Source organism: Streptomyces sp. NPDC037389 (assembly GCF_040636475.1).
Taxonomy (GTDB): Bacteria; Actinomycetota; Actinomycetes; order Streptomycetales; family Streptomycetaceae; genus Streptomyces; species Streptomyces hesseae.
Window position 1 is genome coordinate 253,944 of sequence record NZ_JBEZUS010000001.1, and the last position, 57,671, is coordinate 311,614.

Sequence of the window (57,671 nt, forward strand, 5' to 3'; positions counted from 1 at the left end):
CCAGGCCGGCGCCATCGCACCCCGGGACATCGTGGACGAGCGGGTGTACGCCCTGACTCAGACGGTCTACGCAAACGCCGCTGCCCGCACGGCATCACCGGAACGACCAGTGCCGGGCAAGCTCGCCTACCTCCAGGCCGAGGACCGTATGGAGATCTACACCAACGCCACCTGGACGCCCTTGTCTCCGGGCCCCTGGCAGCCCCTGCCCCTGCCTGCCGACGTTGCCGCGCACGGCGGCAACCCCCGATGGCGCCTCGTGAACGGCACGATCGAGCTGAGCGGGTCCGTAGAGCGCAAGGACGGCAAAGACTTCAACGTGGCCGATAGCTGGCTGCTGGCCGTCCTGCCGCCGGAGGCACGGCCGAAGTACATGCGCAGCTTCATCTGCGCCACCAGCTTCAACGCGGTCAAGAACAGCTCGATCCGCATCGACGTCACCTCTGGCACCGACCCGTACCCGGGTCAGCTTCAGGCGCAGGTGCAGAGCCCAGTGAAGTGGATCTACCTCGATTCGATTCGCTTCGCCATCGACGCCTGACCCTTCCCGCTGAACGTCTGCGTCACCCCCCTTTCCCCAGGCCCCATGCCGATGACGGCATGGGGCTTCGTGTATGCCCCAACAGGAGTTATCTATATGTCCGTTGCTAATGACGTCATCGCTATTGCCCGGGATGAGATCGGGTATCAGGAAGGCTGGGAAGACGGCCACTGGAACAACATCCAGCGGTACGCGCCGGCCGTCGACGGCCTGGAATGGGCCCAGGGCGAGCCGTGGTGCCACACCTTCGTGAGCTGGTGCTTCCAGGAAGCCGACGCCGCCGACCTCGCCCCCGTCACCGCCTCCTGCGCCGAGGGGGTCGAGTGGTTCCAGGACCGCGGCCGGTACACCGATTACCCCGTGATCGGCGGCATCGTGTACTTCGGCCCCGGCGGCGGCACCCATACCGGCATCGTCGTGTCTTACACCGACGCGGAGATCACCACCGTGGAAGGCAACACGAACTCGAACGGGTCTGCCGAGGGTGACGGCGTCTACCTGAAGACCCGCCTCCGCCACAGCTCCTACATCCACGGGTACGGCATCCCCGACTTCCCCGAAGGCGTGGTCCTCGCCGATCCGGCCTGGCGGGGAGAGAAGGGGGTGACGTTCTTCGGACACGAGGCGAGCACGGACGACATCCCCGAGGGTGACGACCAGCCCGGCCGCGACCACGACCGCGGCACCGGTGGGGGCGGGTACGAGCCGTTCCCCGGAGAGCGGTGGTTCCGTGACGCGCCGGACTCGCCGATCATCACGGCCATGGGCCGACGCCTGGTCGAGGAGAGCTGCTCCGCCTACCGCGAGGGCCCGGGGCCGCAGTGGACGTCTGCCGACCGTGAAAGCTTCCGGAAGTGGCAGCGCAAGATCGGCGACGCGCCGCACGAATGCGACGGCTGGCCGGGCCCGCTCCAGTGGGCCGCGCTGAAGGTGCCCCGGACCACCGACGCTTCGTGAGTCCTGCCGCTGGTGCCCCCTTGCGTATCGGCTCGCTGTGCAGCGGCTACGGCGGCCTCGACATGGCGGTGCAGCACGTGGCCGGCGGCACCCTCACGTGGGTAGCCGACCCCGACCTCGGCCCCGCCAAGATCCTCGCCCACCACTACCCCGAGACACCGAACCTCGGCGACATCACCACCCTGTCCTGGGACGACGTTGAGCCGGTCGACGTCCTGGTGGGCGGGTACCCGTGCCAGCCGTTCAGCACCGCCGGCAAGAGGAAGGGAACCGACGATCCCCGCCACATCTGGCCGCACATTGCACGCGCCCTTGGCACACTACGACCCCGAGTCGCATTCCTTGAGAATGTCGCAGCTCACGTTGGTCTGGGCTTCAGCGACGTCCTCGCCGACTTTGCCGCCCTCGGGTGGGATGCGGAATGGGTGTGTGTACGCGCGTCCGACGTGGGCGCCCCGCACCAGAGGAACCGCCTGTTCATCCTCGCGTGGCCTGCCGACCCCGGCAGTCCGGGACTACAAGGGCGGCGGGCAGAAGGGACAACTGCCCACGGCCGTAGCGGGGCTGTTCACACCTGCAACGCCAATCCGGCCCGGCGGACGCATGCCACGGTGTCCCACCGCGCAGGCGCTCCTGCCGACACCGTCGGCATCCGAAGCCACGGGCGCCGGGCACAGCAGCGGTCGACAGGGCGGTATGAACCTCCGCTCGGCCGTCTACGAGCTCCAAGACGGCACGCTGCTGCCCACCCCCCGCGCCTCCCCGAACGAGAACCGGGCGACCCGCAGAACCCCGTCACAGGAGGCCGGGACGCACGGGAAGAGCCTGGCAGCCGAGGTCTGTTCGCTCCGCCCGGCAACCAGTGCGACGAACGACACCGGCACCCTGCGGCAGACGGGTCACTTGAGCGCGCCTCCGGCCGCCAACGGGAACACCCATGGGGGCCCTATGCCGACGCCGTCGACCGATGGACGCCCCTCGTCGGACGTCACGCCCCCCGGGCAACCGATGCTCTGGGACGACTGAACCCCCTGCTGGTCGAATGGATGATGGGCCTGCCCCCAGGCCACGTCACCGCCGTCCCCGGCTTGTCCCGCACGGCCCAGCTCAAGGCACTCGGCAACGGGGTTGTCCCCCTGCAAGCGGTCAGCGCGTTGGAACACCTCCGCGCCCGCGCCGCCGCCCGCGGCCACGACCCGCTCACCGCCCCCACTGCTGCCCCCTGACGCCCACTCCCGGGGCGCTCTCCAGAACGCCCCGGTCACCGCACGATCAAAAGGAAGCCCCCACCTTGACCGACGCCACCCGCCGCACCATCCGCACCACCGTGCAGACCGCGATCACCCTTGCCGCGCTCCTGCCGGTCATCGTTGATGCCGCAGGCATCCCTGCAACCCTCCCGTGGGCGGCCGGCGCCCTCGCCGTCGCGGCCGGCCTTACCCGGATCATGGCCATCCCCGGGGTGCAGGCACTCCTGCCCCGATGGCTGCGCATCGAACCGGCCATCCTGCCGGCCCCCACAGACAAGGGGATCGTGTGACCGACCCGACCCCTTCGGATGTCGCCCTGGAGCTGGAGCGGCTCCGGGGCGTCGTGGAGGTTGGCTTCGCTCGCGCCGACGGCGCCCTCGCTCTTCTGGTCCAGAGAGGCGACCAGACCGATCAGCGTCTAACCGACCTCGACACCCGCCTCAACGCCGTCGAGCGCAGCCGGTGGCCCCTGCCGTCCCTCGCCGCCGTGGTCAGCATCGCCGCGGTGATCGTGTCCATCTGGCAGGCCACCACCACCCACTGAACAACGCCCCCGCACGGCCCACGTGGCTGTGTGGGGGCGCTTTTTTCGGTCCTGCCATTCCGTCAGTCTCTGGACGTCCCTGCCGGCCAGAGCACGCGCACGGGCACACCTGTGCGCCGAGCGTAGGCAACCACGTCCGCGGTGCCGCCGTAGCCGCGGGCGGGTTGGCCGTCCCACACTGCGAGCATTTCATCGACGAGGCCGACCAGGAGTTCGCTTCCCGCCATGTGCGCTTGCGAGGTGGACTCGTCAAGGCCAGTGTGATGGACATCCGAAGCCCGGCCGAGGAGCTCGTCATAGGTCGCGTGGTGCCAGTCAGGCAGGCTGTTCCGGTATTCCGCCGCGGGCACGATGACCTCGACTCGGCCCCCGTGATCAAGTACCGCCTGAGCGAACCAGGCGTCCGGGCCATCTGCAATGCAGCTCAAACCGACGAGCTCATCAGGCGAGTACGCCTTGACGGCCTCAGCAAGTTCTTGTCGCACCTGCCGTTCGGCCGTGTCAGACAGCCCTCGATGGCCAGTGATACCGATCCTCATCTGTCCCCTCTCGTTCACAGGTAGGCGTCGTTCAGCCGCCCGTCGAAGTCGCGGACAATCGCCGGCGGCGACGCGGACGAGTAGCCCCTACGGAAGTTCCGGGCGCGCTCGGCCACGCGGCCGGAGCGTAGCCGCAGGCCGGTGTCGAGCGCCTGAGTTGCGAGGCCAAAGGCCACGTCCAGATTCCCCGAGGCCATGTGCCCCGTAGCGACATCCAGCGTAAGGAGTGCTCGTTGCTTCTCGTGGCTGGATGACAGAGCGGCCGATGCGTCGGAGAGGGACGAATGAACCCACCTAGGACGTGCTAACCGGGCCCCGCAGGTCACCCGGGCCGCTGCGATCTTTCGTTCGTCAAAGGTAAAGACCCACGGCCAAGGTGGTGCTGCGTCCGCCGTCATCCGGGCGGCTTCAGCGGCGCTTGTTGCAAGAGCACGGTCGGCGGCGCGATCGTCGCCAGCCGTGGCGTGCGCGACCGCTTCGAGAGACGAGAGCCACGCAGCTGCAATGGGCGGTCGCTCAGTGCCGAGTTGCCGCCTCGCAGAGCGGATCAAGGTCAGTCCCTGAGCGCAGTTGCCGTACTCGACCTCAAACTGCGCCAGGCTCCCCTGTTGGTACGCGATCAACAGGGGGTTACCGGCTCGGCGTGCTGCCTTGATCGCCGCGCCGTACCAGGTGCGCGCGGAGCCCTGGTCCGCCATATCCCAGCTCAACCACCCAACAAGGCTTGCTACCTCGCTCCCCACGGCCGCAAGACGCGTACGAGTTGCCTGATCGTTCGTCTGTGCGGCTACGGTCTGAACGAGCCGCATGTGCCCCTGAACGGTGTCGGACAGTTGCCGCGCCGGCGCCGTGGCGTCCATTCTCCGATAGGCGGTCGTTGCGACACGGAGCACCGCCGCTTGCCCCCCTTCCCACTCTGTGCGCGGGGGCGTCGGCGCTGCGTTCAGGACTGGGATCGCCGCAACCCCAGCCGCACCGGCAAAGAATTTCCGCCGTTCCACTTCATCGCTTCCATCTCTGAGCACGCCCGGTGCTGCGCCACTGTCGGCAAGGCCGACCAGCCGGGGCGGGATGCCGAGGTGGTGAGCGGCCCGAGCGAGGGCGGTCATGTTGTACTCGCCTGCGCCTCGCTTCTCCAAGCGGGAGATCGCGGACTGAGACAAGCCGCAGGCACCGCCGAGCTGGCCCTGAGTCAGCCGAGCGGACTCACGCACCAGACGAATGACGCGCCCGTAGTCGCCCTGCGATGAGGCGGCCCGTAAGGCGCTGTCGGACCAATTCATCAGTGCCTGTCCCTCTCACGGTAGGTAGGGGAGAACGGGTATGCGAGCTCGCGTACCCGCCTGCTGCATACCCGTATGCAGGGTGCGCATGAACGCTGGCGGACCCACAGGCAACAGCGGTTCTCTCATCTCACGCAATAACGGGACCGAGGAGTAACCGACATGGGCCGACCTCAAGCGGAAGCGGAAGTCGTCTCGCTGCCCCACTCGTCCGGCGTCAACGGAATCGTCGTCGGCAAGGTGGTGGACGAGTGCCGCACCTGCTCGCGCTTGAACGACGACCGGCGCCGGGCTTGGACGCCTCCAACGGTGAACTGGCCTCTTGAGAACCGGTCCCGCCGTGAGTTCCACGCGCATTGGGAGGAGGCGCACCGTGCCTAGGCCCCGCATCCCGAAGGTCAAGGCGGGCGTCACCGCCGGCTGCGAGGACTGCGCGAGGATTCGGGCCCGCCTGGCTGACGCTGCGATGCGGGGTGACATCGACAGCGTGGGCACGCTGGACGTGGTCTTGGGCCGTCACGAGAGGGCGGCACATGCCCAGGATTGAGGCCCACCCCGCCGACAACGACCCGCTCACCCGCACCTCCCTTACGGCCGGGGGAGTGGGCACGGCCGCAGCCCCGGAGACGCTGCCGATGCCACACCCGTCCGTCTACGAGACGCCCGAATTCCGTACTGCACTGCGCGCCGCCGTATCTGAACGCCTGCGCGAGCGTAGGCAGGAGATCGAGAACTTAACGGCGTTCGTTGACGCCTTCGACCGGCTCGGACAGCGCGGAGCCGGAGCAGCCGCCACCAAGGACTCCTACCCTTCCGCCGGTGTCACCTCCCCACGCCCATCCCCGGCGGAGGGGTAGGCACGAACGCCCGGTCGGCCAGTCCTGGGGAGTTCCGGCCGGGTGCATCACCGCACGGCGGTGCAGGGAAGGCCCCTGCACCGGACTCATCAGTTCGAGGAGAACCTGTGTCTGTACTCACTGACCGACTCCCGACTCGGAACCGCGTGATCAACCTTGAACCGGCCGGCCCGCTCACCACCCGGCCGTTCGGACTCGACGCGCTGACTAACGTGTCCCCCGTGGGCATCCCGTCGCAGACGTTCACCGTCGACCCCGCCTCGCAGCTCTCCGTCATCGACGGCGAGATCTGCATCAACACCCCGGCCCACATGAACAACACAATCTGCAACACGGAGTCCGATGGACAGGACGCCATCGGGGGCGTGGACGAGGACCAGAACGACGACTGACGCCCCCATGACCACACCAACCGGTGAGAGCACGCGCGGCCAAGCGCCGCGCGTGCTCGTCGTCACCTTCGCCTTAGACCCAACCGCCGACTACGTGTTGCGCGAACTCAACGCCCGCCACGTCCCTTTCTGGCGTACCGACCTCGCCGACTTCCCCACCCGCTCTACCCTGTCCGCCGTACTGGGAACCGACGGCCGATGGCGAGGCGCCATGCACGACTCCGCACGCGGGGTGGACCTCTCGGAAGTCCGCGCCGTCTGGTGGCGCAAGCCCACGCCGTTCTCTTTCCCGGAGACCATGAGCGGCCCCGAGCAGGCGTTCGCCACGTCACAGGCCAAACGCGCCTTCTCCGGCGTTCTCGGCTCCCTCCCCAACGTGCTCTGGATCAACCGCCCCGAGCGCAATGCGGACTGCACCAAGCCCCGGCAACTCGCGGCCGCGGCCGAGGCCGGCCTGTGCGTCCCGGAGACCCTGATCACGAACAACCCCGCCGACGTCCCCCCCTTCGCCGAGCGATGCGGCGGCCACATCATCACCAAGGTTCTCGGCGGCATCGTCCACACCGAGAACAACACCCGCGGACAGCTCTACACCCACCGCGTACTGCCCGAGCAGTGGACCGACCCCCGTATCGCTCTGACCGCCCACCTGTTTCAGCGCGAGATCACTGACAAGGCGTACGAGGTCCGGGTCACCGTCGTCAACGGCCAGACCTTCCCCGTCGCCATCCACGCCCCGGCCGGCCCCGCCAGCCTCGACTGGCGCCGCGACTCCCGCAGCCTCCACTACAGCTCTGCCCTGCTGCCCGCGGACGTTCAGCGGGGCATCGAAACCCTGATGTGGCGCCTCGATCTCGTATTCGCCGCCCTGGACTTCATCGTTGACAGCAACGGCACGCACTACCTCGTTGACGTCAACCCTGGTGGGCAATGGGCGTGGATCGACCAGACCCGCGACGCCATCACACACGCCCTCGCCAACCTCCTGGAGAAAGGCAGCACGACGTGAGCACCGAGACCGATCTCGACCAGGAAGCCGCGCAGCTCCGCGCCAAGCTCGTGCAGACCCTCGTCGATGTCGGCGACCTGACCGATCCCGCATGGCGGGACGCCTTCGAGAAGGTGCCCCGCCACAAGTGCGCGCCCTACTTCTACGACCACACCGGTCGCAAGATCGCTGGAGACGATCCCGAGACGCGCGAGCAGTGGCTTACCGCTGTTCACGGGAACCGGCCTCTCGTCACGCACCGTACCGACGGCAGCGCCACGTCGAGCAGCTCGCAGCCCTCGATCATGGCAACGATGCTCGAAGCGTTGCGGGTCGCCGACGGAATGCGCGTCCTCGAAGTGGGGGCCGGCACGGGGTACAACGCTGCATTGCTCGCGCACCGGCTCGGGGACGACAACGTCGTGACCATCGACGTCTCACCCGACATCACCGGCCCCGCCCGTGAGCGCCTCGCCGCCACCGGGCATCATCCACTCGTCGTGACCGGCGACGGCGCGTTCGGCTGGCCGGACAAGGCCCCCTACGACCGCATCCTCGTCACCTGCCAGCTCAGCACCGTTCCCCCCGCCCTCGTGCGGCAACTCGCCGAGGGCGGGTTCATCCTCGCCCCCCTCGGCAACGCCCTTGCCCGTATCCGCCGCACCGGTGAGCGCACAGCGGAAGGCGCCTTCCTCCCGGGCGGCGCGTTCTTCATGCCGCTGCGTCGAGGTGCTGGCGATGGCCAGCCGACCCGCCGGCCCGCCCTGCCCGAGGCTGTCGGACGACCGACACACGTCCCCGCCGCCGCCGTCGCGAACAACGACTACCGCTTTCTCCTGAGCATCGCCGTACCCGGCCTCACATGGCAGTACGACCTCGACGACGAGAGGAAGCCCACGGGCGCCCGGGTCTGGGCGCCTGACGGCTCCATTGCCGATCTCAAGGCCGATGGCACCGTGACCGAGGCCGGCCCCCGAAATCTCTGGAGCTGCCTCGAAGCGGAGTACGACACGTTCCTCGGCGCAGGCGAGCCCGGCCCCGAACGCTACGGCGTAGCGATCAACGAGGACGCACAGCGCGTGTGGCTCGACACCCCCGACGGGCAGGGCTGGAACCTCACGCCCTGACAAGCAAAATGCCGACGGCCCTGGCACTGCGCTGAGTACCGGGGCCGCGTCTTGCTCTGTCCAGCGGTCCCGGTCCCTAGGCCGCGCCCGTTACGTCTCCACTGATCCCGTCCCCGGCCCCGGCAAGGCGTGCGGACGAGGTCTTTGGCGTGCCCACCGTGGGCTGACCGATCACGCCTCGCCGTCGCCGGCGCGCTTAACGAAGGTGCCCTTCCCCCACTCCGTCTCGACAAGCCCGCGTTCCCGAAGCTCACGCAGCGCCCGGCGGGCAGTCATCCGCGCTACCCCAAAGCGTTCGACCAGTTCAGGTTCGGACGGGAGCTTGGCGCCCGGCTCGTACTTACCCGCTTCGATCTCTGCGGCGAGCGCATCGAGCACCCGCATGTAAGGGGCACGCGGACTGTGGGGGTCACTTGGACGCTCAGGCATAGGCAGAGCGTAGACAAACTGGCCATTGATCGAACACTTAGACAGGTGGACATGATGAAACGGTGGACAGGTTAGACAAGTAGGAATAGCGTCCCCCTGAAACGAAAAGCGCCCCGAAGGACCGTTGCGACCGGTCCGACGGGGCTTAGCCGACCAGCTATGTAGGAGCTGACCAACTCAATGCGCGATCCTATCGCCCGCGCCCTCCAATGGGTGCTTCGCTTCCTGCTGCCCACCGCCGGGAAACACCGGGCCGTCGGCGGCAGTGCCACCAGGACCACCCCCTCGCCCGCCCTCACGGGGAGCGCCTCGCTCCTCCCGTCGAACCGCCCCGTCATCTGCGCTCCCCGGACCCCCATCCCCGTCCACGTCCTTGCCAGGACCATGCCCATCCCGCCCGGTACCCGCCCGCTCGTCCCGCTCTACATGCAGCGCTGGCAGGAGGAACTGGAGAAGCGCGAGCGACAGCGTCAACGGTGCGTAGCCCTCGTGGCCGCTGCTATGGGCTACGAGTACGAGTACACGTACCCCGGAGCCCCGGCGTACCCCGCGGCGGTGCCCGCATGAGCGCCGTCACGTACGCCGAACTGTTCCCCGAGGTGCCGCCGGACCGCCCCGCCCGCTGCTGCAACTGCGGCAGAGACACGACGGCACCGGTGACAGTCGGCTACGTGCCGAGTGCGAGCGGGCCCGGCTACGGTCGCGTCGCCTGCCCCGACTGCGCGCCGAAGGTCGCACCCATGCCCGAGCCCTACCGGCCCACACTCACCTGACCAACGTCAGAAAGCGCCCCGTCCGGCCGTCGTGCCGGGCGGGGTTTTCGCTTGTCCGCCCAGGCGTGACGGTATACGCCTCGGCCCCCGCTCGCGGCGTGCGAGCGGGGGGCCGAGGCGCGCTCTCCCTGGGGAGAATCTGGGGAGAACGGAGAGCGGATGGGGAGTGCGAGCCCGCAAAGGCGTACAACTCTTGAAACGCTGGGCAACGCCGTTTATGCAGGTCAGCGGGCTATGGGCCCGCATACCCGCAGGTCACAGGCCCTGAGTGACAGAACCCGGCGTACAGGCCGACTCGTCCGCCCTCACCCCGTCTGACCTGCGAAAACAGGCTCCGGCGGGGCTTCTTTTCGGCTCCTGGGGGTTTTCCGGGGGGCGCTGTGGCGCGTCGTGGTCACTGCCAGAAGAGTTCTTCGATCACGATTTGCGGGTCCGCGGTGCGACGGATGAAGACGAAGCGGGCCCATCCGCGCCCGCCGTCGAAGGCCAGGATGTGCGGGCCTCGAAAGCGGGTGGACCTGGCGGCTTCGACCGGGATGTGCTCCCCGGGCCGGTAGGGGTCTTTGGCGGTGAGGACGTCGATCAGAGCGTCCCGGAAAGTCTTCCGCACGTCTTCGGGCAGCGAGTCACGGTAGGTGCGGGCGCCTTCGACGTAGTCGATCTGCCACGGCGGCCCATGAACCCGTCGTCGGTCACTGGCCGGGCTCCGCGTGTCCGGCTTCCCGCCGCAGGTGCGCGGTCTGTTCGAGGAGGGCGCGGGCCTCTGCGGTGTCACCGGCTTCGGCGGCGCGGTCCTCGAGGTCGGACACCCGGGCGTCCAGTCGGGGGTCGCGGGCGAGGGCGTACTCGGTCCACCAGCGGGCCATGAACGCCGGGACAGGCGTGAGGTCGTAGGTGTCGGCGATGTCCCGTTTCCAGTGCCGGTCGAAATCGGCAAGGAGTTGCGGGGCATGGGCGGCGATCGCTTCCCGGAGAGCCTTCGGATTGCGTTCGGGCATGGGCGGGACACCGGCGGGGCGCTGTGTGGCGGAGTGGGCGCTCAAGCGGAGCTCCTTCTCAGGCGGCGCAGTCATCGCTCTCGGAAGCGTGTGGGTACACAGTAGCCAGGCGAGGCGAGGGCGACGGTGCGGCACTGGTTTTGACCGACCGGTGACGCAGGTATGACGCCTTGACGGTCGTCGCCGTACGGCCCTTGCCCCATCCCGGCCGAAAAGCCACCCAACCCCGCGGCCGCCCCATTGTGCGACCCACCCCCCACCGGTTGCATATGCGCCGACCGAAGCCGTTCCGGTTCCGGTGAACGTTCCGGTACGTACGAGGGGGAATCGTGCGCACGCCCAGAGCACGTTCAGGTAGAAGATCAGGAAGAAGACCGGCCGCGAGGAGCGGCATAGCAGGGGCGGCCGCGCTGATCGGCGCGGCCGCCCTTGTCGTGTCGGCGGTGCCCGCGCAGGCGGTCACCGCGCCGCCGCCCACCCCGGGGCCCGCCGAGGTGGTGCCGGGGAAGGGGACCTCCACCCCTTCCCTTGTCGGCGGCATCCGGGAGGACGCCGGGGCGGCCGGCAGCGCCGCCGACGCGGCGAAGCGGCATCTCACGGAGAAGAAGAGCCGTTACCGCATCGACCGTCCCGACCGTGACCTCGCCCCCGTCCAGGCCGTCACGAACGGCGCCTCCGAGACCGTACGGCTTCAGCAGAAGCACCGCGGTGTCGACGTCCTCGGCGGGCAGTACCTCGTCCGCATGGAGAGGAAGAACGGCAAGCGCGTCGTCACCGGAGCCTCCGGCAAGTACTTCACAGCACTGACCACCGGCACCACGCCCGAGGTGAGTGAGGAACTCGCTGTCGAACGGGCCGTCGATGCGACGCTCGCCCAGCTGGCCCACGAGGGCTTCGTCGCCGACCCCGGCGACGAGGGGGACACGCCGCCGCTCAGCGGCACCGCGCGCGGTCTGGTCGTGCTGCCCAAGGGGCCCGGGGTGCTCACTCACCACGTGACCGTCCGAGGCACCGACCCCGCCACCCGGCAGCCCGTGCTGCGCGAGGTGTACATCGACGCCAAGGCCGGCTATCCCGTCCTTCAGTACAGCGGTATCAAGACATTCGGCACCGCTGGAGGCGGCGGGTCCGCGTCCGGATCCGCGGCACCGGCCGGGCAGCGGTCCGCCGCCGACGGCTCCGCCGTCAAGGGCTCCGGCGTCACATTCGACGGGAAGACCGTCGAGCTCGACCTCACCCACGACGCCTCCGACAGTCAGTACGTCATGCGCGACAGCGCCCGGATGCGCGACGGCAGCAAGGCCGCGATCTCGACCTGGGACGTCCGCAAGAAGCGCGTCGACGAGGTGTCGAAGCAATGGCCCGCCGACGTCCTGGAGTTCAGGTCGCCGAACCCCGCCTTCGACAAGGAGGCCACCGAGTCCGGCGCCGTCGACGCGCACTGGGCGGCCGGGAAGGTCTACGACTACTACAAGTCCGTCCACGGCCGGGACAGCCTCGACGGCCGGGGCATGGCGATCAATTCCATGGTCGGCGTCACCAACTACGGGACCCCGTACGTCAACGCCTTCTGGGACGGCGCCAAGATGGTGTACGGCAGCGGTGACACGGAGTACCGCCCGTTCTCCGCGAGCCTGGACGTCGTCGGGCACGAGATGACGCACGGCGTCGTCGAGAACAGCGCCGATCTCGTCTACGCGGGCCAGTCCGGCGCCCTCAACGAGGCGATCGCCGACTACTTCGGCAACGCCATCGACACCGACGCGCACGGGACCGCCATGGACAGCCCCGACGCGGGGCTGCTGGGCGAGGGACTGTGCCGGACCAAGTCCCCGCGCGCGTGCGCCACCCGGGACATGAACGACGGCAGGACGACCTCCAAGTCCTTCCTCGGCGTCGACTTCGCCACCGACAACGGCGGCGTCCACCTCAACTCCACCATCTTCTCCGGCGCCCTCTGGGACATCCGCAAGGACCTGAACCGCACCCTCGCCGACAAGATCGTCTACCGGGCGCTCACGGAGTACATGACCCCGCTGGACGGCTTCACCGAGGGCCGCAACGCCGTCATCGCCGCCGCCAAGGACCTCAAGGTCTCCGCGAAGGACCTGAACGCCGTCACGCGCGCGTTCAACGGCCACGGCATCGTCCCCGACTGGGAACTGGCCATCGGCGTGGACACCGACCCGCTGCTGGGCAGGCTCAACACCGCGAACTCGCGCCCCGGCGCGGGCGGCGGCTGGTGGGTCGCGTCCAAGTCGAACGAGAGCGGCAGCGAGCCCTACTCGGTCTGGGCCGGCCGCGCGGACGGCACCGGTGAGAAGAAGCTGATCAGCCCCAACGACGGCCGCTACCACGTCAACCCGGTCACCGACGGCAAGACCGTGGTCTGGGAGGCGAACGGGCCCGGTGGCACCGACCTGCTGTCGCGGCCGCTCGCCGGCGGCCCCGTCAAGACGCTGGTGCACAGCCGGTACGGATTCCACCAGCAGGCGAAGGTGGAGGGCGACGTCGTCGTCTTCGTCCAGGTCTTCCGGCGTGGCTACGCGCCACTGGGGTACCTGCGCAAGGGCGACAAGGAGCCGACCTGGGTCGACGACGCCCCCAGCCGCCGTGACGCGATCGGCCAGCACTCCCTGAAGAACGGAAAGATCGCCTACGGTACGCGCATCTACAAGGGGCGCGGGAAGTACGAGTACTCCACCAAGGTCCTGGACCTCGCGTCCGGGAAGACGACCGTGATGCCGCAGCTCGGCACGCCTCTGAACGTCGGCCAGACCGCGATCACCGACAAGTACGTCTTCTGGACGGTGGACGAGATCGCCGCCGATCAGGGCCAGCGGGCCGTCCGGCGCGCGAACCTCGACGGTACGGGCGCCGTCGACATCAGCAAGGAACAGGGAGCGGACGCTCTGTTCCCGGGGACGCTGACGGCCTCCGAGGACGCGGTCACGGTCTGGTCGCGGACGCCCGACACGGCGTACCGCAACGAGACCCTGCCCAAGCTGTGGCAGTTCTCCGTCGACGGCTCGCGTCGCGCCCGGATGTCCTGCAACCGCGGCGAGCAGGGCCTGCCCGCGGCGGTCTCCGGTACGCAGGTGGTGTGGATCGACTCCTCCACCGGCTACTCCGACCTGGTCACCCGCACCCGCCCGGCGGGCAACTGCGGCTGACGTGTACGGGGTGACGCCGCCGTGATCAGGGCGTCAACCCGGCAGAACGGGCTCCCGGCACCGATCGGTGCCGGGAGCCCGTCCTTTCCGCCGTCATCACCCGTAAGAGTGGAGATGTGAATCACGGTGGTGCCGCGCGTGACACGCTTCGATTCCCGTCGTTTCTCGTGTATACGCACTGTCGAGAGCCCCTCGCCGCCATGGCGAGGGGCTCTCGGGAGAACCGTCTATCGCGGCCTGGAGGTGTCTAGAGCTTGCTCTTCAGCCACTCACGGGCCTCTCGGCTACCCCCCGTTTTGAGCAGCGTCGACGCGGTCGCGCCAATGACGCAAAGCCCTCCCATGAGCTTGAAGGTGATCATTACGCCTTCGCCCGCGCGAACCGTCCCCGTGGTCACGAGGATGAGGAACACGATGACCCCGACGGCCACGATCCCGAAGGCGAGCCGAAAGGCCAGCCGCACCCATGTGGGTGATGCGTCGCCCGGGGGTGTCTGCGCGTCGTCCTGATCCTGCACGTGTCCGGCGACATCCATAGCGCCCTCCCAATCTCCGCCTACTGCCGCGGCTTTGAGCGCTTCCGGGCAGTAAGCGGCTCGCGGGTGAGACCTCCGGTAGGTCTCGCTCCCGTGGGCGCCCGCCTGATGGCCGTCGGGCGGGCGCCCAGTAAAACCAATGAGTCTCGCTCAGCAGACCCAACGAGTCTGTTCTGGATGGGATGCGCACGGTCATCTCATCGAATGAACGCCGGTCCGAGGCGTGATGCCGACGGGCAGCGCGTTCGCTACAGGGAAGGCGATATCCGGTGATGCCCCCGAGGGCCTACACCGCCTCCTGCGGCTCGCACCCCGCCCCCGCGTACGGGCGGGCGTGCGGGCCGCCGATGGCGTTCATCACGGCCAGGCCCTGGTCGTCGACGAACTTGGTGAACACCTGCTGGGCGTAGCCGAAGATCAGGGCCCAGGCGATGATCTGCGCGGAGGAGTCCAGGGCGCTGAGGCCGGGGACGAAGTCGCCGCGCATCAGCAGCAGGCCCAGGACGGCGGTCAGCGCCCCCATCGGCAGCTTCAGCAGCGCCAGCGCCACCGGCACGCTGTAGGAGGCGGACGTGCCCCTGATGTGGCGCAGGGACAGGGCGGCGGCCACCGACGCGGCCACGGTCCCGGTCATCTCGACCACGGGGTAGTCCCACTGCGACGCCGCCTTGCCGAACGCCTCGTCGAGGTCCTTCACGTCGGACGGCGGTTCCATGCCCGTCGGGCAGACGATGCCGATCCCCTCCGGCCGGAAGCACAGCGGCACCACGTCCGGCGCCCAGGCGCCGAGCAGGGCGACCGCGAGCGCCATCGCCGCCAGCCCCAGACTGACGATCACCACGATGCGGACGAAGCCGAGGGCGCGGAGCTTCTCGCGTTGCAGGGCCTGCTGGGCGGTGACGACCGCGCCGACGAGGGCCGCGCGCTGGGCGGGGGTCAGCGGGGCGCCGCAGGTCTCCCGTGCGATCTCCTCGACCCGCTTCCGCCGTTCGTCGGTGACCGGCAGCTGCTCCCGTACGAGGGCCACCAGGCCGGGCATCAGCGCCTGGACGTCGGGCAGCGGGGCCATGCGCAGCATCAGGCCGTACGCCGCGTCGATGTGGACGTTCGCGACGGCGAGGTGCTTGTTCGGCCGGCGGCCGGGGTGGTCGCCGTGGCAGAGGGTCTTCTCCGCCGCCTGGAGCTCCGCGAACGCCTCGTCGGCCAGTGCCGGGGCGGCGGCCCGTACCTCGGGGTCGGTGTCCGCGAGCGCCCTGTCCTTCGCGATCCGGACGCGCGCCCGGAGTTCGCCGATGCGTGAGCGGGCTCCTTCGCGGAGCTCCCACGTGCCCTTCTCGAAGCGGCGCTGATGGTGTCGGTTCCCGGCCATACCGGCGAATATCGCCGAACCGGGGCGGCTGGGCCGGCGTGATGCCGCCGGGTTAACCCCATTGGTCCATCGGAACCGCGCGCCCCTCGCGGTGCGCGGCTAGCGTGGACGGGGATCCTGCCGAGAACCGAGAACCGAGAACCGCGCCTGAAAGGGGCGGAACATGTCCTTTCTCGTGTCAGCCGTCGCCGCGTCCCTGGCCGTCGTCGCGCCCCTGAGCACGACGCCCCGCCACGGCCCCTACGTGCACGGGCAGTTCGAGGCCGCCGGCACCGGTACCGGTACGCACCGGGCGGTGACGTTCGACAAGAAGGCGGTGCCCGAGAAGAGCCGGGTCGCCGTGGTGGAGCGGAAGGGGAAGGACGGGACGCGGGTGGAGCTGAGGGTGCGGGGGATCCAGGGGAGCCGGACGTACGGGGCCCACGTCCACCAGAAGCCGTGCGGCGACGCGCCCGGCGACTCCGGGGCGCACTACCAGAACGTCAAGGACCCCAACTCCCCGTCCGTGGACCCGAAGTACGCCAACCCGCAGAACGAGGCGTGGCTGGACCTCACCACCGACAAGCGCGGCAACGGCCGCTCCGCCACCGTCGTGAAGTGGCGCTTCCGCGCCGGCGAGGCCCGTTCCGTCGTCATCCACGAGCACGCCACCGAGACCGCGCCCGGCAAGGCCGGAACGGCCGGGGCACGGCTCGCCTGTGTGAACGTGCCGTTTACGTAAGCCGTTTAGGCAAGCCGTTTACGGAAGCAGCTCGTACGGGCTCGGCACCGGGAAGTAGCCCTCCAGGAACGGCGCTATCAGCGCGTCCGTACGCGCCAGGTCGTCCGCCGTGGACACCGTGTCGTTGATGCAGAACACGTCCAGATCGCGGTGCGCCAGCAGGCGGTTGAGGCGGCGCGAGGTGTTCTGGTGCGCCAGGTCCACGTAGATGTAGCGGAGGTCGGACGGTATCGCCCGGGCCTGGTGGTACGCGTAGTAGTGGTGGAGCGAGGAGGCCAGCGAGAGGTCCTCGGGGCTGCGGAAGCGCGCGGCGGCGGTGGCCGCGTGGGCCTCGGCGTAGCGCTCCTCCAGCTCGGTGAGGACGGCGCGGCTCAGCGCGTGCGGCACGTGCCGCATCTTCTGGGTGAAGGTGGTGGCGAACCCCTCCTCCACCAGTGCCCGGTTGTTCTTCGCGGCGGCCGCCACCGGCGGGTCCTCGGGGCGGTGCTCGCCGAGGGGGACCAGGGCGGGGGAGGGGAAGAACTTCGTCAGGCCGTTGGAGAGGAAGAACGTCTGGGGGGTCAGCGGAGCGCCGAGGAAGACGTCGTCGTTGAAGTAGAGGAAGTGCTCCGACAGGCCCTCGATGTGGTGCAGCTGGCTCTCGATGGCGTGCGAGTTGAACGTCGGCAGGACGTCCGGGTCGGAGAAGATCTCCTTGTGGCTGACCACGTGGACGTTGGGGTGCGAGGTGTCCAGCCAGGACGGCGTCTGGTCGTCGGTGACCAGGTAGACGTTGCGCACCCAGGGGGCGTACTGGTGCAGCGAGCGCAGCGAGTACTTCAGCTCGTCGCGGCTGAGGTAGCGCGCGTCGTTCGCCGCCTCCTCGTGGAGCTCCTCGACGGAGGCGTCGGCGCCCTGGGCCTTGGCGCGGCGCGCGGCCCAGACGGGGTCGCTGCCGTCCACCCAGGTGTAGACGACGTCGATGGGGAAGGTGATGTCCTGCGGCAGCCGGATCGTGAACTGCGGGCGGGTGCGGACCGTGGTCCGCTCCGGGCGCGGCGCGTGCCCCAGCGGGCCGGTGAACAGCTCGACGGGGGCGTCGACGGACGCGTCGGTCTCGTCCGCCGGGACCTCCTCGACCACGCCGTTGCGGCGCGGCGCGACGAGCAGCGGCCCGTGCGGGCCGTCCTCGCGCGTCCAGAACTGGACGTCGCAGCCGTGCTCCTGCCCCAGGACGAGCGTGCCGTCGGCGGTGGTGCGGAACCAGGTCACACGGGTGGCCGGGCTCTTCTCCACCTGGCGCCAGGTGCCCGGGACGAAGCCGGGGAGCGCCTGACCGGGCACGTTCTCCCGGTTCACCGGAGCCACGTAGCCCGGTATTCGGGCGCACAGCCCGGCCAGCTGCTGCTGGACCCGGCGGCGGTCGGCGGCGGCGACCGCGACGACCGGGGCGGACTCGGTGGTCGCGGCCCGGACGCAGAAGTAGTCGATCCCGGCCTGCTCCAGCGCGGTGCAGACCAGGTCCAGGGCGGCGGCGCGGGAGCCGTGCGGGGTCAGGACGGGGTCGACTAGCGCGATGTGGGCCTTGCCGTCGACGAGGACCACGCGCGGCTGCGCGGCGGTCGTGCCGGACGCCTCGGACGTATCGGTCGCGCCCGCGAAGCGGCGCTGGAGCCGCTTGCCGCGCAGCTTCTGGCGGCGCTGCTCCAGGTCGAGGGAGTCGGCCATGTGCTGCATCAGGGCGCCGCGGGTCTCGACGGAGACCCGCTGGGCGATCGCGCGGCGGGCACTCTCCGGGAGCAGCCGGCGGTAGGCCTTGACCAGGCCGGACTTCTCCGGGTTGGCGCCGCGCTTCGCGGGAGCGGTAGCGGGAGCGGTAGCGGTAGCGGCGGAGGGGGCGGGCGCGGCGTCGGTCGTGCGCTGGGCCGGGACGGAGCCGCCCGTGCCCGCGGCGGACGGGACCGAGGTCGAATGGTCGATAGTCAAGATCGCTTCAACCCCTCGGCACCGCATCTCACCGATGCGGCACAACACGTAAAACAACCAGTACGTCCCGTGACGACCGGCCCGGAAAAAGACAGAGACTCAAGTAATTACCAGAGCGTTCAATGGAGAGGCAATCGCAGGCCACCGCCCCGATGCCCCTCCGGAGCCGCCGGGGGGCGCCCGGAGGCGGCCCGCGCGCACCGCTCCCGGCCGTGCCCCTCAAGGGATCCACGCCCACCGGCCACACTTGGTTGCATCGTCGCCCTGTGGGGTATTTCACCACCCGGTAACGTGCCCGTAGAACCGGGGTGGTAGGGGAATTATCCGATTCCGCCCTCCGGGTCGGCGCCCGCCGCCGTTTACCCTGAATGGGTGCACGCTCAGATCATGACCCCCAGCGGCCGCGGGGTGCGCCCGTGACCGCGCCTCGCCACGCCCTGCGCGTGATCAAGAAGTCGGCCCGTATCGCGCTGACCCGCAGCCCTGCCTGGAAGGTCGGCCAGACCGTCCGCCGCAGGGTGAACACGGGGATCGCGACCGGACGCGACACCTACGTCGACTCCGTCCTGATGCCCGCCTCCCAGGGTTCCGCGGCCCGCGTCCAGTACGCCGCCGTGCTCGACGGCCACACCCTGAACCTGCACGCGACGCTGCCCGCCGGCACCCTCCCCGAGGGCGACACCGGCACCACGGCCCACGTCGTCCTCGTCAGCGGCACCACCCGCCTGCGCGCCGAGGCCGTACTGAGCCGCGAGGAGAACGGCGAGATCTCCGTGACCGCCACCACCCTCCTCGGCGACACCCTCGGCGGCGTCCCCGTCACCCCCGGCCGCTGGCACCTCTCCCTGGAGCTGGAGCCCGCCCGCCACGAGGGCCGGGCCGCCCTGCGCCTGCGCCTCCTCGGCGACGGCGCCCCCACCTACACCGGACCCACCCGGGCCCTGGCCACCTGCGCCGTCACGGGCCGCCGCCACCGGCTCGGCATCACCCCCGCCGGCCAGCTGCGCCTGACCGTCGCCCCGGCCCGGGCCCGCGCCGAGGTGCTGCGCGTCGAGCGCTCCTTCAGCGGCGTCGGCATCCTCTTCGCGATCTACGGCTCCGGCACGGCCATCGCCGAGGGGGAGAGCCCCGTCGTCGAGGTCGCCGAGCTGGACCGCAAGCACGCCCTCGACCGCCGGCCCGCCGAGCCGCTGCCCGGCGACGCCACCGCCTGGCGGCTGACCGTGCCGCTGGCCAAGCTGGTCGACACCTCCCGCAAGCAGACGCTCACCCTGCGCCTGCCCCGCGGCGCCCGCGGCACCAAGCCGCTGGAGATCGGCCGCCGCGAGCACGACCTGCGCTCCCCGCGCCAGGTCGTGACCCCACCCAAATTCACCGTACGGGCCGCGGACGGCACCTTCGTCCAGGTCAAGCCCCAGTACACCCGCCGCGGCGCGCTCCAGCTCGTCTGCACCCCGCGCACCCCTGCCGCCGGCGCAGCCGGATCCCACCAGTGACACCGGGAAACCGCCACCGGACCGCCGCACACCACGAAGGCCGCACGTGAAAATCACCTTTCTGCTGACCTCCGCCGACACGATGGGCGGGACCGAACGCGCCACCATGACCCTCGCCGAGCTGCTGGCCCGGCAGCACGACGTGGAGATCCTCAGCGTCTTCCGCACGGAGGACGAGGCGTTCTTCGACAGCGGTGCCGTGCGCGTCCGTCACCTCGTGGACGCCCGCGGCGAGGCACAGCGCCCCGTGCGGAGCGACGCGACCTCCGGCTCCGACATGGCCGCCGCCTACCGGCGCCTGGCCGCCACCCCCAGCGAGCTGGTCCGCGCCGAGTGGGAAGCCGCCTTCAACCGCCTCGCCGACCTGGAGCTCGCCGAGGCGCTCCACTCCATCGACACGGACGTGCTGGTCTCCACCACCCCGTCCCTGATGGCGTACATGGCCCAGCTCGCCCCCCGCCGGGTGCTCACGGTCCACCTCGACCACCGCGTCTCCGAGCTCCGCGGCGTCACCGGCGAGCCGCTGCGCATGTACACCTCGCACATCGACGCCCTGGTCTCCCTCACCAGCCGCACCCGCGACTGGTTCGCCGAGACCCTCGGCGGCTGCGCCCCCCGTCTGGCCACCATCGGCAACTCCCTGCCCGAGGGCTTCCGCCCCCGCTCCACCCTGGAGACCCGCACCGTCGTCCTCGGCGCCCGTCTGGCCGGCGAGAAGCAGGTCGAGCACGCCATCCGCTCCTTCGCCACCGCCGCCGCCGACCGCCCCCGCTGGACCCTGCGCGTCCTCGGCGGCGGCCCGCGCATGCGCGCGCTGAAGAGCCTCGCCGCCCACCTCGGCGTCGCCGACCAGGTCCAGCTCGTGGGCTCCACCGCCAACATGGCCGAGGAGTGGGCCAAGGCGTCCATCGCCATGCTCACCTCCCGCGTCGAGGCGTTCGGCCTCGTCCTCGTCGAGGCCCAGGCCGCCGGCGTGCCCGTCGTCGCCTACGACTGCCCCAACGGCCCCGGCGAGATCCTCACCGACGGCCGCGACGGCCTGCTCGTCCCGCTCGGCGAGGAGGGCGAGCTCGCCGACGCCCTCGCCCGGCTGATGGACGACGACGACCTCCGCCGCGAGATGGGCGCCGAAGCGCACAAGAGCTCCGGCCGCCACACCGGTGGCCAGGTCACCCAGGAGTGGAACAGCCTCCTGGAAGAGCTCGCCAAGGACCGCGACAGCGGCGACCGCGACGCCGCCAAGGCCCGCCGCCGCGCCCTCCAGGCCGCCGCCGACGCCGAGGGCGGCATCGCCGGCGCGGCCGTCCCCAAGGGCGTGGACCGGCCCTTCTCCGACGTGGCCCACAAGGCCCAGGAAGTGCGCATCGAAGCCGCGCGCCCCGACGTCAAGCGGGCCGGCGGCCAGATCTGCCTCGTCAAGGAGAACACCACTCCCTTCGAGGTGATGCAGGACAACCTCGACCTCGCCGTCGACGTCTTCGACGCGCTCGGTCTGTCCTACGCGCTCACCCCCACCGCCATGCTGCGGCACACCATCACCGTCGACGGGGCCGACCGCGACGCCTTCGTCACCGACTTCGCCGAGCGCTACCGCGACGAGCCCGTCTACGCGGGCCTGCTCAACGACCGCGGCTCGGTGCTGCGCACCGTCCTCGCCTCCTTCCTCACCCCCGACGTCATCCCGGCCAACTGCACCCGCATCCGCGTCTTCCGCCCCGTCCTCACCGGCGGCGGCCAGCTGCGCGTCAGCGGCGTCTACGGCTGCGACGTCGTCTTCTGGCAGGACACCGAGGACGACGAGACCACCGTCACCGTCCCCGGCAACACCCGCTACGGCGCCACCCTGCCCCGTACCGAGCTGGCCAAGCCCGCCGTCACCCGCATCGGGGAGCGCGACTACCGCACCCTCGACGCCTTCGCCAAGACCTTCGTCGACGGCGTCGACTTCCCCATCGACGTCGTCTACACCTGGGTCGACGGCACCGACCCCGCGTGGCTGGCCCGCAAGGAGAAGACCCAGGCCGAGCACGGCATCCTCGCCGCCGAGTCCGCCGGCGCCTCCGCCCGCTTCCGCAGCCGCGACGAGCTGCGCTACTCCCTGCGCTCGCTCGACCTCCACGCCCCGTGGGTGCGCACCATCTACCTGCTCACCGACGACCAGACCCCCGACTGGCTCGACACCGACCACCCCCGGGTGCGCGTCGTCAGCCACAAGGAGGCCTTCGGCGACACCGGCAAGCTGCCCTCCTTCAACTCGCACGCCATCGAGAGCCGCATCCACCGCATCGAGGGCATCGCCGAGCACATCCTCTACTTCAACGACGACGTCTTCCTCGGCCGCCCGATGAAGCCCGAGTCCTTCTTCCACGGGACCGGCGCGGCCAAGTGCTTCATGTCGCCCACCGCGATCCCGGCCGGCGACCCCTCGCTCGACACCGACCTCGTCTTCGCCGCGGCCAAGAACAACCGCGCCCTGATCGAGAAGGAGTTCGGCAAGACCATCGCCAACACCTTCCTCCACACCCCGCACCCGCTGCGCCGCAGCGTCCTCGCGGAGATGGAGGAGCGCTTCGCCGAGGAGGTCGGGCTCACCGCGTCCGCGCAGTTCCGCGCCCGCACCGACCTCGCGATCGCCTCCTCGCTGCACCACTGGTACGGGCTCTTCACCGGCCGCAGCATGCCCGGAGCCATCAGCTCCGCCTTTGTGAACGTCGGCCTGCGCGACCACCACATCCGGCTCCACCGGATCCTGGCGACCCGCTCCCACGACGTGTTCTGCATCAACGACTACCACGACGGCGACGTCCCCGAGGACGAGCAGGCGGACGCGCTCGCGGTGTTCCTCGGGAGCTACTTCCCCGTCGCCTCGCAGTTCGAGAAGGGCTCCGAGCGCAACCGACGCCTTGTCCACGGTGGAGAGTGAAGGCCATGGAATTCCGTGAATTCCGCCGCAACTTCCGTCGTGACCTCCGCCGCAGGACGGTCCTGACCGGGCTCCTCGCCCTGGCCGTGGCCGGCTGCTCGTCCGGTACGCCGCACTCGTCCCCCACCGCCCAGGGGGACGTCGCGACCGACCGGGCGAACGGCGCGGTCACCACGCTCCAGATCGTCGCCCACCCGGACGACGACCTGTACTTCATGAACCCGGACGTCAACCAGTCGATAGGCGGTCAGCACCGCGTCGTCAGCGTCTACTTCACCAGCGGTGAGGCCAACGGCATCAACAAGGTGCCCGGTTCGAAGGACCAGCCGCGCAAGGACTTCGCCGGCTACGCGGGCGCCCGCCAGCAGGGCCTGCGCCAGGCGTACGCCTTCATGGCGACGGGCAACGCCCACGCCGAGTGGAAGCGCGGCACCCTGGACCTGCCGGGCGGCCTGAAGGCCGAGACCGACAGCCTGGCCGACAACCCCGCCGTGACCCTGGTCTTCCTCGGCGTCGCCCAGCACACCCAGGACCGGCCGGGCCAGCCCGACGTCCGCGTACCCACCCTCTGGTCGAACCCCAAGGCCAAGAGCGTCAACCGGCTCGCCGGCGGCTCCACCGTGACCGAGTCCCACCCGCTCACCAAGGCCCAGGTCACCGACGCCCTCACCGGTGTGCTCGACCGCTTCAAGCCCACGCTGGTGCGCACCATGGACCTGGACCCCGACATGCAGGTCCACGACGACACCCACCGGCTCCACCACGACCAGCGCGGCTACTCCGACCACCCCGACCACACGGCCGTCGCCCAGTTCACCTACGCCGCGCTCCAGCGCTACAAGGGCCCCGGCAACGGACGGCACTACGTCGTCGCCGCCTACCGCGGCTACTACAACGAGCGCTGGCAGCGGAATCTGCCCGTCTCCGTGGTGCGCCGCAAGGCCGACGTCCTCAACGTCTACGGCGGCGAACCCGGTTCGTGCGGCTTCGCCGCGGGCTGCGGCGACTACGACGTCGGCCAGGACCGCTCGTACGGCACCGGCTGGATGCAGCGCACCAGCCCCCGCTACCCGGGCGCGGCCACCTGGATGCTGCCCGGCCCCGACGGCCGCCTCGCCGCCTTCGGCGTCCTCGACCAGCAGGCCGCCATGTGGCAGGAGACCGCCCCGGGCAGCGGCACCTGGGACGGCCCGAAGCTGCTCGGCGGCGGCCAGCTGCTGCCCACGCTCACGGCGAGCCTCACCAAGGACGGCCGCTGGCAGCTCTTCGCCGAGCGCATCGCCGGCCTCGGCGTGAAGCCCGAGGAGAACCGCCGGGAGATCGTCATGGCCGAACAGGACGCCAAGGGCGGCTCGTTCGGCGCCTGGACCTCCCTCGGCAACCCCGAGCAGGACCCGACCCGCGGCCGCCGCGTCGGAGGCCCCGTCGTCGCCCGCAACGCCGACGGCTCCCTCCAGCTCTTCGCCCGCAACTGGGCCAAGGGCGTCGCCACCCGGCAGCAGCAGCCCGACGGCTCCTGGTCCCCGTGGACCGACCTGCCCGAGGCGGAGGTCCAGGAGGGCCTGTCCGCGATCACCGACGCCAAGGGCCGCATCCACCTCTTCGGCGCGGGCCACGACACCCTCTACCACTGGGAACAGCAGACCCCCGGCGGCCCCTTCTCCCTCGACCGCTCCGGCCTGCCCGCCTCCGTCGACCCCCCGGCCGCACTCGCCAAGCGCGACGGCTCGGTGCAGGTCGTCTTCCGCGAGGCGAAGACCACCAACATCGTCGCCTACCGCCTCCCGGCAGGCGGCGGCGCATGGCAGGACGAGAAGGTCGACCTGGCCGGCCGCGGCTTCGGCGCCTTCAGCGTGCTGCCTGCTTCCTCGGGCGACGGCACCATGATCGCCGCCCGCAACAACGACGGCTCGACCAGCCTCGTCACGATCGGCGCCGACGGATCGGGCGGCCCGGGTGGCAACAGGGCGCCGCGCTGGTCCACGGTCCCGGGCGCGGTCGTGGGCACGGCGGCCCTGGCGATGGGGTCCGGCTCCGGCTCCGGCGACAAGCCGCTGCTGGGGTGGCTCGGGCCCGACGGGAAGCTGCACAGCGCGCGGGTGAAGTGACCTGGCGCGGCAGCCCCCGCGGGTCTCCGGGCTGCCGTCAGCGGTTGGGCCAGGCGTCGCGGGCGTCGGCGAGTTTGCCCGTGCCGTCGCCCGCGTAGAGATAGACCTTGCCCGGGCCGACGATCGAGCGGGCCCAGCGGGCGAGGAGGTCGGCCTTGCCGTCGCCGTCGAAGTCGCCGCTGAGGACGTTCTGCATGCTGCCCCAGGACTTGTCGCGCCACATGGAACGGGCGTTGTCGAAGGAGCCCTTGCCGTTGCCGGCGTACAGCTGCAGCGAGCCGTCGTTGGCGCCGGCGACGATGTCGTCCCGCCCGTCGCCGTTGAAGTCACCGGTGACGATGAAGTTCTTGCTCCAGGACTTGTCGCGCCACATCTCGGTCTTCTTGCCGGTCAGCACGCCGTCGGCTCCGGCCGGGTAGGCGAACAGCGACTTGTCGCCCCAGATGGCGATCAGGCCGTCGCGCTGCCAGCCGTCCCCCCGGTAGCGGGCGATGTTGGCCATCTTGCCCCAGGAGGTGTCGGTCCACATCTTCTTGGCAGCCGCGAGCTTGCCGTCGGCCTGTCCCGCGTAGAGGTGCAGAGAGCCGTCCTCGGCCACCGCGGCGATGTCGGGGCGGCCGTCGCCGTTGAAGTCACCGGCGATGATCTGCTGCTTGCCGCCCCAGGACTTGTCGTACCAAAGCTCGCGACCGTATTCGAGGGTGCCGTCGGCGCCCGCGTAGTAGGCCACCAGCGAACCGTCCCTGAGCACGGCGGCGACGTCGGCGCGGCCGTCGCCGTTGAAGTCGGCGGAGGTCATGACGCCGGTGAACTGGTCGAGTTTGTTGAACAGGCGCAGCTGCTGGACCCAGCTGTTGGTGTCGTCGACGCGGGCGGCGACGGCGCCGGTGCGGGTCTCGGCGTCGTCGCCGCCCCAACAGCCCTTCTTCCAGGAGCCGGTGGCGACGCCGGCGAGCTCGACCGTGCCGTTCGTCTCACGGAGGACCGGGCTGCCCATGTCGCCCTGGCAGAGCGAGGCGTCGGCGGGGGCCTTGGGGGCGAGGCCGATGGTCTTGGCGTCCACGGTGCCGGCGCCGAAGACGGCGGTGTTCAGGCGGGTGGGCGCCCACTCGTCCTTGGTGCGGCCGTAGCCGGTGACGCGCAGGTCCTCGCCCTGCCGGGGCTGGGCGGTCGACACCTGGACGGGGACGACACCGGTGACGGGCTTCGCGAGCCGGACCGCGACCAGGTCACGATCGGTGCGCGGGACGACCTCGGCGGCCTCGGTCACGGTGCCGGCCGTGCTCCCGAGGTCCGTACGGCCGACGGTGACCGTCGCCTTCAGCGCGGGCACGCCGGGGGTGACGTTGCCGCTCGCGTCGGCGAAGCAGGACGCGGCGGTGAGCACCCAGATCGGGTCGACCAGCGCACCCGTGCAGGCGCGCTTCCCATCGCCGATGTCGAGCTTCGCGGTGAACGCGTACTGCCCGTCCTTGGCGGTGTCACCGACGACGGCGCTCGCCGGGGTGGCGGCGGTCAGGGCGCCGGCGGCGACGGCGGTGGCGAGGGCTACGGTCGTCCACGCGGTGTGTGAACGCTTCCGGGATGTCTGAGACAACTGTGCTCCTGAAAATGCCCTGGGTCAGTCAGGGCATGTGGAACGGCATTGACGGGTTAACGGGCTAACGGCGTCAACGGCTTTGACGGGACGGGGCTGGACTCAGCCGACGAGCTGGACCTCGCCGAGCGGGCCCCGGGTGGAGGGGATGGCGCCGGGGGTCACGTTCGGGTAGTAGCTGAGGTCGGTGGTGTCCCAGCGGACGAGGATGTCGTTGAGGGGGCCGGCGGGCTTGGTGAAGTTGCCGACGGTGATCTGCGCGGCGTGGGTCCAGTGGTAGCCGACCGGGGTGACCTGGATACGGCTTTGGTCGTTCTTGGTGTCGCCGCCGGGGAAGATCTGGGTCTGGCCGTCGCTCCAGCGGATCAGCAGGTCGGCGGTCTTGCCGCCGGTGAACTCGCCGGCGTTGATCTGGACGGCGGTCTTGAAACCGTCGTTCTTCAGCGTGAGCTGGGTTTCCTTCTTCACGCCGTTGACACCGGTGTCGGTGTACATCGACGTGGAGCCGTCCTCCCAGAGGACGAGGAGGTCGTCGCGCAGGGCGTTGGCGGAGAAGCGGCCGGAGGTGATCAGGCGGGCGTGGGACCACCAGGAGCCGGGCTCGGCGAGGGTCTTCTCCTCGTGGAAGCCCTTCTCGTCGACGTGGGTGTAGGTGGAGAGCTTGCCGCCGGCCCAGCGGACGGTCAGACCGTCGGTACCGCTGTCGCTGTAACGACCGGCCGTCACCGCGTCGGCGTACTTCCAGTAGCTGCCGGCGCCTTCGAGCTGGATCTCGCGGGTGAAGGGGTACTTCGGGTTGTCGTAGTCGGCGCCCTGGAAGAGGCTGGCGGAGCCGTCCTTCCACGCGACGAACAGGTCCATCCGGCGCTTGCCGGTGGGCTCGCCGGTGAAGTAGCCCGACGCCAGGTGCGCGGCGTTGCCCCAGCCGCGCCGCGCCAGCAGTGTCCGGGCGTACGTCTGCTGGACCCAGTCGGCCACGTCGTCGACGCGGGTGGCGACGGCGCCGGTGCGGGTCTCGGTGCCGTCGGTGCCCCAGCAGCCGTTCTGCCAGGAGGCGGTGGCGACGGCGACGACCTCGGCGGTGCCGTTGGCCTCGCGGAGGACCGGGCCGCCCATGTCGCCCTTGCAGAGGGCGGCGTCGGAGGGGGTCTTGGCGGTGAGGCCGACGGTGGTGGCCGCGACGGCACCGGCGCCGAAGGCGGCGGTGTTCAGCCGGGTGGGGGCCCACTCGTCCTTCGTACGACCGAACCCGGCGGCCCGCAGGTCCTCGCCCTGCCGGGGCGCGGTGGAGCTCACGGCGGCCGGGGCGACACCGGTGACCGGCTTGGCGAGCTTGACCATGACCAGGTCGCGGTCGCCACGGGGCACGAGCTCGACGGCGTCGACCGTGGCGCCGGCCGTCCCCGTGAGGTCGGTACGGCCGACGGTCACGACGGTCTGCTGTTTGGGGGCGCCGGCGGTGATGCGGAAGCCCTGCGAGGGGTCGTCCGCGAAGCAGCTCGCGGCCGTGAGCACCCACTGGCTCTCCACCAGGGTGCCGGTACAGGCTCTGTTGCCAATGCTGATCTTCGCGGTGGACGTGTACTGCCCGTCCTTGGCCGCGTCACCGACGACGGCCTGGGCGGGTACGGCCGTGAAAGCACCGGTCGCGACGGAACCGGCGATGAGCCCTGCTATCCACGCGGCGCGCGGACCCTTGCCAGACATGTTGCTTTCCTTACGAGACGAACCGTGAGGGATGGCCTTGAGGAACAGCCGGTGGCGCGCGCCCGGCGCGCCACCGGCTGGAGAACGCGGCGGGTTACTTCTTCGCGACGATCTCGAGCAGCGTGAACTCGCGGCCCTGCGGGTCGGCGGTCTCGCCGACGGCCGTCCACTTGTTCTTGTCGAGGTTGAAGGACTTCGACTCGTTGGTGGTCACCATGTTGACCTTGACCGCGTAGTCGTTGCCCTTGGCGCCGTAGACGGTCGGCAGCTCCAGGCTCAGGTAGCCGGTGGGGCCGTTGACCTTGAAGCAGAACTTGCCCTGGCCGACCTTGTCGCGCTCCTGCATGCCGCGCGAGTAGACCTCGATCAGGCCCGGGGCGCTGTCGCAGGTGGCGAGCATGATGTGCCCGTCACCGCTCTTCAGCTTGATGCCGCGCTCCTGGAAGATCTTGTCCGCCTGCGGGTACTCGAAGTCCTCGACGATGGGCGGCGGGGTGTCGGCGGCCATCGCGGCGTTGGCGCCGGTGATCGCGACGGTGCTCGCCAGGACGGCGGTGGTCAGCACGCGGGAAACAGCCTTCATTGTTCCTTGCCTTTGCAATGAATTCGCTAAGAAAGCGTTTGGCTTACGATAAAAAACGTGCGTGCGTGAATACCGCGCACGTGCCTGTCCGGCAAGGAAACCAGGATGGTTGGTTCCGACCCCCCGATCGACATGCCCGGCCTGACGGCGCGTTGCTCCCCCTGCGCTGGACCGGCGCCCTATTGATATCACCTGGATCGGTGTGTTCAGAAGCTGAATTGAGGGCTCCGATGCGAAATCACAGATTCCGTTTTTGGCGCGGATGCCAGGGGCCCGCCGCGTACCGCGCCGGGCCCCTGACCGCCTTAACTCCCGGGTGTGCCGGACCGGGGGATGAACTAGGCTTCCCCGTGTTGAGCCACCCATGGAGCACGCCCGTCCCCTCGTTCTTGCCGAGGGGGTGGGCGGTACAACCGGCGCGGAGACCGCACGTGGTGGGCTCGGTGTACGTCGGGTTTTCGCGCACCTTTTGGGATTGCCGGGGTGAAACTCCACCTTTTGAGAACGAGCCGAGCGGTCCAGAAGGCGGCTTTCCGGTTACCGGGCCAGAAGTGCGGGCCGCCGTTGGTGCCGCGGCCGATGAGAATCGGGAATGCCGTCGCCATTGGAATCGACGGCGGCGGTCTGCTTGGAGGCCGGAGGGTGAGGAGTGAGCGGTTCGCCTACGAGGAGGCGGGCGACTGCGTCCCGCGTGGACGACGGCATGGGATGACCGTCTGACGGGGGAGTGACCGGCTTACCCGAAAGCCGATGCCCTCCGGCCCGCTGTGCGGGCCGGAGGGCATCGTGTGTTGGTGGGTGGCCTACGAGTGGTAAGTCACGACGGTGGGCTGCCCGAAGGTGCCGTCGCCGTTGCCCAGCCAGATCTGCTTGGGCTGGACGCTCATGTAGGGCTTGGCGATGATGTCGGCCTTGCCGTCACCGTTGAAGTCGCCCGCCACGGCACCCTCGAAGTTCCAGTTGCTCAGCAGCGCCTTGGGGGCGCTGAAGGCACCGGTCTTGTTGCCGGTGGCGATGTAGAGCTTGTCCTCCGCGTGGTGGTCCTGCCCCAGCAGATCGGCGACGCCGTCGCCGTTGACGTCGGCCGCCGTGGCGTGGGTGAAGCGCCAGCCGTCGGCCACCTTCTCGGGCTGCGCGAAGGTGCCGTCGCCGTTGCCCTTCCACAGGAGGACGGCGCGGGAGTCGGGGTCCACGGCGACGAAGTCGGCCTTGCCGTCGCCGTTGAAGTCGCCGGCCGTGGTCTGGATGTGCTTCCAATCGCTGATGATCTGCCGCCCGGGGCCGAAGGCACCGCCCTTGCCGCCGGCCAGGAGGGTGAGGCCACCCTTGGCGTCGCCGACGAGCAGATCGGCGAGACCGTCACCGTTGAAGTCCGCGCCGGCCTCGACATGGAGGTCTCGCTGGAGCCCAAGGCTGACCGGGCTGCCGAACGTGCCGTCCTTCCGGCCCTTCATCACCGCCAGGTTCTCGGAAGGGAGCCAGCTGTCCGGGTCGGCCGGAACCAGGACGAAGAGATCCGTGATCCCGTCGCTGTCGTAGTCCCCCACTGCGACGATCTGCTCGGTGAGTTCGACGCGCGGGGCCTCGGCGGCTTGCGCCGGAGCGGCGCTCACGAGCGAGCCGATGGCGATACCCGCCGCGAGAAGCCGTGCGGCCGACGCGGTGCTGGTGATCTTGCGGAACATGGACAGATCCCCCCGGGGAATCGTTGAAGCGGTGACCGGAGGCGGTCCGCGCGGTCGGCGCAGCCCCGGCATCTCCCGATCGTGTGTGAATGGTATAAACGTCAGAAACCGCACAGCTTGTTTGATTGCGTGGCGGATCCGCGCAAACGACAGCCAGGTCGTCCGGTAAAATTACCATACCAGCCGGACGGTTAGGGGTTGTCCGGTTTTTCGCTGCGGCCTCGCCGGACCCTTACGAGAATTGCGACCACACGTGCCCGAAAATCTCATCCAGTCAGGAAGCACTGAAAAACGGGCGCAGAAGCGGCCGCGCCTGGCGGTCCTTGACGGACTGCGGCTCGTCGCCGCCCTGATGGTGGTGTTCTGCCACTACACCGCGTCGAACGACGCCTGGGCCCAGCCCGCGATCAAGCTGTTCCCGCAGCTGCACAGGGTCACGCAGTACACCTGGCTCGGTGTTGAGGTGTTCTTCCTGATCAGCGGCTTCGTGATCTGCATGAGCAGCTGGGGGAAGAAGCTGGGCGACTTCGTGGTGTCCCGTGTCACGCGCCTCTACCCCGCCTACTGGGCCGCGTTGATCCTCGCCGTGGCGGTCATATCCCTCTTCCCCGAGGTCCGGCACGTCCAGAACTGGACCCAGGTCGCGGTGAACTTCACCATGCTGCAGGAGGGAGTCGGCGTCCGCAGCGTGGACGGCGTCTACTGGACGCTGTTCGTCGAGATGAAGTTCTACTTGCTGTTCGCCGTCGTGATCAGCCGTGGGCTGACCTACCGCCGGTGTGTGCTCTTCTGTGGCCTCTGGACGGTGGCGAGCCTTGTCGCCCAGGTAGCGCCGAACGACGTCCTCCTCATGTGGACGGAGCCCAACTTCACCCCGTACTTCGTCGCCGGCATCGCCCTCTACCTCGTCTACCGCTTCGGGCCGAACCTGCTGCTCGGCGGCATCGTGCTGATCTCGTTCCTGCTCGCCGAACTCCAGGTGTCCCGCCGTGTCCTCCGCCTCGGCTACGACACCACGAACGTTCACCACGCGATCCACGTCTGGCCGGCCCAGCTGATCATCGCGGCCGCGTTCCTGTTCATGACGATGCTCGCGCTCGGCTGGTTCAACCGCATCCAGTGGCGTTGGCTGACGACCGCGGGTGCCATGACCTACCCGCTCTACCTCCTTCACCAGGCCATCGGCCTGACCGTCCTGCACCACTTCCGCAACCGTGTGTCCGCGCTGCCGCTCGTCCTCGGCGTGGTCGCCGCGATGCTCCTGCTCTCCTGGCTCGTCCACCGCTTCGTCGAGCAGCCCGTCAGCAAGTGGCTGGGCAAGGCGATGAAGAGGGCCATGACCGACCTGCGCAAGCACTCCGACCCGCCGGTCGTCGAGCACCGGCAGGCTCCTCCCGCAGTACCTGTCCAGCGGGAGGAGCCCGCTGGAGCATTCCAGCGCTCCTGACTCTCCTCGTCGAAAGGGCTCCCCGGAATCTCTCCGGTGAGCCCTTTCCCTGTCAGCGGGCCTGGCCGCCGTCAGCCGTCCGTGAGCCGGAGTGGCTGGTTGAACTCGGCCCTTCCCGTGTTCAGCAGTTCGGTGAGAACGCCCGTCTCCTCGTTCCTGCCGAGGAGATGGGCGATACCACCCGTGCGGAGACCGAACCCGGTGGTCTCGGCGCAGGCCCAGCCGCTGAGCACCTTCTTCGGTGGGGCGAAGGTGCCGTTGCCGTTGCCGGTGAGGAGCTGGAGGTTTCCGACGCTGTCCTTGGCGATGAGGTCGGGCTTGCCGTCGCCGGTGAAGTCGCCCGCCGTGGCCTGGGCGAACTTCCACCCCTTGAGGAGGAGCCGAGCAGGCTCGAAGCCGGCTTTGCGGCTACCGGGCCAGAGACGCAGATCGCCGTCGCTGTCGCGGGCGATGAGGTCGGGAATGCCATCCCCCGTGACATCGGCTGCCGTGGTCTGGGTGGAGGCCCAGCCGCTGAGCACCTTCTTCGGTGGGGCGAAGGTGCCGTTGCCGTTGCCCGCGAAGAGCTGGAGGTTTCCGGCACTGTCGCGGGCGATGAGGTCGGCCTCGCCGTCCCCGGTGAAGTCCCCTGCCGCGGTCTGGGTGTAGTCCCAGCCATGCACGACCGTCTTCGGGGTGCCGAAGGTGCCGTCGCCTCGGCTGCTGTCGTCGATGTCCTTGTTACCGGGCCTGAGCTGGAGCTCGCCGCCGACGGCGCGGGCCACCAGGTCGGGGATGCCGTCCCCCGTGAAGTCCGCGACGACCGTCTGGGTGGGCCAGGGGGTGAGGGGAGCGAGGGAACGGGCGGGAGTCACGACATCCGAGAGCGCCTGACTTCCGTTGTCGCCGAAGTGCAGGCGGTCGTCACCGCGGCTGTAATAGGCGGCGAAGAGCCGCGTGGGGTTCAGCGGGTCTCGCGTCGCCACGTCGAAGTCCACATACGCGTCGATGTCGTGGGTGGAGCGTATGTAGTCGTTCACCTCCTGCCGCACCTTGTCCTTCGCCGGGCTGTACGCCTTGAAGCCCTTGAACGGGGGGATGGTGGCCACGGTGAACCCGAGCCCCGCCGAGCGGGCGCGGGTCGCGAGCTGCCGGATCCCGGAGATGAGGTCCCGAGCGGTCGCGTTGCCGAACGCGATGTCGTTGATGCCTTCGTAGAGGACGACGGCCTTCACATTGGGCTGGCCCAGGACATCGCGGTCGAAGCGATTGAGCGCGCTCTGGCCGTACTCGGCGGGGTTGCCGTCGGTGAGCACGCGGTTCGCGGATATCCCTGCGTTGACGACGCCCATGGGCTTGTCACGGATCTGCAGGGCGCGCCCGTACGCGTCGGGCCAGCGGCGGTTGCCGTCGACGGTGGTGTGGCCGCCGTCGGTCTGCGAATCCCCGAGGAGGACGACCGTTCCACCGCTCCTCGCCATGACGTCCACGCCACTGAGAAAGGCCCAGTGGGGGAACTTGACGATGAAGCCGGAGTCCGCCGTCTCCATGGTCCGGTCGGCCGTGTCCCCCGGCATGGACATGTAGGAGGTCGTCAGCGCGTACTCGTGAAACGGGGCCGCGCTCACGGGATCAGGGAGATGGATGCTGACCAGTAGGTTCTCGTCGGCCCTCACCGGGAACGCGACCGGGTCACTGTAGACGCTCCCGCCGGGCGCGATCACGGTATTCGTGCTGCCGCCGAAGCTGAGGGGAACCGGCGCCGCCGTCGTCGTGGCACCGCTCGCCTGGCGGGCGATGGTGGCGTGCCCGATGGTGACCGGATCCTTGCCGAAGGTATTGACCAGGTGGATACGGGTGGCGGGGCCGGCGATGCTGGTGTGCACGACCATGCGCAGCGTCTGCTGACCGGTCACTTTGGTCTGTGCGGGAGACGAGGCCGTGGCCATGGCGGTACCCCAGGTCCGGGTCCAGGCGGGAGGGGTCGGCTTCTCCTTGGGGGCGGCCTTGATGCCGGCACTTCCGGACCCACCGAGCACCGCCGTGACCGACCAGACCAGGCCCACGATCACGGCGGCCACGACGCTCACGGTCAGGGGAAGTCTCCAGCGTGACCGCCGGGCCCGAGCCCTGCGCCGCGCACGGCGGTGGCCTGCCATGAATGCTGTCTCCTCGTTGAACTGTGGGCCGTGTGACGGCGGCATGCACGAGGGCGTGAGCATGCCATGAGCTCACGCCCCTTGTGGTTGGGGTGGGATCACCAGCCGCCCATGAGACGGAGCGGGGAGCTGAACGTTCCGTTGCCCAGGTTGAGCCGCTCGTGCAGCACGCCCGTCGTATCGCTCCTGCCGATGAGGTGAGCGATACCGCCCGCGCGGAAGGGGAGAGCGGCGGTTTCGGAATACCGCCAGTCGTCGACCAGCTTCTGCTTCCGACCGAAATCGCGGCCGCCTTCGCCGGGCCAGAGGTAGAGGACGTCGTCCGCGCCCTTGGCGACGATGTCGGGTTTGCCGTCGCCGGTGAAGTCGGCGACGGTGGTCTGGGTGAAGTCCCAGCCGCGCGTCTGGTGCACACCCTCGTCGATTCCGCCGTGGCCGTCCCCCGTCCAGAAGCGGAGACTGCCGTCGGCGTCGCGGGCGATGAGATCGGCCGTGCCGTCGCCGGTGAAATCGCCCGCCGCGGTCTGGGTGTAATGCCAACCGCCGCGCAGCTTCCTCTTGCCGCCGAATCTTCCATTGCCTTCGCCGGGCCAGAGGTAGAGGACGTCGTCCGCGCCCTTGGCGACGATGTCGGGCTTACCGTCGCCGGTGAAGTCACCGGCCGTGGTCTGGGTGTAGTGCCAGCCGTCGGTCAGCGGCTTGTCCAGAGCGAAGGTGCCGTCACCGGCGCTTTTCTGATCGACATCACTGTTGCCGGTGTAGTGGTAGAGAGGCGCCTTCTCGTCGTTCTTGTCACGTGCGATGACGTCGGGGATGCCGTCGCCGGTGAAGTCCGCGACCGTCGTCTGATCGAAACGCGAGGGCACTCGAGCGGGAGCCGGGGCGGGGACGACGGCGTCGGAGAGGACCTGGCTTCCGTTGTCACCGAAGTGCAGACGGTCGTCGCCCCGGTTGTAGTAGGCGGCGTACAGCCTGGTCGGATCCAGCGGGTCGCGCGTGGCCTGGTCGAAGTCCACGTACGAGTCGATGTCGCGGGTGGTGCGGATGTACTCGTTGACCTGCCGGCGGACCTGCTCCTTGGCCGCGCTGTAGGGCCGGTAACCCCGGAAGGGCGGAATCGTGGCCGCGGTGAAGTCGATGCCCGCGGTTCGGGCGCGGGCGGCCAGTCGGTGGATTCCGTCGATGAGATCTGTGGCGGAGGCGCCGTTGGAGATGTCGTTGATGCCTTCGTAAAGGATCACGGACTTCACATTGGGCTGCGCGAGGACGTCTCGGTCGAAACGGTTGAGCGCGCTCTGGCCGTAGTCAGGGTGATCCGACAGCAGGGAGTTCCCCGATATCCCGGCATTGACGACGCCCATGGGCTTGTCACGAGCCTGGAGGGCGCGCCCGTACGCGTCGGGCCAACGGCGGTTCGTGTTGGGCGTGGTGTGGCCGCCGGAGGTCTGCGAATCCCCGAGGAGGACAGTGGTTCCTCCGCTGTTCGGTGCCATGACGTCGATACCGTCGAGGAAGGCCCAGTAGGGAAAGTCCGGCCGGAAGCTGCCCTCGCCGGTCTCGGCGCTGCGGTCCGTGGCGTCGCCGGGCGTGGACGTGTAGGAGGTCGTCAGCGTGTGCTCGTGGAACGGGGCCGTGGCGACGGGCTGCGGCAGGTGGATGCTGACCAGGAGTTCTTCGTCGGCCTTGACCGCGAACGCGATCGGGTCGCTGTAGACGCTGCCGCCGGGCTCGAGAACGGTGCTCTGATGACCACCACCGAAGGTCAGGGAGACGGGCTGGCCGGAGGCCGCACCGCCCTTGGCCCTGTGGGCGATGGTGGCGTGCCCGATGGCCACCGGTTCCTGGCTGAAGGTGTTGACCAGGTGAATGCGGGTGGTGGTGCCGGCGATGCTGGTGTGCACGATCATCCGCAGGGTCTGGCGACCGCGCACCTGCGAGCCGGATCGCCCGGACTCGTCCTTGCCGGGAGGCGCGGGCCATTCCGCGGGCGCGGCGGTGTTCATGGCCGTACCCCAGGTCCTGGTCCAGGCGGGGGTAGCGGGGCCTGTACGGGGAGCGGCCTCCGCGGCTGCCGTCGTAAGTGTCGCGAAGGCAAGGGCAAGCGCGGCGGTCGGCGCGATGGCGGTGACGGCAGCGGATCTCCAGCGAGATCGTCGAACCCCGCTGTGGGCGGCACGAGAGCATGCCATGCGGGCTGTCTCCTTCCATGAGGGCGGACGAACGGGTGCACGGCCGGAGGGGGCGTCGGCAGGTGTGCCGACGCCCCCTCCGGATGATGATCCTTACAAGCCTTCGGAAAGCTTGACCTTGGCGGCGAACAGCCCGTTACCACGGCCGTTCCACAGCCACATGTAGGGAGCCGCAGCGCCCTCGTCCTTGGCGATGAGGTCGGCCTTGCCGTCGCCGTTGAAGTCACCGGCGGTGGTCTGGATGTAGTTCCAGTCGCCGGAGGTCAGGGTGCTGGCACCGCTGAAGGCGCCGTTCTTGTTGCCGTTCCACCGAAGCAGGTTCTTGTTGGCGTCACGGGCGATGAGGTCGGTGACACCATCGCCGTTGAAGTCGGCGGCCACAGTCTGCGTGTAGAACCAGTTCTTGGTGGTGACCTCCTTCCCGGCGCTGAAGGTGCCGTCACCCTTGCCGGACCACATCCAGAGCGTCTTGTCACCGCCCATCGCGATGAGGTCGGCCTTGCCGTCCCCGTTGAAGTCACCGGCCACCATCTGGGTGTAGACCCAGTTGTTGGTCGTAACCGGCACCGGGCGCCCGAAGACGCCGTTCTTGTTGCCCGGCCAGCGGTACAGGTTGTTCTTCGCGTCACGGGCGATGAGGTCGGTGACCCCGTCCCCGTCGAAGTCCGCGCTGACCGTCTCGGTGTAGGACCAGTCGCCGGTCAGAGACCGGGGGGCGGCGAAACGTCCGGCCTTCTTGCCCGCCCATACCGAGAGCTCGCGAGACCCGCTGAGGGTGTACAGGTCCGTCACGCCGTCGCCGTTGTAGTCCCCGGCGGCCACGATGGTCTGGTCGAGAGGCAGACGACTCGTGGTGCCCGCGATCCAGTCGCCGAGGTCGTCGACGCGGGTGTCGACGGCGCCCTTGCGGGTTTCGGACTCATTGCCGAGGCAGCCGCCCTGCCAGGAACGGCTGTTGACGCCGACGAGCTCCTGGCGGCCGCCGACGTCGCGGAAGGCGGGGCCACCGGTGTCGCCCTGGCAGATGACGGCGTCGGCCGACTTGCCGGCGAGTCCGATCGAGGTGTCCTTGACGGAACCGACGGTGAAGGACGCGTAGTGGAGGGTGTCGGGTACCCACTCGTTCTTCGTACGGCCGTAGCCGGTGACGCGCAGTTCCTCGCCCTGGATCGGGGCGCCGGCGGCGATCGCCGCCGGGGTGACTCCGGTCATCGGCTTGGCCAGCCTGGCCAGCACCACGTCACGGTCCTCGCGCGGGACGAGCTGCACGACGTCGAGCACGGCGCCGTTGTCCCGGGTGAGGTCGGTACGGCCGATGGTGGCGGTGGTCTTCAGCTTCGGCGCGCCCGCCGCGATCTTGACGTCTTGCGCGGGATTGTCGGCGAAGCAGCTGGCCGCGGTGATCAGCCACTGTTCGTCGACGAGTGCGGCGGAACAGCTGCGCTCGCCGCCGATGTCGAGCTTGGCCGTGAACTGGAACGAGTCCTTGGCGGTCGCTCCCTCGACGGCCTGGGCGGGGGTCGTGCTCAGGACGGCGGCGGCGGCCGCGCCGGTAGCGACGAGCCCTCTTGTCCACGCGGTGCGCGAACGCTTGTCAAACATGTAGGAACACTCCTGGGAATTTGCGTGGCCTGTGAAATGGGAAGGGCCGCCCCTGGTTGGAGGGGCGGCCCCGTGATGCGAGGTGACTCAGCCGACGTGCTGGAGTCGCCGTTCGGAGTGCCGGTACCGGACTAGTCCAGCCCGTTGTCCCAGACCCGACGCGGGTCCGCGAACGCGTCGCCCTTGCTCGCGAACGACCACAGACCGATCTGGGCGCGTCCGGCCTTGTTCAGGCCGTAGTCGTAGGTGACGGTCAGGTCGGCCTTGCCGTCGCCGTTGAAGTCGCCGGCGATGGGCTCGCTGGAAGCCCAGTTCCAGCTCTCCTTGCCGTTCATCCACGTCGCGGTGTCCCAGACCTTGCGGGGCTCACCGAAGCCGTCCTTGCTGCCGTCGAAGACCCACAGGCCGGTGCGGTTGCGGCCGGTGTCCGCGCCGTAGTTGTAGAGGACGGCGAGGTCGGTCTTGCCGTCGCCGTTGAAGTCACCGGAGGCCAGCTTGCTGGCATCCCAGCTCCAGCTGTCCTTGCCGTTCTTCCAGGTGGAGCTGTCCCAGACCTTGCGCGGCTCGTTGAAGCCGTTCTTGTCGTTGGCCGTGAACCACAGCGCGGTGCGGTTGCGGCTGTCGACGTTGTCGTAGGCGTAGAGGACGGCGAGGTCGGTCTTGCCGTCGCCGTTGAAGTCACCGGAGGCGAGCTTGCTGGTGTCCCAGTTCCAGCTCTTCAGGACGCTGGTGGAGCTGTCCCAGACCTTGCGCGGCTCGTCGACACCGTTCCCGTTGCTCGAGAACGTCAGCAGAGCGCTGCCGTTGCGGCCGTCCGCGCCCTTGCCGTAGTTGTAGAGGACGGCGAGGTCGGTCTTGCCGTCGCCGTTGAAGTCACCGGAGGCGAGCTTGCTGGCGTCCCAGTTCCAGCTCTTCCAGGAGCTGGTGGAGCTGTCCCAGACCTTCTTCGGAGCGTCGAAACGCGTCCCCTGGTTGGTGAACGTGAACAGGCCGGACCGCGTCCGCCCGCCCTCGGTACCGTAGTTGTAGAGGACGGCGAGGTCGGTCTTGCCGTCGCCGTTGAAGTCGCCGGTGGTCAGCTTGCTGGCCTCCCAGCGCCAGCTGTCCGTGCCGCTGTCCCAGACAGAGCGCGGTCCGCCGAAACCTTCACCACTGGCGGTGTAGACCCACAGAGCCGACCGGGAGCGGCCGTCGGGCGTCTGGCCGTAGTCGGTGAGCATGGCCAGGTCGGCCTTGCCGTCACCGTCGAAGTCGCCGCTGGCGGTCACGAATCGCTTGGGCAGCGAGCGGACCTGCAGGATCCAGCCGCCGAGGTCGTCGACACGGGTATCGACCGCGCCCTTGCGGGTCTCGGCCGGGTCGGTGCCGAGGCAACCGCCCTGCCAGGAACGGCTGTTGACGCCGACGAGCTCCTGACGACCGCCGACGTCGCGGAAGGCGGGGCCGCCGGTGTCGCCCTGGCAGATGACAGCGTCGGCTTCCTTGCCGTTGAGGCCGAGGGAGGCCCCCTTGACCGAGCCGACGGTGAAGGACGCGTAGTGCAGACGGTCCGGGATCCACTCGTCCTTCGCGCGGCCGTAGCCGCTGACGCGCAGTTCCTCACCCTGGATCGGGGCGTTGCCCGCGATCGCCACCGGGGTCACACCGGCCACCGGCTTGGCCAGCCTGGCCAGCACCACGTCACGGTCCGCGCGCGGCACGAGCTCCACGACGTCGAGCACGGCACCGTTGTCCCGGGTGAGGTCGGTACGGCCGATGGTGGCGGTGGTCTTCAGCCTCGGCGCGCCCGCCGGGACCTTGAAGTCCTCAGCGGGGTTCTCGGCGAAGCAGCTGGCCGCGGTGATCAGCCACTGCTCGTCGACGAGCGCCGCGCTGCAGCTGCGCTCGCCGCCGATGTCGAGCTTGGCCGTGAACTGGAACGAGTCCTTGGCGGTCGCTCCCTCGACGGCCTGGGCGGGGGTCGTGCTCAGGACGGCCGCGGCGGCCGCGCCGGTCGCGACGAGCCCTCTCGTCCACGTGGCACGTGATTGTTTGATGGACATGCTTTTCCCCCGGGGGGTTGATCACAAAAGCCCGGAGGCGCCGGGCGGTCGGCCCCGACGCCTCCGGTGAACAGGTGTTTATGCGTCGGCTCAGCCGACGAGCTGGACCTCGCCGAGCGGACCCCGGTTGGAGGGGATGCCGCTCGGGTTGACGCCCGGGTAGTAGCTCAGGTCGGTGGTGTCCCAACGAACCAGGATGTCGTTGAGGGGGCCGCCGGGCTTGGTGAAGTTGCCGACGGTGATCTGGGCGGCGTGCGTCCAGTGGTAACCGGCGGGCGTGAGCTGGACGCGGCCGTGGTCGCCCTTGGTGTCACCGGTGGGGAAGATCTGGGTCTGGCCGTCCTTCCAGCGGATCAGCAGGTCGGCGGTCTTGCCGCCGGTGAACTCGCCGGCGTTGATCTGGACGGCGTTCTTGAAGCCGTCGTTCTTCAGCGTGAGCTGGGTTTCCTTCTTCACGCCGTTGACACCGGTGTCGGTGTACATCGACGTGGAGCCGTCCTCCCAGAGGACGAGGAGGTCGTCACGGAGGGCGTTGGCGGAGAAGCGGCCGGAGGTGATCAGGCGGGCGTGCGACCACCAGGAGCCGGGCTCGGCGAGGGTCTTCTCCTCGTGGAAGCCCTTCTCGTCGACGTGGGTGTAGGTGGAGAGCTTGCCGTTGGCCCAGCGGACGGTCAGGCCGTCGGTGCCGCTGTCGCTGTAACGGCCGGCGGTGACGGCTTCGGCGTTCTTCCAGTAGCTGCCCTTGCTCTCGAGCTTGTACTCGGCGGAGAAGGGGTACTTCGGGTCGTCGTGGTCGGCGCCCTTGAAGAGGCTGGCCTCGCCGTCTTCCCAGGCGACGAAGAGGTCCATGCGACGCTTGCTGTTGCCGGCCGGGTCGCCGGTGAAGTAGCCGGAGGCGATGTGCTTGGCGTACTTCCAGTTCGAGCGCTTGAGCAGGTCGCGCGAGGAGACGGACTGGATCCAGCCGGCGATGTCGTCGGTGCGCGAGTCGAGGGCACCCTTGCGGGTCTCATCCTCGTGACCGCGGCAGCCACCCATCCAGGAACGGCTGTTGATGCCGACGAGCTCGTAGCGGCCGTCGATGTCGCGGAAGGCAGGGCCGCCGGTGTCGCCCTCGCAGACGACGGCGTTGTCGGACTTGCCGGTGAGGTTCACCGAGCCGTTTTTGGCGGTGCCCACGGTGAACTGGCCGTAGTGCAGGCGGTTCGGTACCCACTCGTCCTTGGTACGGCCGTAGCCGCTGACGAAGACGTCCTCGCCTTGCGACGGAGCATTGAAGCCCAGGTTTACCGGGGCGATCCCGGTCACCGGCTTTTCGAGCTTGGCCATGACCAGGTCACGGTCCTCGCGCGGCACGAGCTCGACGACCTTCATGACGCTACCGGTGTCACGCGTCAGGTCGGTACGGCCGATGATGGCGGTGGTCGTCAGCTTGGGTGCACCGGCGGCAACCTTGAAGCTCTGCGCGGGGCTGTCGGCGAAGCAGCTTGCTGCCGTGACAAGCCACTGCGACTCGACCAGAGCGGCAGTGCAGCTGCGCTCACCGTTGCCGATGTCGAGCTTGACCGCGAATTGGAACGAGTCCTTGGCAGGCGCGCCTTCGACGGCCTGTGCTGACGCTATGGAGAGAACAGCGGTCACGGCAGCAGTACCGGTCGCGACGAGTCCTCTCGTCCACGCTGTGCGTGAACGCTTGTGAGTCATAGTCTTTCCCCTCAAGGTGATCACAAATGCCGGAGTCGGGTGGTCGACCCGAGGCCCCCTCGGCAAGTCGTTTGCGATCGAAAAACTGTCGGATGTGCTGCGATCAGCTGGTGACGCGGAGCTCGACGAGCATGGAGCGCTGGGAGATGTCACCGGCTTCGCCGAGGGGCTGGTAGTCGTTCGCGGGGGCGTTGACGACGGTTTCCTTGTCGGCGGTGCTGATGGTGGCCTTGACCGGGTGGTCCTTGGTCCACATGCCGAAGGAGTCGTTGAGCTGCAGGGTGACCCATCCCTTGGAGCCGCGGACGTTGAAGCAGTACATCTTCTGGCCGGTGCGGGACTTGACCTGGATGGCGTTGGTGCCGTCGCAGGTGGCGAGGGTGATGTTTCCGTCGCCGCGCTTGAGGAGAATCTGCTGGTTCTGCTGGATCTGGGCGGCGCCGGGGTAGGCGAAGGTCTCAACGGCGAACGGCATGTCGGCGTCTGCGGTCGCCGGGGGCTGCGGGTCGGCGTGAGCGATACCCAGAGTGGTGAAGGCGGCGACAGCCATGGCCGAGCCGACGATGCCGGTGAAGAGTGCCTTGCGGGCACGAGTGATCGCCACGGGTTCCCTCCGGAGGGTGTGAGCGCGAGAGTGCGCTGATGCACTCGCGAATCATCCCGTAGTAAAACATAGGTAAGATCATCCCCTGCGGCTGTTGTGTGACGGTCAGGGAGTGACGGCCGCTCTCCAGGCATTGAGGGCCGGTCAGGAGGCGCCGACCGACAGGGAACGGCGGCCTGGTGCTACGTCTCGCTTTGACGTCCGCAACGCGCGATAGACCACATCGAGCGAGGGGGTAGCGCCGTATGAAACGGCGAACACTCTTTTTCGGAATGCAAAATTCCGAAAACTCATCCCGTGTTAAGGCAAGAGCGGGTCGAGGACGAAGTAGCGTTGTGCTGTCCTTGGCATTGACGGCAGGGTTGTTGGGGACCACGCCTGCGTCCGCGCAGGACGAGCCCGAGGGCTCCCTGGGTTCCGAGAGCCGACCTCGAGTCGTCACCTTTTTGCAGTACGGCGGTCCGGGCATCCGTGAGGCGGCCGAGCGGGCGCTTTTGGGCTCTGACGAGGACATTCGCAAGTTCCTCGGCGAGGCTAAGGCGATCGAGTACGACGACGATTACGTCGACGCGAGCCGGATTTTCAACACCGGTGGCACTGCCGTGCGCGAGGCGACGAAGAAGGCGTTGCAGGGGACCCCAGAGGACTTGCGCGCGTATCTGAGCAGTGGCTGGCAGAAGCCGTTGCAGGAGGACCGTGAGGTTGAGGCCTCGCGTGTCATCAACTTCGGTGGGCCGGGTGTCAAGGAGGCCGGTAAGGCCGCGCTCAAGTCCGGCCCCGATGCTGTCGCGAAGTTCTTGGAGACGGGACAGTACGAGGCGCGGGAGACCGATAACGAGGTCGAGGTTTCCAAGCTGATCAATTCCGGTGGCCCGAATATGAAGGCTGCCGGAAAGGTTGCGCTGCAGGGGTCTGCTGACGATATTACGGAGTTCCTGGAGGTGGGGCAGTATGTTGCCCGTAACCGCGATCAGGAACATGCGACGGTGGCGCAGCTGACTGAGCAGGCCAAGCAGGCCGGTGTTCAGGCCGAGGTGGCCACTAAGAAGTCCGAGGATGCCTCGGCTCGTGCGGTCGCTGCCTCGAATCTGGCGAAGGAGGCCGCGGCGAAGGCCGCTCGGGAGACTGAGGCGGCTCGCAAGGACTCGAACCGCGCGGCTTATAAGGCTCAGCAGGCTGCCGCGTCCGCGCGTGCTGCGGCTGCTGCGGCTCAGGAGGCGATCAGCGCGTCCAGTGCCGCGAATCGGGCCGCGCGTACCGCTGCGATTGCTGCGGCGCAGACCGCAAATGCCGCTGCTGCGGCGGCGAACGCTGCTGAGGACGCTTATAACGCGGCGATCGCTGCGGCCGGGGATGCGAGCAAGGCCGAGGCGGCCAAGCTGGCAGCGGTCGTCGCCCGTAACGTGGGGGCGCTTACCCGCGCCTCCGCCGAAGCCGCACAGGCCGCTGGTATGGCGTCGGACGCAGCCGCTGTTGCGGCTGACGCCTCCCGCAGCGCCGGCGCCAATGCCAACGCGGCTGCTGATTCCGCAGAGGAAGCCAACCAGTATGCCGAGGCTGCTGGTGTCTACTCTGCCGAGGCTCGTGAAGCTGCGGCTGAGGCACGGCGCTTTGCCAATGCCGCCAACCAGGCCGCAGCTAATGCCACCGCTTTGGCGCGGCGCGCGGCCCAGCAGGCTTACGCGGCCCGTGCGGCGGCGATCTCTGCTGCCGACCATGCGGACAAGGCTGCTGATGCCGCCGAACTGGCGGCGAAGTACGCCGGTCAGAGCGCTGACTATGCCGCCAAGGCCCGTAAGTGGGCCGACGCGGCAAAGGTCGCTGCTGACTCCGCGACCACTGCTGTAAATACGGCCAAGAATGTCCACCAGGTCGCCCTTGATGTCGAGACCCAGGAACTCGCCTCGCGCGCCGCGGCCGCCCTGGAGCGGGCTCGTTCGCAGAAGGCTCGGGATGACAAGCTGATCTCGGCTTCTGCGACTGTCGCTCGTGACGCGCGTGCCTTGGACACCACGGCTGAGGCCCTGGCCACCGAGGCAGCCAAGCCGAACGCGGACGTCACAGCTATCGCTACCAAGGGCCGCAAGCTCGCCCTGGATGCCCTCAAGCTCCGCGGTCCCTGGCATCAGCAGGCTGCCACCACCGCGCTCGGCGGTTCGGACGCCGATGTGCTGGAGTATCTGCGCGATGGCTGGAAGAAGGCGGGGCTGGAGGAGACGCGCGACAAGGTCCTCCAGCTCAGTGTGAACAGCCCTTACCCGTCGATCCGGCAGGGCGCTGCCGAGGCGCTCAAGGGAACCCCTGAGCAGATCGCGGCGTTCTACACCACTGGCCAGTACGCCGCCGGTGAGGACGACCTCGCCGTCGCCGCCTCCAAGATCAACAACAAGGGTGGAATCAGCGTCAAGGACGCCTCCAAGGCGGCTCTGGCCAATGGCACCGGCAAGGCCCTGGCCACGTTCCTCGAGATCGGCCAGTACTCCGCCCGCGTGACGGACGAAGAGGTCATCGCCTCCAAGCTCATCAGCAATGCTGACAGTGGTGACGAGGTCAAGGCCGCTGCTAAGGCTGCCTTGGCCGGTCCTCCGGCGAAGCTGCACGAATTTATTGCCGTCGGTCAGTACATGGCTGCCCGTAAGGACGGCCTGACCGCCCACCACCGCGCCGGGATCGAGCGACTTCTGGCCGAGGGCCAGATCATTGCCGCCAAGGCGCAGGCCAACCGCTGGCGTGCCGCCGAAGCCGCAGCAAATGCCAACAAGGCATCTACGGAAGCAGCCGTCGCCGCCGGCGAGGCCAAGAAGTCCGCAGAAGCTGCCAAGGGTTATGCGGCTGACGCCCAGAGGTCTGCCGACGCCGCAGCCGCAAGCTCTGCCCAGGCAAGCCAGTCCGCAGCCACCGCACGCAACGCCGCTGCTGCCGCCGACCGCGATGCCGACGACGCCGAGGCCTCTGCGGCACAAGCCGAGTTCTCCGCCGATTACGCCCGTGAATCCGCCACGAGGGCGGATGACGCCGCCTCGCAGGCCCGCGTCTCCGCGATCGCGGCGGGTAAGAGCAAGGATGAGGCTGAGGCAGCTGCTGGGCAGGCCTGGGCTGATGTCAAGCGCAAGCGTGAAGCGGAGATCGCCGAAGCAAAGCGCCTGGCTGCAGAACAGCAGAAGCAGCAGGCCGAGGCGGAAAAGAAAAAGAAGAAGACCTGCATCGTCCCGTACAACCGGGACAGCCTGCCGCCGTGCGCCTTCGCACAGGACAAGTACGAGCTCGAGCTTGCCAAGCCCGACCCCGAGCTTGCCAAGCTCGTCGGCAAGGCCGCCTGGGAACTTTCCGGCGGTGCCGACATCGAACGGTGCATCAAGGACCCTACCTTCGTTGGTTGCACCATGGCTGCCGCTGGCGTGCTCCCCATAGGCAAGATCAAGTTGCTGAAGAAGGGGGCCGAGGGGGTTGAGGAGGTCGCCAAGGGCACACGACGGGCACGAGAATTGGGCACGTGCCCGGTCCGGAAGCACAGCTTCCCGGCCGGCACCCCTGTCCTGATGGCCAATGGGACTACCCGTCCAATCGAGCAGGTTGAGCTCGGTGACCAGGTTCTGGCCACCGACCCGGAGACTGGGGCCACCGGCCCGCGCCGCGTCGATGCCACGATCTACACCCCTGACGACCGTGACTTCACCGAAATCACCCTCGACCAGAACAACGGCGGCGGCTCCCTTACCACTACGGACCACCACCCCTTCTGGGCCGAGAACGACAAGCAGTGGAAGAACGCGGTCGACCTCACCCCGCAGGACACTCTCCGCACCCCTGACGGTGGTACGGCGCAGATCGGCAGCGTCCGCCACTGGACCGGACTCGCCCCCGCCTACAACCTCACCGTTAACGACCTCCACACGTACTACGTGCTGGCGGGCGGGGCACCGGTCCTGGTTCACAACATCGATTGTCCGTCGTACATGGATGTGGCGCCGAGTGGCCGTGGAGTCATCGCCGACCTCGACAGTGACGGACTCGTCTCGTTTGTGATCAATTCTGGCCCGGATACCCCCCGAGGTAGTGAGATGTTCAACTCCGCTCTTGCTCATTTCGGCGATAAGGCGAAGGGCGTTAAGGCCTACTGGCAGAATGGTGGGACGCTCAGCGACAACCTGAACTCCTTCAACGCGGCCATACGAAACGGTGCATCGCTTGAGGATGCGGCGAGGGCCACGTTTACCGGCAAGATGTCCCAAAGGGCTGGCTTTTCGGGCCGTGTGGAGATAACTGAACTTCGAGGCATGCCGGGAGAATACACGGAGGTTGGTGCGGTCTTCCGGTAAGGATTGACTCACCGGATTTGTGAGACGAAGCTAAATGGCCGGATGGGCCCGCATCTAAAAATGCGGGTCCATCTTGGCTTCGTGTAGTGTGCTCTGCTTAGGCGAAGAGAAGTTAGGGCTGAGGGCGAGATGGGTATTTCCCTGGAAGAAACCGTACGTAAATTGAGAGAAGCTCGCGCCGAAGGGGCTGACGCGATCGGGCTCGCATTGCTCTCCAGAGAGAAGCTAGGGTCGAACTTCGGCGTCATTTCCTTTATTGCCTCCTTCCGTCTTGCATTTGATATTCCATTGTCGGTCCTGCAGCGCGCGCAGGCATGGAAGGGGTTTGGATGGGGGGGCGTGCAGATCTCTGATGAAGAGTTTACTTCCGTCCTCTCGCCTTGGATTGCTGATCGGCGGTGAGGTGTATTCATCGCCATCGTCGGCCATGGGTGATGTATCGCTGAGTGCCCCTAGTCTGGGGGCTGCGGTCGACCTGGCTCAGAGCTTGTACGGCTGGGCCGCTGAATTTGACGGATTCCTGGTGATGGATGATCCGGCGCCGTCTGTGTTTTCCCCGGGGAAGGAGGGGCTTACCTTTGTCCGGATCCGATGAAGATCTCGCTTGGCGGCTAGCAAAGGAACTTGGTCCGGATTGGAAGGTGTGGTACTTCCTTCTAAGGGTTTCAGTCGACCGCGACATCTACGTGGCCTAGCGGTTCGGGGTGTCGACTCTTCGGAGTCGATGCCCCGTTCTGCTAGGGACTACGGCCCGTTAAACACGAAGTTCGAGTGCCCCGAAGTCAGTTGTGACCCGTCCGGCGCGTATGCCGTCACCTGTAGCTGCCAGTGGACCGCCGGCGTGGGGACTATGAACGTGGGCTTCCAGTCCGTGCTGTCCCAGTTGAGGGCCGGGGTGCTGATGGTGCTGTCGTCGCTCATGGAGAGCTTGGTGGCGTCGTTGTACGTGTGCCACTTGATGTAGCCCGAGCGGCCCTTGAGGCCCGTCCAGGTCATGGTCACCTGGACCTTGGTCACCGTCGGGGTCACCGCGCCCAGGGGGGCGATGCCGGTGATCCTGGCGGTGACGGGGGACTGGGTGGGGGGTGCGGGCGGTGCGGTGCGTGGGGGTGTTGTGTTGAGGTCTGTGCGCGGGGGTGCCGGGGTCGTGGGGGAGGCCGTCGGGGTTGGCTTGTTCGGGGCGAAGGGGCCCTTTTGGAGCAGGACCGGGATCACCGCCGCCAGTACCACCGCCAGGCCGCCCGTCACCCAGTACGTCCAGACGCGGCGCCAGAAGGGTGAGTGCGATGGTGGTGGAGGTGGGTCTCCGTCCGGGCTCACGTCGCCGTCCCCCTCGGAATCGCTGCCGTCTCGTTCCGGGTGCCTCATCCCGCCCCCGCGCATCCGGACCGTACACCCGGAATTGGCCGTTCAGGGGTGGAGCGGGGTCGGTTGGGGGCGCGCGTCGTTTCCGGGCGCCCCCGAAGCCGTGCGGCGGTTCTTCAGGCGATTCGTGTCGCCGTTCCCGTCACCCTCACCCTCCGGTCGCCCTCCCGCAGCTCAATTCCCAGCAGTCCCGGCCGTCCCATGTCCACGCCCTGGTGGAGGGTGAGCCGGGCAGCCTCGCCCACCAGCCCGTACTCCTGCAAGTACGCGCCCAGCGCTGCCGCCGCCGCGCCCGTCGCCGGGTCCTCCACGACGCCGCCCACCGGGAACGGGTCCCGTACGTGGAAGACCGTCTCGCTCTCCCGCCAGACCAACTGGACCGTCGTCAGGTCGTGGGCGCGCATCAGCGTCGCCAGGCGGTCGAAGTCGTAGTCCAGGTCCGACAGTCGCTCTCGCGTGGCCGCTGCCAGGATCAGGTGGCGTGCTCCCGCGTACGCGATGCGGATCGGGAAGGCCGGGTCCAGGTCCGCCGGCTGCCAGTTCAGGGCCGCCAGGGCTTCGGCCAGGGACGCCTCCGGGGCCTCCTCTGTGTGCGGGGTCACACTCGTCAGTGTCGCCCGGAGTCGTACGTCCACCTCCACCGGCACCGTTCCCACCGCCGTCGCGAAGACGAACTCGCCCGGACCCCTCCGTTCCGCCAGCGCGACCGCCGTCGCCACCGTCGCGTGGCCGCAGAACGACACCTCCTCCAGCGGGCTGAAGAAACGCAGCGTGAACGCGCGTCCCGGCTCGCCCAGCCCTTCCGGCGGTGCCGTCAGGAAGGCCGTCTCGCTGTAGCCGAGCCCGGCCGCGACGGCCAGTCGTGCCGTGTCGTCCAGGGCTGATGCGTCCAGGACGACCCCGGCGGGGTTGCCGCCGGCGGGGTCCGAGGAGAAGGCCGTGTAGCGGAGGACGTCGCCGTTGTCGGGGGTGATCGTCTTCTTCATGGGCAGGTCAACTTCCCCTTCCGGCCCCGTTATTCCGCGCGCTCTTCATCTCCGGGGTGAGGCCGGGGTCGTCGGGGCTCGGCCACTCTCGGGTGCCCGAATCCTTACCGCCGGTAACGATTCGGAACGATCATTTAGCATATGAACCTGTGGCCTGATGAGGGAGTGTGTACGAGGCTGACTCCGGAAGCCGCCGCCGATGAATTCGGTGGACGCGGTGCGCCGGGTCACGCATCGGGCACACCAGGCACGCAGAAGGGTGAGCACAAGGAGCGGATCGCAGGTGTCGGAGAGATTTGCCTATGCTCCGACAGTGGCGACTTTGCTACGTGGGGTGACAGTCCTGAGTGACGGTCGTATTGACGTGGCCGGCCCCCGCATCGCAGACGGTGCCCCCGTCGGGACGCGGCTGCTGCATGACATCGCCCGCCTCCACGCCTTTCACCGAGGCTGACTGACCGCGACGCCGCCGAAACCCCTGAGTGCCGGCGCACTCGGCCCGCGTGCCACTCCCCAGTGGATGAAGTGGATGACGCTGCACGCCCGCTCGTGGGCTCCTCCGCGATGGCCTCCGAGTCCGGCAGAAGATTCGGCGTCCCGCGTTTCGCGTGAATCGCGCACCGATCTCCACCACATCCCCGGGAGACATTGAGCAATGGCCCACAACATCGGATCGGCGCTGCCACTGGTCGACGATCCGCGTGACGTCCGGCCTGTGGCCGAGAGCGGTCGTCCAGCGCGAATACTCGCTCTGGACGGACTGCGGCTCTTCGCCGCCCTGGCCGTGGTCGCGTACCATTACATGGCGTTCGGCGGCGGATGGCCGGGCGATGTCAAAGCCATGTTCCCCCGTGTCTTTCCCTTCGCCGCGTACGGCTGGCTCGGGGTGCAGCTCTTCTTCCTGATCAGCGGCTTCGTCATCTGCATGAGCTGCTGGGGGAAGCCGCTGCGCGACTTCTTCGTCTCCCGTGTGGTGCGCCTCTATCCCGCTTACTGGTTCGGTGTCATCGTCACGACACTGGTCGTCACCCTGGTGGCCGGTGGGGAGAAGCCCCTGGCGTTGGTGGAGGTACTCACCAACCTGACCATGTTGCAGGAGCCTCTCGGAATTCCGCACGTCGACGGCGTCTACTGGACGCTCTTCGCCGAGCTGCGCTTCTACCTGCTCTTCGCCATCGTCGCGTGGAAGGGCCTCACCTATAACCGGCTCGTGGTGTTCTGCTGCGTCTGGGCGACCGCCAGCTTCTTCTTCGCCGACCAGGACGACAGCGCACTGCAGCTGCTGGTCATGCCCGACGACAGCTGGTACTTCATCGCGGGAATCGCCTTCTACCTCATGTACAGGTTCCGGCCGAACCTGATGCTCACGGGCATCGTCCTGATGTGCTTCTTCGCCTGCCTGCCCTTCGCGCACACGACATGGAAGAACACGGGCAAGTACATCGGGCACGTCGTGCCCTTCTGGCCGGTCATTCCCATCGTCGCCGCGTGTTTCGGCGTCATGGCGCTGCTCGCCACCGGAAAGCTGTCCTGGATCAAGTGGCGCTGGTTGCCGACGGCGGGTGCGCTGACCTACCCGCTCTACCTCCTGCACGAAAACATCGGCCGTGAGATCTTCCACGTCCTCGGCCCGCGAGTGCCGGCGTACGCCCTGGTCGGCGGTGTGATCGCGGGCATGTTGGTGTTCTCCTGGCTCGTCCACCGGTTTGTGGAGCGCCCGGTGGGGCGGTGGCTCAAGCGTGGCCTGGTCCACGCGATGTCCCAGCACCCGCGGAGCGGGCCGGATGCGATGAGCGCTGGCGAGCGCCGAGCGGAAGCACCGGCCGAGCGGGAAGCAGTGGCCGAGCAAAAGCAGTAGCCAAGTCAAAAAGCAGTAGCCGAGCACAAGCAGTAGCCGAGCAAAAGCAGTAATACGCGCCGCCCCCCACAGAACGCGCCGCCCCCACCGCGAAGTACTCGAAAGGACCTCTTCTCTCCATGCGTCTGTTCAAGCGCCGAAACCAGGACTCCGGCGTGCCCGCGCGGGGCGTGTTCCACTCTGACTGGGCGCCGCACATGCAGATATGTGCGCACACCGACGACGACCTCTACTTCATGACGCCGGACCTGCTGCAGTCCGTACGGGCGGGCATCCCGGTGGTCAGCGTCTATCTGACCACCGGCGAGGCGGACGGCATCAACCTCTCCTTCAGCGACCCGGCTCGCAAGACCGCCGAACCCGACTACCCCGGGTACACGGCTGCCCGCCAGCACGGAATCCGGGCCGCCTATGCCGCCCTGGTCACCGGCAGCCGCCGGGCCGAGTGGACGCGCGACACCCTGGAGGTGCGCGAAGGGGTCACCGCGGAGATCAACACCTTCGGCGAAGGCCGCGTCACCCTCATCTTCCTCAACCTGCGCACCTGTGTCGCGATGCCGGACCAGAAGGTGCTGCACCTGTGGGCGCGCAACATCGAGGAGCTCGCCACACTGCGGCCCGCCGGCAGCCCCATTCCGGCGGAGAGCGACGGCCGCCCGCTCACCCGCGACGGTGTCATCGACACCCTGGTCGACCTTCTGCAACGTTATGAACCGGCCGTCGTCCGCGTCATGAACCCCGATCCGGACCGCGTCAGCTACGAGGCGGAGACCGGCTCGATCTCCTACTGCGACAACACCGACCACACCGCGGCGGCGTTCTTCGCGCTCGCCGCACTGCGCCGGTACGAGCGGACCGGCCCCGCGCGCAAGCCGGCCGTCGAGAGCTACATGGGCTACTGCAACAAGCTGCGGCCCGACAACCTCAGCGCCGCTTCGGCGGCCGAGAAGTTCCATTACCTGGCCGTCTACGGTGGTGAGGACGGCCACGAGTGCCAGAAGGCACCGGGAGAGTGCGGTGACCGGCCGCTGGGCAACCGCGCCTACAACCGCTCCTACGGGCAGAGCACCACCCACCGCTGGCAGCCGACCACCACATGGCTCCAGCGCCGTGCCGACGGCCGCCTGACGGCCTTCACCGTGCTCGGGGGCAGGCCCGCGATGTGGACGCAGGACCGGTCGGGCGCCTGGTCCAAGCCCAAGGCGCTGGGGCAATGGCCCGCGGACAACGACGGCCACTGCCTGCCACGCCTGGACGTCATACGCGACGGCCAGGGCCGCATCCACGTCATAGCGATGCGATCCCGTGTCGGCGCGGGGCCCGAGGAGCAGCAGCGCGACGTCATGTACCTGGCGGAGAGCGCCGAGGACGGCTCCTTCGGAACCTGGACCAACGTCGGCAACCCCTATGGCAGGGCCGCCACGGCCGCCGCCAGGCGCCGCGGCCTCGGCATGCCCGTCGCGACGGTCACGGGCTCCGGCCGCATCAAGGTCGCTTTCCGTAACTTCGGCGGCGGACTGAGCGCTCGTACGACCACCGACGAGGGCTGGGGGCCCTGGGAGGACCTGCACGGCGGACTCCTCGACAACCCTGCGGGCATCCTCCTCAAGCGCGGCACGGTCGAGTTCTACGCGACCACCAAGGAGGGCATGCTGCGCTGGTACCAGGACGAGCCGAAGGGCGCGTTCGAGCGCGACTACGGCACCCTGCTGCCCCGCCCGTCCGGCTCGGTCTCCCTCCTCGAGCAGACGGACGGCCGCATGCTGATGCTCTCCCGGCAGCCGGGCACGGGCTGGCTGCTGGCCCACCGGCAGCGGGAGGCCAGCGGGTCCTGGGACCCGCAGCCGCACCTGCTCGACAACGCGCCCGGGTACGGGCCGGTGGCCCACGCCGTACTGCCGGGTGGCGACCTGGTCCTCGTCCAGCGCACCGACAACGGAACCCTGAGCATCAGCCGGCAGCCGCTGGACGGCAGCGCGCTCAGCAGTGAATGGACGCCGCTCGGCGGCGGCCCCTTCGTGCGTGCCCCGTCCGTCGCCGTGGACGGCGCCGGGCGCGTCGTCGTCGCGGTGCTCGACGCACAGGCGCGCCTGCGCACTCTCACGTTCGACGCCGGTGCCCCGTTCACGGCACGGCGGGCGAACCGCTGGCGACAGCACTGATCCCGGGCCTCGGCCCGGTCATGACGCGGCCCTCCCCACGACGACGTCGTGGGGAGGGCCGCGTGCTCCGTAGCGCACATCACCCCCGTAAGGGGCGACTTGCAGCTGTGGCCATGACACCATGGAAGTAATTTGAAACTACAAGAATTGCGACCTTCCATGGAGAGACGACGATGACGGACTCCGGCCGCTCCCAGGCCGTTGACGAGGGCATAGAGGGCACAACCGGTCACACAAGTGCCGCCGCGCAGCCCGAGGCGCGTGCACGCCGTGCCGGGCTCGTCGTCACCCTCGTGCTCGGCGGCCTCACCGCGCTGCCGCCTCTCTCCATGGACATGTACCTCCCGGCCCTGCCCGAGGTCACCTCCGCCATGAGCTCCCCGGCGGCCACCATCCAGCTCACCCTCACCGCCTGCCTCATGGGCATGGCGCTCGGCCAACTGATCGTCGGGCCGATGAGCGACCGCTGGGGCCGTAGGCGCCCGCTCCTCGTGGGCATGGTCGTCTACGTCCTCGCCACCGCCGCCTGCGCCGTCGCCCCCACGGTGGAGCTGCTGATCGGCTTCCGGCTGGCGCAGGGGCTCGCCGGGGCGGCCGGGATCGTCATCGCCCGGGCCGTCGTCCGCGACATGTACGAGGGCGTGGCCATGGCCCGGTTCTTCTCCACCCTCATGCTGATCTCCGGTGTCGCCCCTGTCGTCGCCCCGCTCATCGGCGGGCAGGTGCTGCGGCTGACGGACTGGCGCGGGGTCTTCGTCGTGCTGACCGTCATCGGCGTCGCCCTCACCGTCGTCGTGTGGCGGTGGCTCGGCGAGACCCTGCCGCCCGCCCGCCGCCAGGACGGCGGCCTCGGCCAGGCGCTGCGCACGATGCGCGGGCTGCTCGCCGACCGGGTCTTCACCGGATACATGCTGTCGGGCGGCTTCGCGTTCGCCGCGCTCTTCGCCTACATCTCCGCCTCGCCCTTCGTCGTCCAGGACATCTACGGCGCCTCCCCGCAGACCTTCAGCCTGCTCTTCGGCCTGAACTCCATCGGGCTCGTCGTCGCCGGCCAGATCAACGGCAAGGTGCTCGTCGGGCGGGTCAGCCTCGACAAGGCGCTCGCCGTCGGCCTCGCCGTGATCACCCTCGCGTCGGCGGCCCTGCTGCTGATGACCTCCGGCGTTCTGGGGAAGGCGGGGCTGGTCCCGGTCTCCGGCGGGCTCTTCGTCCTGATGTCCGCCATGGGCCTCGCCATGCCCAACACCAACGCCCAGGCTCTGATGCGCTCCCGCGACGCCGCCGGGTCGGCGTCCGCGCTGCTGGGCACCTCCACCTTCCTGCTGGGCGCGATCGCCTCGCCGCTCGTCGGCATCGCGGGCGAGCACACGGCCGTGCCGATGGCCCTCGTCCAGCTCGGCTGCGCGCTCGCCGCCGTGGTCTGCTTCGTGGGGCTGTGCCGGCCCTGGCGGCGACGGGAGGCCGACGCGTTCGGCACCGCATAGCGTTCGGGCACCGCATAGCGTTCGCGCATGGTGTTTCGGCACCGCATAGACTTCGCGAAATGCACGCCCCCGCACACGCGCCGACCGGCGAGGCCCCGGTCACCGGCGAGACCCTGCGCACCGCCCTCGCCGGACTCCTCGACGGCCTGCCGCCCAAGCAGGCGGCCCAGGCCGTCGAGCGGCTGATCGCCAACTACCGGGGGCGCACCCCCACGCACACCCCCGTCCTGCGCGACCGCTCCGACGTGGCGGCCTACGCCGCGTACCGGATGCCCGCGACCTTCGAGGCCGTACGCTCCGCGCTGGAGGCCTTCCGCGACCGGCTGCCGGACCTCCACCCCGCCACGCACGTCGACGTCGGCGGTGGCACGGGCGCCGCGACCTGGGCCGTCGCCGCGGCCTGGCCGGGCGGGGAGCGGACGACCACCGTCCTGGACTGGGCCGAGCCCGCGCTCGCCCTGGGCGCCGAGCTGGCCGGAACGGTACGGTCCGAGCCGCCGCTGAGCGGCGCTCGCTGGCAGCGCCGGGCCATCGACGCCGGCCTCGAGCTGCCCGAGGGCACGGACCTGGTCACGGTCTCGTACGTGCTGGGCGAGCTCACCGAGGGCGACCGGCACGCGGTCACCGACGCGGCCGCGCGTGCGGCGCGGGCCGTCGTGATCGTCGAGCCCGGGACGCCCGAGGGCTATCTGCGGATCATCGAGGCGCGGGACCGGCTGATCGAGGCGGGCTTCCGCGTCGTGGCGCCCTGTCCGCACAGCGCGGCCTGCCCCATCGAGCGGGGGACGGACTGGTGCCACTTCTCGGCGCGGGTGAGCCGTTCGTCGCTCCACCGGCAGGTGAAGGGGGGCTCGCTGTCGTACGAGGACGAGAAGTTCTCGTATGTGGCGGCGGTGCGGGACGTTGAGATTTCAGCCGCCTCCGCCCGTATCGTCCGCAGGCCGCAGATCCGCAAGGGCCAGGTCCTGCTGGAGCTGTGCACGCCCGAGGACGGCCTGACCCGTGAAACGGTCACCAAGCGCCACGGACCCCTCTACCGTGCCGCCCGCGACGCGGACTGGGGCGACGAGTGGCCGCCGCCTGCTGAAGAGGATTAGACCGGGCCGACGGCCGGGCCCCGCGCGCAGCCGCGGGGCCCGGCCGTTGTCGTAGGCGCGTGGGACGATGAAGGCGTACGCAGCAGCCCGCCCTCAGCAGGAGCCAGGCCATGGACTACGCCCGGATGCGCGCCATCGCCGAGGAGCTGATGAAGCACGCTCCTGATCCCATCAAGGGCTTTGAGATCACCGGCGACGGGATCTACATGATGACGTCGCCGTCCAGGTTCCACGACTTCAACGTGATGCGCCTCGGTCGCCAGCTGGACCGGCAGCTGCTTGAGGGGCTGGTGTCCTTCCCGGGTGGTGACATCGAGGACCCGTCGATGGGCAAGCTCCGGCGCCCGGATCTGATCGTCGTGTCGGACGAGGTGTTCGGCGAGGAGAACGAGCCGTTCAACCCGCGCGACCTCTCCCTGGCCGCCGAGATCGTCTCACCGACCAATCACAGCAACGACTACACGGAGAAGATGGAGGAGTACCCGGCCATGGGCATCCCCCTGTACCTCCTGGTCGACCCCCGCAAGGGGACAGGAGCCGTGATGTCCGATCCCGGCCCCGGTCCCGATGGGCGGCCTTGTTACCGCACGCGCCACGACTACGTCTTCGGCGACAAGATCTCCGTCGGCGAGTGGACGGTCGACACCTCCGAGTTCCGTACGTACGCCTCGTAAGCCCCTATCGCAGCTCCTGCGTGCAGCACTTCACGCTGCCGCCGCCCTTGAGGAGCTCACCGAGGTCCATGCCGATCGGCTCGTAGCCCCTCTCCCGCAGGGGCTCGAAGAGGCCGACCGCCGCCTGGGGGAGCAGGACGTGCTTCCCGTCGCTCACCGCGTTGAGGCCCAGCGCCGCGGCGTCCTCCTCGGTCGCGATCAGCGCGTCGGGGAAGAGTCGCTCCAGGACCGCCCGGCTGCCCGGGGAGAAGGCGCCCGGGTAGTACATGACCTCCGCGTCGGTGGAGTCGTCGAGGACGCACAGGGCCGTGTCCAGGTGGTAGTAGCGCGGGTCGACCAGGTCGAGCCCGATCACCGGGCGGCCGAAGAACTCCTGTGCCTCCGGGTGTGAGAGGGGACTGCTGCGGAAGCCGCGTCCCGCGAGGAGCCAGGTGGCCGTGACGGCGAAGTCGCCCTCGCCCTCGTTGATGTGCTCCGGCTCGCGCACCGCCTCGTAGCCGTGGGCGCGGAACCACTCCCGGTGCACCGCCGCCTCGGCCCAGCGCTCGGGGTGGGCGAAGCGGGCGCCGAGGACGCGCCCGTCGACGACGGTGGCGCCGTTGGCGGCGAAGACCATGTCGGGCAGATCGGTGCGAGGGGCGAGCACCTCGACGGTGTGACCGAGGGCGCGGTAGCGGTCGCCGAGCTCCTCCCATTGCGCGAGGGCGAGCTGTAGGTCGACCGGCTTGCCCGGGTCCATCCAGGGGTTGATCGAATATGTGACCCGGTAGTACGTGGGCGGGCACATCAGATAGCGGCGCGGAGTGGATGCACGCGGGGATGTACGCAAGTCGCGCTCCTCACGGTGGTGTTGGGCACGCACGTGGATCGTGCGTGCCCAAATGGTCCACGCTGTGAGGGCTTGGCGCATGAACCGTACGGGTGGTTTACAAGCCGCCCGTTCACCTACTGGTGTCGCCGTTCCGCTGTGCCTTGAGGGCGCGCAGCAGCTCGCGCTTCTGCGCGTTCGGGTCGGTGCCGCCGTTCGCCCCCCGGCCGCCTCCGCCCGCGCCGCGCAGGGAGGCGCGGGAGAGGTTGCTGCGGGTGCCGCCGACGCCGAGCATGCCGCGTGATCCGCCTCGAGTCATGGTGGGTTCCCTTTCCTTTTCGGCGAGACGTTCCGTCTCGCGACATCCCCCACTCTGAACGAGACGGTTCGTCTTGTCAATGGGATGGGAGGGGTCCCGGGCATGGGCACGTCCTCCCCCAACGGGCCCCGACGCGGCCGGTCTCACACCCCCCGGATGGGTCCGGCGGTCACACCAGGAGCAGGATGGTGGCAGCATTGACCGAAGACCGCGGTCGAAGTGAGGGGATAGATGGAACGCAAGAGCAGATTCTCCCAATGGCTGCGCCGCCCCAGGAGCGGAGCGGGCGGCGATACGGGCACGGGGGTGGCCACCGGAGCCGCCCGCGAGGAA

The 57,671-nt window shown here is 69.0% G+C and carries 47 protein-coding genes and 1 pseudogene (2 of these 48 cut by a window edge); 26 read left to right on the forward strand and 22 right to left on the reverse strand.

The genetic code is table 11. The annotated features are described in order from the left end of the window. From AB0E98_RS01315 to AB0E98_RS01340, 6 genes and pseudogenes are all read left to right on the forward strand, one after another. Positions 1-541: the 3' portion of a hypothetical protein gene (locus AB0E98_RS01315; protein ID WP_361697296.1), read on the forward strand. The gene continues 422 nt to the left of window position 1, outside the view; only the last 541 of its 963 coding nucleotides appear in the window; its start codon lies off the left edge, out of view; the stop codon is at positions 539-541. Between the two features lie 96 nt (positions 542-637). After that, positions 638-1,498: a peptidoglycan-binding protein gene (locus tag AB0E98_RS01320; protein WP_361697299.1), complete on the forward strand. Its 861-nt coding sequence runs from the start codon at positions 638-640 to the stop codon at positions 1,496-1,498. After that, positions 1,429-1,977: pseudogene (locus AB0E98_RS01325) on the forward strand (DNA cytosine methyltransferase); the annotation flags it as partial. The gene AB0E98_RS01320 and the pseudogene AB0E98_RS01325, both read left to right, overlap by 70 nt. Before the next feature lie 570 nt (positions 1,978-2,547). After that, on the forward strand, positions 2,548-2,724 hold the full coding sequence (locus AB0E98_RS01330; protein WP_361698173.1) for a hypothetical protein: 177 nt from the start codon (positions 2,548-2,550) through the stop codon (positions 2,722-2,724). Between the two features lie 65 nt (positions 2,725-2,789). Then, entirely contained in the window at positions 2,790-3,038 is a 249-nt protein-coding gene (locus tag AB0E98_RS01335; protein ID WP_361697301.1) for a hypothetical protein, read from the forward strand. Next, complete coding sequence (locus tag AB0E98_RS01340; protein WP_361697303.1) at positions 3,035-3,292, forward strand: hypothetical protein; 258 nt, start codon at positions 3,035-3,037, stop codon at positions 3,290-3,292. The genes AB0E98_RS01335 and AB0E98_RS01340 overlap by 4 nt, the downstream gene beginning before the upstream one ends. A gap of 62 nt (positions 3,293-3,354) precedes the next feature. Here AB0E98_RS01340 and AB0E98_RS01345 read toward each other — a convergent pair whose 3' ends face one another. Further along, positions 3,355-3,831, reverse strand: a complete 477-nt coding sequence (locus AB0E98_RS01345) for a hypothetical protein (RefSeq protein ID WP_361697305.1) — start codon at positions 3,829-3,831, stop codon at positions 3,355-3,357. 14 nt (positions 3,832-3,845) lie between these two features. Continuing rightward, positions 3,846-5,114 (reverse strand): helix-turn-helix transcriptional regulator, encoded by a 1,269-nt coding sequence (locus AB0E98_RS01350; RefSeq protein ID WP_361697307.1) that lies wholly within the window; start codon positions 5,112-5,114, stop codon positions 3,846-3,848. 533 nt (positions 5,115-5,647) lie between these two features. Here AB0E98_RS01350 and AB0E98_RS01355 point away from each other — a divergent pair. From AB0E98_RS01355 to AB0E98_RS01370, 4 genes are all read left to right on the forward strand, one after another. After that, positions 5,648-5,971: a hypothetical protein gene (locus AB0E98_RS01355; protein ID WP_361697309.1), complete on the forward strand. Its 324-nt coding sequence runs from the start codon at positions 5,648-5,650 to the stop codon at positions 5,969-5,971. A gap of 146 nt (positions 5,972-6,117) precedes the next feature. Further along, a complete protein-coding gene (locus AB0E98_RS01360) occupies positions 6,118-6,363 on the forward strand; it encodes a hypothetical protein (RefSeq protein ID WP_361697311.1) in 246 nt (81 codons plus the stop codon). Between the two features lie 7 nt (positions 6,364-6,370). Next, the gene (locus AB0E98_RS01365; RefSeq protein ID WP_361697313.1) at positions 6,371-7,372 is read left to right on the forward strand and encodes an MvdC/MvdD family ATP grasp protein; all 1,002 of its coding nucleotides are present in this window, start codon (positions 6,371-6,373) and stop codon (positions 7,370-7,372) included. Then, positions 7,369-8,478: a methyltransferase domain-containing protein gene (locus AB0E98_RS01370; RefSeq protein WP_361697315.1), complete on the forward strand. Its 1,110-nt coding sequence runs from the start codon at positions 7,369-7,371 to the stop codon at positions 8,476-8,478. The genes AB0E98_RS01365 and AB0E98_RS01370 overlap by 4 nt, the downstream gene beginning before the upstream one ends. Positions 8,479-8,649: 171 nt before the next feature. On the opposite strand, the gene AB0E98_RS01375 is transcribed toward AB0E98_RS01370, so the two are convergent. After that, on the reverse strand, positions 8,650-8,907 hold the full coding sequence (locus AB0E98_RS01375) for a GntR family transcriptional regulator (RefSeq protein ID WP_361697317.1): 258 nt from the start codon (positions 8,905-8,907) through the stop codon (positions 8,650-8,652). Between the two features lie 180 nt (positions 8,908-9,087). On the opposite strand from AB0E98_RS01375, the gene AB0E98_RS01380 reads away from it, so the two are divergent. Further along, positions 9,088-9,474 carry a hypothetical protein gene (locus tag AB0E98_RS01380; RefSeq protein ID WP_361697319.1) on the forward strand — a complete coding sequence of 129 codons (387 nt, stop codon included), beginning with the start codon at positions 9,088-9,090 and terminating at the stop codon, positions 9,472-9,474. Next, on the forward strand, positions 9,471-9,680 hold the full coding sequence (locus AB0E98_RS01385; protein ID WP_361697321.1) for a hypothetical protein: 210 nt from the start codon (positions 9,471-9,473) through the stop codon (positions 9,678-9,680). Before AB0E98_RS01380 ends, AB0E98_RS01385 begins: the two co-directional genes overlap by 4 nt. 394 nt (positions 9,681-10,074) lie before the next feature. Here the strand turns inward: AB0E98_RS01385 and AB0E98_RS01390 are convergent, their stop codons facing one another. Both AB0E98_RS01390 and AB0E98_RS01395 read right to left on the reverse strand, forming a co-directional pair. Beyond that, the gene (locus AB0E98_RS01390; RefSeq protein ID WP_361697323.1) at positions 10,075-10,290 is read right to left on the reverse strand and encodes a hypothetical protein; all 216 of its coding nucleotides are present in this window, start codon (positions 10,288-10,290) and stop codon (positions 10,075-10,077) included. 82 nt (positions 10,291-10,372) lie between these two features. After that, complete coding sequence (locus AB0E98_RS01395) at positions 10,373-10,678, reverse strand: DUF6247 family protein (RefSeq protein ID WP_361698113.1); 306 nt, start codon at positions 10,676-10,678, stop codon at positions 10,373-10,375. A gap of 443 nt (positions 10,679-11,121) precedes the next feature. Here AB0E98_RS01395 and AB0E98_RS01400 point away from each other — a divergent pair, with 443 nt between their 5' ends. Continuing rightward, entirely contained in the window at positions 11,122-13,851 is a 2,730-nt protein-coding gene (locus AB0E98_RS01400; protein ID WP_361697325.1) for a M4 family metallopeptidase, read from the forward strand. Positions 13,852-14,098: 247 nt separating this feature from the next. On the opposite strand, the gene AB0E98_RS01405 is transcribed toward AB0E98_RS01400, so the two are convergent. Together AB0E98_RS01405 and AB0E98_RS01410 are read right to left on the reverse strand one after the other, a co-directional pair. Next, a complete protein-coding gene (locus AB0E98_RS01405; RefSeq protein WP_361697327.1) occupies positions 14,099-14,386 on the reverse strand; it encodes a hypothetical protein in 288 nt (95 codons plus the stop codon). Between the two features lie 286 nt (positions 14,387-14,672). Further along, positions 14,673-15,755 (reverse strand): hypothetical protein, encoded by a 1,083-nt coding sequence (locus AB0E98_RS01410; RefSeq protein ID WP_361697329.1) that lies wholly within the window; start codon positions 15,753-15,755, stop codon positions 14,673-14,675. A gap of 163 nt (positions 15,756-15,918) precedes the next feature. Here AB0E98_RS01410 and AB0E98_RS01415 point away from each other — a divergent pair, with 163 nt between their 5' ends. Further along, entirely contained in the window at positions 15,919-16,476 is a 558-nt protein-coding gene (locus AB0E98_RS01415) for a superoxide dismutase family protein (protein ID WP_361697331.1), read from the forward strand. 18 nt (positions 16,477-16,494) lie between these two features. On the opposite strand, the gene AB0E98_RS01420 is transcribed toward AB0E98_RS01415, so the two are convergent. After that, positions 16,495-18,279, reverse strand: a complete 1,785-nt coding sequence (locus tag AB0E98_RS01420; RefSeq protein ID WP_361698115.1) for a stealth family protein — start codon at positions 18,277-18,279, stop codon at positions 16,495-16,497. Between the two features lie 578 nt (positions 18,280-18,857). Between AB0E98_RS01420 and AB0E98_RS01425 the strand changes: the two genes are divergently transcribed. From AB0E98_RS01425 to AB0E98_RS01435, 3 genes are read left to right on the forward strand one after another with little or no spacing between them, the layout of a single operon-like run. Next, positions 18,858-19,937, forward strand: a complete 1,080-nt coding sequence (locus AB0E98_RS01425) for a hypothetical protein (RefSeq protein ID WP_361697333.1) — start codon at positions 18,858-18,860, stop codon at positions 19,935-19,937. A 46-nt stretch (positions 19,938-19,983) separates the two neighbouring features. Beyond that, positions 19,984-22,860, forward strand: coding sequence for a stealth conserved region 3 domain-containing protein (locus AB0E98_RS01430; protein WP_361697335.1), 2,877 nt, complete (start codon positions 19,984-19,986; stop codon positions 22,858-22,860). 5 nt (positions 22,861-22,865) lie between these two features. Beyond that, a complete protein-coding gene (locus AB0E98_RS01435; protein ID WP_361697337.1) occupies positions 22,866-24,968 on the forward strand; it encodes a PIG-L family deacetylase in 2,103 nt (700 codons plus the stop codon). A gap of 37 nt (positions 24,969-25,005) precedes the next feature. Here AB0E98_RS01435 and AB0E98_RS01440 read toward each other — a convergent pair whose 3' ends face one another. From AB0E98_RS01440 to AB0E98_RS01455, 4 genes are all read right to left on the reverse strand, one after another. Continuing rightward, positions 25,006-26,565: an FG-GAP-like repeat-containing protein gene (locus tag AB0E98_RS01440; RefSeq protein WP_361697339.1), complete on the reverse strand. Its 1,560-nt coding sequence runs from the start codon at positions 26,563-26,565 to the stop codon at positions 25,006-25,008. A gap of 102 nt (positions 26,566-26,667) precedes the next feature. After that, a complete protein-coding gene (locus tag AB0E98_RS01445; protein ID WP_361697341.1) occupies positions 26,668-28,272 on the reverse strand; it encodes a S1 family peptidase in 1,605 nt (534 codons plus the stop codon). Positions 28,273-28,366: 94 nt separating this feature from the next. Continuing rightward, entirely contained in the window at positions 28,367-28,855 is a 489-nt protein-coding gene (locus tag AB0E98_RS01450) for a hypothetical protein (RefSeq protein WP_361697343.1), read from the reverse strand. An 803-nt stretch (positions 28,856-29,658) separates the two neighbouring features. After that, a complete protein-coding gene (locus tag AB0E98_RS01455; protein WP_361697345.1) occupies positions 29,659-30,540 on the reverse strand; it encodes a VCBS repeat-containing protein in 882 nt (293 codons plus the stop codon). Positions 30,541-30,793: 253 nt separating this feature from the next. Here AB0E98_RS01455 and AB0E98_RS01460 point away from each other — a divergent pair, with 253 nt between their 5' ends. Then, positions 30,794-31,987, forward strand: a complete 1,194-nt coding sequence (locus tag AB0E98_RS01460; protein ID WP_361697347.1) for an acyltransferase — start codon at positions 30,794-30,796, stop codon at positions 31,985-31,987. Positions 31,988-32,058: 71 nt separating this feature from the next. Here the strand turns inward: AB0E98_RS01460 and AB0E98_RS01465 are convergent, their stop codons facing one another. The 6 genes from AB0E98_RS01465 to AB0E98_RS01490 all read right to left on the reverse strand — a co-directional run bounded on the left by AB0E98_RS01465 (position 32,059) and on the right by AB0E98_RS01490 (position 42,266). Next, entirely contained in the window at positions 32,059-34,047 is a 1,989-nt protein-coding gene (locus AB0E98_RS01465; protein WP_361697349.1) for an FG-GAP-like repeat-containing protein, read from the reverse strand. 176 nt (positions 34,048-34,223) lie between these two features. Next, the gene (locus AB0E98_RS01470; RefSeq protein ID WP_361697351.1) at positions 34,224-36,128 is read right to left on the reverse strand and encodes a GDSL-type esterase/lipase family protein; all 1,905 of its coding nucleotides are present in this window, start codon (positions 36,126-36,128) and stop codon (positions 34,224-34,226) included. A 279-nt stretch (positions 36,129-36,407) separates the two neighbouring features. Continuing rightward, the gene (locus AB0E98_RS01475) at positions 36,408-37,916 is read right to left on the reverse strand and encodes an FG-GAP-like repeat-containing protein (protein WP_361697353.1); all 1,509 of its coding nucleotides are present in this window, start codon (positions 37,914-37,916) and stop codon (positions 36,408-36,410) included. 131 nt (positions 37,917-38,047) lie between these two features. Further along, positions 38,048-39,958, reverse strand: a complete 1,911-nt coding sequence (locus tag AB0E98_RS01480) for an FG-GAP-like repeat-containing protein (RefSeq protein WP_361697355.1) — start codon at positions 39,956-39,958, stop codon at positions 38,048-38,050. 90 nt (positions 39,959-40,048) lie between these two features. Further along, positions 40,049-41,599 carry a S1 family peptidase gene (locus AB0E98_RS01485; protein ID WP_361697357.1) on the reverse strand — a complete coding sequence of 517 codons (1,551 nt, stop codon included), beginning with the start codon at positions 41,597-41,599 and terminating at the stop codon, positions 40,049-40,051. A gap of 166 nt (positions 41,600-41,765) precedes the next feature. Next, a complete protein-coding gene (locus AB0E98_RS01490; RefSeq protein ID WP_361697359.1) occupies positions 41,766-42,266 on the reverse strand; it encodes a hypothetical protein in 501 nt (166 codons plus the stop codon). A gap of 344 nt (positions 42,267-42,610) precedes the next feature. Between AB0E98_RS01490 and AB0E98_RS01495 the strand changes: the two genes are divergently transcribed. Then, on the forward strand, positions 42,611-46,585 hold the full coding sequence (locus tag AB0E98_RS01495; protein WP_361697361.1) for a polymorphic toxin-type HINT domain-containing protein: 3,975 nt from the start codon (positions 42,611-42,613) through the stop codon (positions 46,583-46,585). A 129-nt stretch (positions 46,586-46,714) separates the two neighbouring features. Further along, positions 46,715-46,987: a hypothetical protein gene (locus AB0E98_RS01500; RefSeq protein ID WP_361697363.1), complete on the forward strand. Its 273-nt coding sequence runs from the start codon at positions 46,715-46,717 to the stop codon at positions 46,985-46,987. A 342-nt stretch (positions 46,988-47,329) separates the two neighbouring features. Here AB0E98_RS01500 and AB0E98_RS01505 read toward each other — a convergent pair whose 3' ends face one another. Further along, complete coding sequence (locus AB0E98_RS01505; protein WP_361697365.1) at positions 47,330-47,905, reverse strand: hypothetical protein; 576 nt, start codon at positions 47,903-47,905, stop codon at positions 47,330-47,332. A gap of 161 nt (positions 47,906-48,066) precedes the next feature. Next, on the reverse strand, positions 48,067-48,936 hold the full coding sequence (locus AB0E98_RS01510) for a PhzF family phenazine biosynthesis isomerase (RefSeq protein ID WP_361697367.1): 870 nt from the start codon (positions 48,934-48,936) through the stop codon (positions 48,067-48,069). A gap of 655 nt (positions 48,937-49,591) precedes the next feature. On the opposite strand from AB0E98_RS01510, the gene AB0E98_RS01515 reads away from it, so the two are divergent. The 5 genes from AB0E98_RS01515 (at position 49,592) to AB0E98_RS01535 (ending at position 56,211) form a co-directional block, all read left to right on the forward strand. Continuing rightward, positions 49,592-50,794, forward strand: coding sequence for an acyltransferase (locus AB0E98_RS01515; protein ID WP_361697369.1), 1,203 nt, complete (start codon positions 49,592-49,594; stop codon positions 50,792-50,794). 197 nt (positions 50,795-50,991) lie between these two features. After that, positions 50,992-52,956 (forward strand): PIG-L family deacetylase, encoded by a 1,965-nt coding sequence (locus tag AB0E98_RS01520; RefSeq protein ID WP_361697371.1) that lies wholly within the window; start codon positions 50,992-50,994, stop codon positions 52,954-52,956. A gap of 173 nt (positions 52,957-53,129) precedes the next feature. Continuing rightward, positions 53,130-54,440 carry a multidrug effflux MFS transporter gene (locus AB0E98_RS01525; RefSeq protein ID WP_361697373.1) on the forward strand — a complete coding sequence of 437 codons (1,311 nt, stop codon included), beginning with the start codon at positions 53,130-53,132 and terminating at the stop codon, positions 54,438-54,440. Positions 54,441-54,499: 59 nt separating this feature from the next. Then, positions 54,500-55,537, forward strand: coding sequence for a small ribosomal subunit Rsm22 family protein (locus AB0E98_RS01530; protein ID WP_361697375.1), 1,038 nt, complete (start codon positions 54,500-54,502; stop codon positions 55,535-55,537). A gap of 110 nt (positions 55,538-55,647) precedes the next feature. Beyond that, positions 55,648-56,211 carry a Uma2 family endonuclease gene (locus AB0E98_RS01535; protein WP_361697377.1) on the forward strand — a complete coding sequence of 188 codons (564 nt, stop codon included), beginning with the start codon at positions 55,648-55,650 and terminating at the stop codon, positions 56,209-56,211. Between the two features lie 4 nt (positions 56,212-56,215). On the opposite strand, the gene ddaH is transcribed toward AB0E98_RS01535, so the two are convergent. Next, on the reverse strand, positions 56,216-57,073 hold the full coding sequence (ddaH, locus tag AB0E98_RS01540) for a dimethylargininase (protein ID WP_361697379.1): 858 nt from the start codon (positions 57,071-57,073) through the stop codon (positions 56,216-56,218). A gap of 79 nt (positions 57,074-57,152) precedes the next feature. Beyond that, the gene (locus AB0E98_RS01545; protein WP_361697381.1) at positions 57,153-57,338 is read right to left on the reverse strand and encodes a DUF6243 family protein; all 186 of its coding nucleotides are present in this window, start codon (positions 57,336-57,338) and stop codon (positions 57,153-57,155) included. 231 nt (positions 57,339-57,569) lie between these two features. Here AB0E98_RS01545 and AB0E98_RS01550 point away from each other — a divergent pair, with 231 nt between their 5' ends. After that, on the forward strand, positions 57,570-57,671 hold the 5' portion of the coding sequence (locus tag AB0E98_RS01550) for a bifunctional DNA primase/polymerase (protein ID WP_361697383.1). Its footprint extends 636 nt past the window's final position; 102 of the gene's 738 nt are visible here — the first part of the coding sequence; the start codon lies at positions 57,570-57,572; its stop codon lies off the right edge, out of view.

What these genes read in the sequence shown, in the direction of transcription:
- AB0E98_RS01320 (WP_361697299.1), top strand. Translation starts at nt 638, where the DNA reads ATGTCCGTTGCTAATGACGTCATCGCTATTGCCCGGGATGAGATCGGG.
- AB0E98_RS01330 (WP_361698173.1), top strand. Translation starts at nt 2,548, where the DNA reads ATGGGCCTGCCCCCAGGCCACGTCACCGCCGTCCCCGGCTTGTCCCGC.
- AB0E98_RS01345 (WP_361697305.1), bottom strand. Translation starts at nt 3,831, where the DNA reads ATGAGGATCGGTATCACTGGCCATCGAGGGCTGTCTGACACGGCCGAA.
- AB0E98_RS01350 (WP_361697307.1), bottom strand. Translation starts at nt 5,114, where the DNA reads ATGAATTGGTCCGACAGCGCCTTACGGGCCGCCTCATCGCAGGGCGAC.
- AB0E98_RS01355 (WP_361697309.1), top strand. Translation starts at nt 5,648, where the DNA reads ATGCCCAGGATTGAGGCCCACCCCGCCGACAACGACCCGCTCACCCGC.
- AB0E98_RS01365 (WP_361697313.1), top strand. Translation starts at nt 6,371, where the DNA reads ATGACCACACCAACCGGTGAGAGCACGCGCGGCCAAGCGCCGCGCGTG.
- AB0E98_RS01375 (WP_361697317.1), bottom strand. Translation starts at nt 8,907, where the DNA reads ATGCCTGAGCGTCCAAGTGACCCCCACAGTCCGCGTGCCCCTTACATG.
- AB0E98_RS01380 (WP_361697319.1), top strand. Translation starts at nt 9,088, where the DNA reads ATGCGCGATCCTATCGCCCGCGCCCTCCAATGGGTGCTTCGCTTCCTG.
- AB0E98_RS01385 (WP_361697321.1), top strand. Translation starts at nt 9,471, where the DNA reads ATGAGCGCCGTCACGTACGCCGAACTGTTCCCCGAGGTGCCGCCGGAC.
- AB0E98_RS01395 (WP_361698113.1), bottom strand. Translation starts at nt 10,678, where the DNA reads ATGCCCGAACGCAATCCGAAGGCTCTCCGGGAAGCGATCGCCGCCCAT.
- AB0E98_RS01405 (WP_361697327.1), bottom strand. Translation starts at nt 14,386, where the DNA reads ATGGATGTCGCCGGACACGTGCAGGATCAGGACGACGCGCAGACACCC.
- AB0E98_RS01410 (WP_361697329.1), bottom strand. Translation starts at nt 15,755, where the DNA reads ATGGCCGGGAACCGACACCATCAGCGCCGCTTCGAGAAGGGCACGTGG.
- AB0E98_RS01415 (WP_361697331.1), top strand. Translation starts at nt 15,919, where the DNA reads ATGTCCTTTCTCGTGTCAGCCGTCGCCGCGTCCCTGGCCGTCGTCGCG.
- AB0E98_RS01435 (WP_361697337.1), top strand. Translation starts at nt 22,866, where the DNA reads ATGGAATTCCGTGAATTCCGCCGCAACTTCCGTCGTGACCTCCGCCGC.
- AB0E98_RS01445 (WP_361697341.1), bottom strand. Translation starts at nt 28,272, where the DNA reads ATGTCTGGCAAGGGTCCGCGCGCCGCGTGGATAGCAGGGCTCATCGCC.
- AB0E98_RS01450 (WP_361697343.1), bottom strand. Translation starts at nt 28,855, where the DNA reads ATGAAGGCTGTTTCCCGCGTGCTGACCACCGCCGTCCTGGCGAGCACC.
- AB0E98_RS01455 (WP_361697345.1), bottom strand. Translation starts at nt 30,540, where the DNA reads ATGTTCCGCAAGATCACCAGCACCGCGTCGGCCGCACGGCTTCTCGCG.
- AB0E98_RS01470 (WP_361697351.1), bottom strand. Translation starts at nt 36,128, where the DNA reads ATGAACACCGCCGCGCCCGCGGAATGGCCCGCGCCTCCCGGCAAGGAC.
- AB0E98_RS01475 (WP_361697353.1), bottom strand. Translation starts at nt 37,916, where the DNA reads ATGTTTGACAAGCGTTCGCGCACCGCGTGGACAAGAGGGCTCGTCGCT.
- AB0E98_RS01480 (WP_361697355.1), bottom strand. Translation starts at nt 39,958, where the DNA reads ATGTCCATCAAACAATCACGTGCCACGTGGACGAGAGGGCTCGTCGCG.
- AB0E98_RS01500 (WP_361697363.1), top strand. Translation starts at nt 46,715, where the DNA reads ATGGGTATTTCCCTGGAAGAAACCGTACGTAAATTGAGAGAAGCTCGC.
- AB0E98_RS01510 (WP_361697367.1), bottom strand. Translation starts at nt 48,936, where the DNA reads ATGAAGAAGACGATCACCCCCGACAACGGCGACGTCCTCCGCTACACG.
- AB0E98_RS01515 (WP_361697369.1), top strand. Translation starts at nt 49,592, where the DNA reads ATGGCCCACAACATCGGATCGGCGCTGCCACTGGTCGACGATCCGCGT.
- AB0E98_RS01520 (WP_361697371.1), top strand. Translation starts at nt 50,992, where the DNA reads ATGCAGATATGTGCGCACACCGACGACGACCTCTACTTCATGACGCCG.
- AB0E98_RS01525 (WP_361697373.1), top strand. Translation starts at nt 53,130, where the DNA reads ATGACGGACTCCGGCCGCTCCCAGGCCGTTGACGAGGGCATAGAGGGC.
- AB0E98_RS01530 (WP_361697375.1), top strand. Translation starts at nt 54,500, where the DNA reads ATGCACGCCCCCGCACACGCGCCGACCGGCGAGGCCCCGGTCACCGGC.
- AB0E98_RS01535 (WP_361697377.1), top strand. Translation starts at nt 55,648, where the DNA reads ATGGACTACGCCCGGATGCGCGCCATCGCCGAGGAGCTGATGAAGCAC.
- AB0E98_RS01545 (WP_361697381.1), bottom strand. Translation starts at nt 57,338, where the DNA reads ATGACTCGAGGCGGATCACGCGGCATGCTCGGCGTCGGCGGCACCCGC.